General features: G+C 60.7%; 54 protein-coding genes, 1 tRNA gene and 3 pseudogenes (2 of these 58 running past the window's edge). 41 read left to right on the top strand and 17 right to left on the bottom strand.

Annotated elements, in window-relative coordinates; all coding sequences use genetic code 11:
• The 5 genes from ACM530_RS24640 to ACM530_RS24620 form a co-directional block, all read left to right on the top strand.
• Positions 1-11, top strand: partial view of a hypothetical protein gene (locus ACM530_RS24640; RefSeq protein WP_124417596.1) — the final stretch only. The gene continues 337 nt to the left of window position 1, outside the view; only the last 11 of its 348 coding nucleotides appear in the window; its start codon lies beyond the left edge, outside the window; it ends in the stop codon at positions 9-11.
• Positions 12-62: 51 nt separating this feature from the next.
• Positions 63-884, top strand: a complete 822-nt coding sequence (locus ACM530_RS24635) for a YfdQ family protein (RefSeq protein WP_242198081.1) — start codon at positions 63-65, stop codon at positions 882-884.
• Between the two features lie 76 nt (positions 885-960).
• Positions 961-1305 carry a hypothetical protein gene (locus tag ACM530_RS24630; RefSeq protein ID WP_124417598.1) on the top strand — a complete coding sequence of 115 codons (345 nt, stop codon included), beginning with the start codon at positions 961-963 and terminating at the stop codon, positions 1303-1305.
• Between the two features lie 2 nt (positions 1306-1307).
• Positions 1308-1544, top strand: a complete 237-nt coding sequence (locus tag ACM530_RS24625; protein WP_124418880.1) for a DUF4224 domain-containing protein — start codon at positions 1308-1310, stop codon at positions 1542-1544.
• 3 nt (positions 1545-1547) lie between these two features.
• Entirely contained in the window at positions 1548-2612 is a 1065-nt protein-coding gene (locus ACM530_RS24620) for a tyrosine-type recombinase/integrase (RefSeq protein WP_242198083.1), read from the top strand.
• Positions 2613-2770: 158 nt separating this feature from the next.
• Here the strand turns inward: ACM530_RS24620 and ACM530_RS24615 are convergent, their stop codons facing one another.
• The 3 genes from ACM530_RS24615 to ACM530_RS24605 form a co-directional block, all read right to left on the bottom strand.
• Positions 2771-4687 (bottom strand): PAS domain-containing protein, encoded by a 1917-nt coding sequence (locus tag ACM530_RS24615; RefSeq protein WP_416365120.1) that lies wholly within the window; start codon positions 4685-4687, stop codon positions 2771-2773.
• Positions 4688-5436: 749 nt separating this feature from the next.
• Positions 5437-5510: transfer RNA gene (locus ACM530_RS24610), tRNA-Cys, on the bottom strand.
• Between the two features lie 212 nt (positions 5511-5722).
• Positions 5723-8002, bottom strand: a complete 2280-nt coding sequence (locus ACM530_RS24605; protein ID WP_416363403.1) for an acylase — start codon at positions 8000-8002, stop codon at positions 5723-5725.
• Positions 8003-8240: 238 nt separating this feature from the next.
• Here ACM530_RS24605 and ACM530_RS24600 point away from each other — a divergent pair, with 238 nt between their 5' ends.
• A complete protein-coding gene (locus ACM530_RS24600) occupies positions 8241-8624 on the top strand; it encodes a fe2+ zn2+ uptake regulation protein (protein WP_119740169.1) in 384 nt (127 codons plus the stop codon).
• 9 nt (positions 8625-8633) lie between these two features.
• On the opposite strand, the gene ACM530_RS24595 is transcribed toward ACM530_RS24600, so the two are convergent.
• A complete protein-coding gene (locus ACM530_RS24595) occupies positions 8634-8828 on the bottom strand; it encodes a hypothetical protein (RefSeq protein WP_053255884.1) in 195 nt (64 codons plus the stop codon).
• Positions 8829-9001: 173 nt separating this feature from the next.
• On the opposite strand from ACM530_RS24595, the gene ACM530_RS24590 reads away from it, so the two are divergent.
• Positions 9002-9139, top strand: a complete 138-nt coding sequence (locus tag ACM530_RS24590) for a hypothetical protein (RefSeq protein ID WP_164487942.1) — start codon at positions 9002-9004, stop codon at positions 9137-9139.
• Positions 9140-9180: 41 nt separating this feature from the next.
• Here the strand turns inward: ACM530_RS24590 and ACM530_RS24585 are convergent, their stop codons facing one another.
• From ACM530_RS24585 to ACM530_RS24565, 5 genes are read right to left on the bottom strand one after another with little or no spacing between them, the layout of a single operon-like run.
• Positions 9181-9927 (bottom strand): ABC transporter permease, encoded by a 747-nt coding sequence (locus ACM530_RS24585; RefSeq protein ID WP_370004772.1) that lies wholly within the window; start codon positions 9925-9927, stop codon positions 9181-9183.
• 11 nt (positions 9928-9938) lie between these two features.
• Positions 9939-11138, bottom strand: a complete 1200-nt coding sequence (locus tag ACM530_RS24580) for an ABC transporter substrate-binding protein (protein ID WP_416363402.1) — start codon at positions 11136-11138, stop codon at positions 9939-9941.
• The gene (locus ACM530_RS24575; RefSeq protein ID WP_416363401.1) at positions 11125-11928 is read right to left on the bottom strand and encodes an ABC transporter ATP-binding protein; all 804 of its coding nucleotides are present in this window, start codon (positions 11926-11928) and stop codon (positions 11125-11127) included. The genes ACM530_RS24580 and ACM530_RS24575 overlap by 14 nt, the downstream gene beginning before the upstream one ends.
• The gene (locus ACM530_RS24570) at positions 11925-12986 is read right to left on the bottom strand and encodes an acyl-CoA dehydrogenase family protein (protein ID WP_369303067.1); all 1062 of its coding nucleotides are present in this window, start codon (positions 12984-12986) and stop codon (positions 11925-11927) included. The genes ACM530_RS24575 and ACM530_RS24570 overlap by 4 nt, the downstream gene beginning before the upstream one ends.
• Positions 12987-13037: 51 nt before the next feature.
• A complete protein-coding gene (locus ACM530_RS24565; RefSeq protein WP_416363400.1) occupies positions 13038-13598 on the bottom strand; it encodes a carboxymuconolactone decarboxylase family protein in 561 nt (186 codons plus the stop codon).
• A gap of 102 nt (positions 13599-13700) precedes the next feature.
• Between ACM530_RS24565 and ACM530_RS24560 the strand changes: the two genes are divergently transcribed.
• On the top strand, positions 13701-14606 hold the full coding sequence (locus ACM530_RS24560; protein WP_416363399.1) for an AraC family transcriptional regulator: 906 nt from the start codon (positions 13701-13703) through the stop codon (positions 14604-14606).
• Here the strand turns inward: ACM530_RS24560 and ACM530_RS24555 are convergent.
• A complete protein-coding gene (locus ACM530_RS24555; protein WP_416363398.1) occupies positions 14597-15511 on the bottom strand; it encodes a LysR family transcriptional regulator in 915 nt (304 codons plus the stop codon). The two genes, ACM530_RS24560 and ACM530_RS24555, sit on opposite strands and share 10 nt — an antisense overlap.
• Before the next feature lie 120 nt (positions 15512-15631).
• Here ACM530_RS24555 and ACM530_RS24550 point away from each other — a divergent pair, with 120 nt between their 5' ends.
• From ACM530_RS24550 to ACM530_RS24455, 20 genes are all read left to right on the top strand, one after another.
• Positions 15632-16627 carry an aldo/keto reductase gene (locus tag ACM530_RS24550; protein WP_416363397.1) on the top strand — a complete coding sequence of 332 codons (996 nt, stop codon included), beginning with the start codon at positions 15632-15634 and terminating at the stop codon, positions 16625-16627.
• Positions 16628-16772: 145 nt separating this feature from the next.
• On the top strand, positions 16773-18764 hold the full coding sequence (locus ACM530_RS24545) for a methyl-accepting chemotaxis protein (protein WP_416363396.1): 1992 nt from the start codon (positions 16773-16775) through the stop codon (positions 18762-18764).
• Positions 18765-18854: 90 nt separating this feature from the next.
• The gene (locus ACM530_RS24540; RefSeq protein WP_416363395.1) at positions 18855-19313 is read left to right on the top strand and encodes an SRPBCC family protein; all 459 of its coding nucleotides are present in this window, start codon (positions 18855-18857) and stop codon (positions 19311-19313) included.
• Positions 19314-19424: 111 nt separating this feature from the next.
• A complete protein-coding gene (locus ACM530_RS24535; protein WP_416363394.1) occupies positions 19425-19871 on the top strand; it encodes a DUF411 domain-containing protein in 447 nt (148 codons plus the stop codon).
• A 3-nt stretch (positions 19872-19874) separates the two neighbouring features.
• Positions 19875-20315 (top strand): YqaA family protein, encoded by a 441-nt coding sequence (locus ACM530_RS24530; RefSeq protein WP_416363393.1) that lies wholly within the window; start codon positions 19875-19877, stop codon positions 20313-20315.
• A 214-nt stretch (positions 20316-20529) separates the two neighbouring features.
• On the top strand, positions 20530-21543 hold the full coding sequence (locus ACM530_RS24525) for an alpha/beta fold hydrolase (protein ID WP_242198109.1): 1014 nt from the start codon (positions 20530-20532) through the stop codon (positions 21541-21543).
• Between the two features lie 102 nt (positions 21544-21645).
• Positions 21646-22659, top strand: a complete 1014-nt coding sequence (locus ACM530_RS24520; protein WP_145161037.1) for an alpha/beta fold hydrolase — start codon at positions 21646-21648, stop codon at positions 22657-22659.
• A gap of 26 nt (positions 22660-22685) precedes the next feature.
• Positions 22686-23639 (top strand): D-2-hydroxyacid dehydrogenase family protein, encoded by a 954-nt coding sequence (locus tag ACM530_RS24515; protein ID WP_369303074.1) that lies wholly within the window; start codon positions 22686-22688, stop codon positions 23637-23639.
• A 508-nt stretch (positions 23640-24147) separates the two neighbouring features.
• Positions 24148-25704 carry a glycogen synthase GlgA gene (gene glgA, locus ACM530_RS24510; RefSeq protein ID WP_145161041.1) on the top strand — a complete coding sequence of 519 codons (1557 nt, stop codon included), beginning with the start codon at positions 24148-24150 and terminating at the stop codon, positions 25702-25704.
• 19 nt (positions 25705-25723) lie between these two features.
• Positions 25724-27469 (top strand): malto-oligosyltrehalose trehalohydrolase, encoded by a 1746-nt coding sequence (gene treZ, locus ACM530_RS24505; RefSeq protein ID WP_416363392.1) that lies wholly within the window; start codon positions 25724-25726, stop codon positions 27467-27469.
• Positions 27466-29550, top strand: coding sequence for a 4-alpha-glucanotransferase (gene malQ, locus ACM530_RS24500; RefSeq protein ID WP_416363391.1), 2085 nt, complete (start codon positions 27466-27468; stop codon positions 29548-29550). Before treZ ends, malQ begins: the two co-directional genes overlap by 4 nt.
• Positions 29547-32303: a malto-oligosyltrehalose synthase gene (locus ACM530_RS24495; RefSeq protein ID WP_416363390.1), complete on the top strand. Its 2757-nt coding sequence runs from the start codon at positions 29547-29549 to the stop codon at positions 32301-32303. Before malQ ends, ACM530_RS24495 begins: the two co-directional genes overlap by 4 nt.
• A 24-nt stretch (positions 32304-32327) precedes the next feature.
• Complete coding sequence (locus tag ACM530_RS24490) at positions 32328-32597, top strand: DUF2934 domain-containing protein (protein WP_106579064.1); 270 nt, start codon at positions 32328-32330, stop codon at positions 32595-32597.
• A 133-nt stretch (positions 32598-32730) separates the two neighbouring features.
• Entirely contained in the window at positions 32731-34887 is a 2157-nt protein-coding gene (gene glgX, locus ACM530_RS24485) for a glycogen debranching protein GlgX (RefSeq protein ID WP_145161049.1), read from the top strand.
• A 1-nt stretch (position 34888) separates the two neighbouring features.
• Complete coding sequence (locus ACM530_RS24480; RefSeq protein WP_416363389.1) at positions 34889-35887, top strand: acyl-CoA dehydrogenase family protein; 999 nt, start codon at positions 34889-34891, stop codon at positions 35885-35887.
• Positions 35884-36642: a PIG-L deacetylase family protein gene (locus tag ACM530_RS24475; protein ID WP_416363388.1), complete on the top strand. Its 759-nt coding sequence runs from the start codon at positions 35884-35886 to the stop codon at positions 36640-36642. Before ACM530_RS24480 ends, ACM530_RS24475 begins: the two co-directional genes overlap by 4 nt.
• On the top strand, positions 36639-37238 hold the full coding sequence (locus ACM530_RS24470; protein ID WP_416363387.1) for an SAM-dependent methyltransferase: 600 nt from the start codon (positions 36639-36641) through the stop codon (positions 37236-37238). Before ACM530_RS24475 ends, ACM530_RS24470 begins: the two co-directional genes overlap by 4 nt.
• Positions 37235-37894 carry a glycosyltransferase gene (locus ACM530_RS24465; RefSeq protein ID WP_416363386.1) on the top strand — a complete coding sequence of 220 codons (660 nt, stop codon included), beginning with the start codon at positions 37235-37237 and terminating at the stop codon, positions 37892-37894. The genes ACM530_RS24470 and ACM530_RS24465 overlap by 4 nt, the downstream gene beginning before the upstream one ends.
• Before the next feature lie 178 nt (positions 37895-38072).
• Positions 38073-38834, top strand: a complete 762-nt coding sequence (locus ACM530_RS24460) for a PIG-L deacetylase family protein (RefSeq protein WP_416363385.1) — start codon at positions 38073-38075, stop codon at positions 38832-38834.
• A 140-nt stretch (positions 38835-38974) separates the two neighbouring features.
• Positions 38975-40006 carry an alpha/beta fold hydrolase gene (locus tag ACM530_RS24455; protein WP_416363384.1) on the top strand — a complete coding sequence of 344 codons (1032 nt, stop codon included), beginning with the start codon at positions 38975-38977 and terminating at the stop codon, positions 40004-40006.
• Between the two features lie 154 nt (positions 40007-40160).
• Here ACM530_RS24455 and ACM530_RS24450 read toward each other — a convergent pair.
• Positions 40161-40412 (bottom strand): annotated as a pseudogene (locus tag ACM530_RS24450) (TOBE domain-containing protein); the annotation flags it as partial.
• 208 nt (positions 40413-40620) lie between these two features.
• Here ACM530_RS24450 and ACM530_RS24445 point away from each other — a divergent pair.
• Both ACM530_RS24445 and ACM530_RS24440 read left to right on the top strand, forming a co-directional pair.
• Positions 40621-42780 carry a TonB-dependent siderophore receptor gene (locus tag ACM530_RS24445; protein WP_416363383.1) on the top strand — a complete coding sequence of 720 codons (2160 nt, stop codon included), beginning with the start codon at positions 40621-40623 and terminating at the stop codon, positions 42778-42780.
• Positions 42781-42964: 184 nt separating this feature from the next.
• On the top strand, positions 42965-44458 hold the full coding sequence (locus ACM530_RS24440) for a methyl-accepting chemotaxis protein (RefSeq protein ID WP_145161064.1): 1494 nt from the start codon (positions 42965-42967) through the stop codon (positions 44456-44458).
• A 2-nt stretch (positions 44459-44460) separates the two neighbouring features.
• Here the strand turns inward: ACM530_RS24440 and ACM530_RS24435 are convergent, their stop codons facing one another.
• Together ACM530_RS24435 and ACM530_RS24430 are read right to left on the bottom strand one after the other, a co-directional pair.
• A complete protein-coding gene (locus ACM530_RS24435) occupies positions 44461-44787 on the bottom strand; it encodes a helix-turn-helix domain-containing protein (protein WP_242198143.1) in 327 nt (108 codons plus the stop codon).
• A gap of 242 nt (positions 44788-45029) precedes the next feature.
• Entirely contained in the window at positions 45030-45470 is a 441-nt protein-coding gene (locus ACM530_RS24430; RefSeq protein WP_416363382.1) for a MarR family transcriptional regulator, read from the bottom strand.
• Positions 45471-45648: 178 nt separating this feature from the next.
• Between ACM530_RS24430 and ACM530_RS24425 the strand changes: the two are divergent.
• Positions 45649-45868 (top strand): annotated as a pseudogene (locus tag ACM530_RS24425) (DUF4287 domain-containing protein).
• A gap of 9 nt (positions 45869-45877) precedes the next feature.
• Here ACM530_RS24425 and ACM530_RS24420 read toward each other — a convergent pair.
• The 4 genes from ACM530_RS24420 to ACM530_RS24405 form a co-directional block, all read right to left on the bottom strand.
• Positions 45878-46357: a DUF2867 domain-containing protein gene (locus tag ACM530_RS24420; RefSeq protein WP_416363381.1), complete on the bottom strand. Its 480-nt coding sequence runs from the start codon at positions 46355-46357 to the stop codon at positions 45878-45880.
• Between the two features lie 251 nt (positions 46358-46608).
• Positions 46609-47019, bottom strand: coding sequence for an ASCH domain-containing protein (locus tag ACM530_RS24415; protein WP_416363380.1), 411 nt, complete (start codon positions 47017-47019; stop codon positions 46609-46611).
• A 139-nt stretch (positions 47020-47158) separates the two neighbouring features.
• Entirely contained in the window at positions 47159-47872 is a 714-nt protein-coding gene (locus ACM530_RS24410; RefSeq protein ID WP_416365119.1) for an enoyl-CoA hydratase-related protein, read from the bottom strand.
• 157 nt (positions 47873-48029) lie between these two features.
• Entirely contained in the window at positions 48030-48515 is a 486-nt protein-coding gene (locus ACM530_RS24405) for a hypothetical protein (protein WP_017475282.1), read from the bottom strand.
• A gap of 153 nt (positions 48516-48668) precedes the next feature.
• Here ACM530_RS24405 and ACM530_RS24400 point away from each other — a divergent pair.
• The 10 genes and pseudogenes from ACM530_RS24400 to ACM530_RS24355 form a co-directional block, all read left to right on the top strand.
• A pseudogene (locus tag ACM530_RS24400) lies at positions 48669-48935 on the top strand (LysE family translocator); the annotation flags it as partial.
• Positions 48936-49017: 82 nt separating this feature from the next.
• Positions 49018-50127, top strand: a complete 1110-nt coding sequence (locus ACM530_RS24395) for an SEL1-like repeat protein (RefSeq protein WP_416363379.1) — start codon at positions 49018-49020, stop codon at positions 50125-50127.
• 51 nt (positions 50128-50178) lie between these two features.
• Positions 50179-50565, top strand: coding sequence for an ester cyclase (locus ACM530_RS24390; protein ID WP_416363378.1), 387 nt, complete (start codon positions 50179-50181; stop codon positions 50563-50565).
• A 15-nt stretch (positions 50566-50580) separates the two neighbouring features.
• Complete coding sequence (locus tag ACM530_RS24385) at positions 50581-51618, top strand: helix-turn-helix domain-containing protein (RefSeq protein ID WP_416363377.1); 1038 nt, start codon at positions 50581-50583, stop codon at positions 51616-51618.
• 110 nt (positions 51619-51728) lie between these two features.
• Positions 51729-52190: a hypothetical protein gene (locus ACM530_RS24380; protein WP_106579039.1), complete on the top strand. Its 462-nt coding sequence runs from the start codon at positions 51729-51731 to the stop codon at positions 52188-52190.
• An 81-nt stretch (positions 52191-52271) separates the two neighbouring features.
• The gene (locus tag ACM530_RS24375; protein ID WP_145161080.1) at positions 52272-52754 is read left to right on the top strand and encodes a VOC family protein; all 483 of its coding nucleotides are present in this window, start codon (positions 52272-52274) and stop codon (positions 52752-52754) included.
• A gap of 231 nt (positions 52755-52985) precedes the next feature.
• Positions 52986-53963, top strand: a complete 978-nt coding sequence (locus tag ACM530_RS24370) for an alpha/beta hydrolase (protein WP_145161082.1) — start codon at positions 52986-52988, stop codon at positions 53961-53963.
• Between the two features lie 283 nt (positions 53964-54246).
• Positions 54247-55110: a 4-hydroxy-tetrahydrodipicolinate synthase gene (dapA, locus tag ACM530_RS24365; protein WP_416363376.1), complete on the top strand. Its 864-nt coding sequence runs from the start codon at positions 54247-54249 to the stop codon at positions 55108-55110.
• Between the two features lie 141 nt (positions 55111-55251).
• A complete protein-coding gene (locus ACM530_RS24360; RefSeq protein ID WP_119740089.1) occupies positions 55252-56628 on the top strand; it encodes a pyridoxal-phosphate dependent enzyme in 1377 nt (458 codons plus the stop codon).
• On the top strand, positions 56625-56821 hold the start of the coding sequence (locus ACM530_RS24355) for a cystathionine gamma-synthase (RefSeq protein WP_145161086.1). It continues 970 nt past the right edge of the window; the window shows 197 of its 1167 coding nt (coding positions 1-197); the start codon lies at positions 56625-56627; its stop codon lies beyond the right edge, outside the window. The genes ACM530_RS24360 and ACM530_RS24355 overlap by 4 nt, the downstream gene beginning before the upstream one ends.

The raw sequence follows: 56821 nt of genomic DNA, 5'->3' as shown, positions 1-56821 counted from the left end.
TCAGTCAGTAACACCCGCCCCACCAATCTCTCACCAAATTTTCACCCACTGGAGCACATCCAATGCGACAAGCCCTACAGCACATGGTCACCCTGGCTCAGTCCCTCGGCAAACCAATGGAGGTCCCGGGCATACCTGCGCCGCTGGCACTCGTACCGAACGGGGTCAGTATCGAAAGCCTGGAACACCTGCTGCCCGCACCTTCACGCATCAAGCAGAAGCTCACCGTGCTCGATGCCGAGTCGTTCATCAGCTACGTGAATCGCTTTTCCACTCAGGCCACGGCAGTGTTTTGCAACGGCCCCGAAGGCCGGACTTTCACGGCAGTCATCGACTACCACGATCCGGCCACACCCGCGTGGCGCGATCATGAAGCGACGTACCGCTGCCCGACCACCGTTGAATGGGGCAACTGGAAGGAAATGGATCGCAAGCGCATGGACCAGGCTACCTTCGCCGAATTCATCGAAGACAACGTGAAAGACATCACTCACCACCCCGAGTATGAGAACACCCCAAGCGCTGCCGACATGCTAGAAATCAGCCGCACCCTGGAAGCCAAGAAGAACATCACGTTCCGACAAGGCACTCGCCTTGACAACGGCCAGGTGCAATTGACCTACAACGAAGAGATCGACGGGCGCGCAGGCGAAGCTGGCCAGTTGCGTATCCCCGAAGAGTTCTTCATTGCGCTCAAGCCGTTCCTCGGCGGCGATACCTTCTGCGTGCCCGCCCGCTTCCGCTACCGCATTCAGGAAGGTCGCTTGGTCATGTGGTACGAACTGGTGCGCGCCGACAAGGTGCTCGAAGAAGCCTACCACGCCGTGCGCGCCAAGATCGAAGGCGACATCACCAACGTGCCGCTCTATGAAGCCACGTTCTAACTAATTCCCTGCAACACCCCGTCGCCGTCCTCTCACCAAAACTGTCCGGCGGCGGGCTCTAATGAGGCAACAGCACATGCAAATCGAAACTTACATTATCGTCGCCGGCCTGCTCGTAGGTTGGATTGCGACCGCGTTTTTCCTTATTAAAGCACGCAAGAAAGCCTTCGCGCGCGGCTTTGATCGTGGCGCCAACCTGGCCCGCGAGCAGAATGCCGCATCGTCAGCCTGCACCCTTGAAGACCACGAACTGATGACGAATGTCACCACGTCACTGCGACTCGCCGTCGAAACTTGGCAAGCGTTCCAAGGCACAGAAATCATGGTCGGCAGGGTGAACAAACAGCGCCTGCAGCTTAGCGCCTTTGCCGCGAAGATGTGGCTGGCGGCCTACCCTGCGCAACTTGATGCGGAGGCATGATGATGGAAGTCCAAAGCGAAACCCTTGCCGATGAAGAACTGGCGACCATCACCGGCTATCAGATCCCCTCCAAGCAGATCCAGTGGTTGACCGAAAACCACTGGGAGTTTGTTCTGACAGGCGCTCGCCGCCCAATAGTTGGCCGGATTTATGCCCGAATGAAACTGTCAGGAGTCAAACCATCCGCTGTTAATACCGTGGCTGAAACATGGTCGCTCGACCTTGCAAAGGTGGGCTGACTGATGCGCCAGAGAAGTAAAGCCAATAGAGATCTGCCACCACGGATGATACGGCGCACCCGCAAGGGTAAGAGTGGAAAGACTTGGACATCGTATTACTACGACGGGAGAACTACCGACGGGAAGCGGAAGGAAATACCACTCGGAACAGACCTCGATCAGGCCAAAGTGGAATGGGCAAGACTGGAGCGCAAGACACCGCCTAAGCCTACCCATCTGATGAGCTATGTATTTGATCGCTACGAAAAGGAAATCATCCCGGGCAAGTCGATACGCACCCAATCCGACAACCGCAAGGAACTCAAGCAGCTAAGAAGAGCATTTGAGGGCGCCCCTATTGAGTCGATCACGCCTCAGGTAGTAGCGCAGTATCGTGACGCTAGGACAGCCAAGGTGAGGGCCAATCGTGAGATCGCCCTGCTCTCCCATGCATTTACCATTGCACGAGAATGGGGGCTGACTGACAAAGCAAACCCTTGCTTTGGCGTTCGCCGCAACAAGGAAAAGCCACGTGACTATTATGCCGGTGAAACCGTATGGAACGCGGTATACGCGGAAGCAGTACAGGAACTCAAGGACGCGATGGATCTGGCCTACCTGACCGGCCAACGTCCCGCTGATGTGCTCAAGGTTGCAGCCACCGACTTGAGCAATGGCTTTTTGCTGATTGGTCAGGGCAAGACCGATAAACGTCTCCGTCTGCGCTTGGAAGATGACGGAATCCAATCCGGCCTGAGTAGCTTTATCGACGACCTGCAAGAACGCAGAGCCGTCAATGGAATCCGCACGTCAACTTTGATAACAAACGCGTCTGGACTTCGAATGAGCCAGCAGATGTTGCGCAACAGGTGGGACGACGCAAGAGAGAAAGCTGCGATAAAAGCCGCCACTGATGGTGATCCCGCGCTGGCTACTAGCATTAGGCAGTTCCAGTTCAAGGATATCAGGCCGAAAGCCGCTAGCGAAATCGAGTTAGCTCATGCTAGCCGTCTGCTGGGCCACTCAACTGAAGAGATAACAAAGAGAGTTTATAGGCGAGTGGGTGAGGTAGTTAAGCCAACAAGATAATTTTTAACTTAGTTAAGATAAATTCAGGCTTGTCTAGAAATCACCCAAAGTAATAAAAAAAATAGTCTGATATCGCACACAATAAACCTATGAACGCGCACGATCCATGTTGATCTGGCTAAAGTAACCGCTTGTTAAAGATGCCCAATAACATGAACTCACTCAACGGGGCGACCTTCGATAAGTGAAAGGATATGCGAAACCATTTTATCGACTTGAAAAGGCTTGGTGAGTACAGACATCCCTAGAGGCAGTTGTTCGCTCCCTATTATCGAGCTCTCAGCATAGCCCGTGATAAACAAAACCTTGAGATCCGAACGAAACACGCGAGCAGCGTCGGCCATCTGACGTCCATTTAGCCCGCCAGGCAAGCCAACATCTGTGATAAGCAGATCGATTCGTAAGTTAGACTGCAGCAGTTTAAGGCCAGCAACGCTGTCTACTGCCTCGATCGAGACGTAGCCAAGATCGTCCAGAATATCTGAAACCAGCATACGAACAGAGGGCTCGTCGTCAACAACTAATACCGTCCCTCCCTTTATCAGCTCCTGGAGATGCAATCCGGGAGACTCGGGTGTATCCGCTTCGACTACTGTTTCGTCATCATAACGGGGAAGGTAAATATGCACCGCTGTGCCATGCCCTTCCTCTGAACTGATACGAACCTGCCCACCTGATTGCTGAGCAAATCCATAAATCATGGACAGCCCAAGACCAGTACCCTCGCCGAGAGGCTTGGTGGTGAAGAAAGGCTCAAAGGCCCGGGATATTACTTCAGGCGACATGCCTACGCCCGTGTCAACCACACGGAGTGAAAGGTAGTCTCCAGTCGAGACCTGGTGTAGATGTGAATCTTGCCCTTCAATGAACTGATTAGCCGTTTCAATGGTTATTCGACCACCACTAGGCATCGCATCACGTGCATTAATACAAAGATTTAAAAGTGCATTTTCTAACTGTGATGGATCCACCAAGGTAACCCAAAGCCCCGGCGCACTGATGACTTCCACTGTGATACTAGGGCCAACTGTTCGCTGGATCAGGTCCTGCATTCCATCAACGAGCCGGCCGATATTTGTTGGTCTAGGGTCGAGTGTCTGGCGACGGGAAAAGGCAAGTAGCCGATGGGTCAAAGCGGCGGCACGCTTTGATGCATCCTGAGCTACTGCTATATAACGCCCTATATCGCTAAAGCGCTCCTGGCGTAGTCGGATCAGCATGATTTCCAACGCCCCCGAAATGCCAGCTAGCAGGTTATTAAAGTCGTGTGCTAAGCCACCAGTCAGCTGTCCAACGGCCTCCATTTTTTGAGATTGGCGCAGTCTCTCTTGTGCTTTGATCAACTCATCAGTGCGCTCCGCGACGCGCTGCTCGAGCGTATCATTCAAAGCCCGCAGCTCTGTTATTGCGCGATCACGTTCCGCTTCGATGGCTCGCCTACCCTCAACGTCTATGAGAACTCCTGGGAAACGAAGGGGTATACCCTCAGGCGAGTGCTCAACGAAACCATTGGCCTCTAGCCAGTAATAACGTCCGTCATTACGCTTCACGCGATACTGATGTGCGTACGCGCCTCCACGCGTTCTGGCGTCGTGAATGGCAGACGCCAAACCTTGCTGATCATCCGGATGAACAGTGGCCACAATTTGAGCAAAAGGGATGCCCATTCGTCCAAGTGCTGGGTCAAGCCCAAATGCGCTAGCGAACGCTTGGTCGACATTGAAAAGGTCCGTTTGCAGGTCCCAGCTCCACGTTCCTATTATTGCACCTGCATCTAATGCAAGCTGCACCCTCTGCACGTTTTCTTTCGTAAGGGCTTCGCTAATGCGAAGACGCTCCTCTGCTGTCCGTCGTTCTGTTACATCGATTACAAATCCTGGGAAACTTATCGGTTCTCCTTGTTCATCGTAATCAACTCGTCCGCTCGCGAGCAGCCAATAATATTTGCCGTCTGAGCGCATCACTCGATATTGATGAGAATAAGCACCACCTAGGACGATGGCCCTTTCAATTGCAGCGTCCAAGCTCGGCCTGTCTTCAGGATGAACGTGTTCAAGAACTCTGCCGATGGGCATTTCAACGTTGACCAGGGCTAGATCAAGTCCAAACGCTTTGGCGAATCCTGCGTCTCCGGTGAAACAGTCTCGCTTTGGGATCCAATTCCAGGTCCCAATAACTCCACCAGCCGTTAAGGCGACACTCAGATGCTCTAGGCCCTGACGAGCGCGCGCGTCACGTTCCATTTGTGCATCGGCCGCAGCTAATCTCGAGCGAAGCGACTCGTTCTCAGATCTCAGATAATCGGTTTCACTAAAGTCACTAGTCATTAGAGTTCACTGCGTCGCCCTGCAGGTGGAGAGATTAAGCCGTCATTGAGATTTATCTTACCGCAGAAGGTTCACACTACTGCGAGTGAAAATAGAGGGCAACCCCCTCATCACTGACCAATACAATACTGTCGTGGCCAAAATTCCATTCTACTGCCGGCTAGCTAGGTAGTACGCATGTTTCCGTGTCAAGAGTAGTCAGGCTGCTGAGTATTAAATGCGGCTGACAGTTGAGCAGTCGCACCTTAAAAGGACATCTTATTACCGTCTAGTAACTCCTCCATTCTTTTGCGAAAAAGCCCATCTCGTTCAATTTTAAGCCATTTATGAAAGCCTAGCCGCAGCATAATTGAACGCTTGAGCCGTACCCTAAACGCCCAAAATTCATCAATGCCGTGCAGGTTGTTGCGGAAGTGATTCGAAAAGATGCGGAAGTGGTAGGTATATCGCAGCAAATAAAAAACCCCGTAGACGTTAATCTACGGGGTTTCTAAGAGTGGAGGCCGAGGTCGGAATCGAACCGGCGTAGGCGGATTTGCAATCCGCTGCATAACCATTTTGCTACTCGGCCTCAAACGACAAATGCCCTCACCGCTGACATTTATCGCATAAAAACTTGAGTGGGCTATAGAACCCTGCCTCTACTCTAACTTATTGAATACATTGAAGTTTTTAATGCTTCGTTGCGTTCGATGGGCGCCATTATGTACTCATTTGCTTTTACCTGCAACCCCTTGATTTCAAAAATATTTCGTATTGACATCAAGGGGTTGCGCACCTGCCCTACTCCTTGATGAGCTGTTGCTGATACTGCGGGTCAGCCTGGATCTGGGCGTCGGTGAAGGGCAGCGAGCGCAGTTTTTTCTCGGAGAAGGCGCGGGTCTGATCCTTCGAATACTGGGAGGCGGGGTTGCTGGATTCGGAGAATGCCAATACGCCCATGGCCTGCGGGCCTTGGGCGTCGAAGGTGACGATTTGCAAATAGCTGGTGCCGCTGACGACTTCGCGTTTGCCATCGGCACGCGGCACGGTTTGCATGGCGTTGTAGATGCCCAGCTGCTGCGGGCCGCCGTGCATCGGGGTTTGGCCGGAGACCTGGATGTCGCCCCAGCGGGTCAATCCAAGCTGGCTCACCGCTGCCGTCGAGGCCAGCATGGCTTCGCGCAGGGCGTTGGCCACGGGTTCGCGCTCGATGGCCAGCCCGCGCGGAGTGGTCAGGGGCTGCGCAGGGTCGAAGGCGATGCGCCAGGCGTCGGGAAGTGCCTGCAGGTGTTCGAACAGATTGATGAAGTGCACCAGGCCGACGCCGCTGTCGAGGTTGGCGTGTTGGTCCCAGTTTTTAAGGCTGGTGCAAAGTGGCTGCAATGTCGCCGCATCCGCGCCGAGGTGGTTGGCGCAGAACGCGAGCAGGTCGGGCATGACTTGGCTGGCGAGGTAGACCTCGTTGTCCAAGACCATGTTTTGCAGGTCGGTCACCTTGATCGGTTGTTTGGCCAGAGATTGCAGGCGCTGCAGGGCGAATCGGGCGCGTGGGCCAAGGCCGATGTGATCCTGGCTGATCACCGGCGAAAACCCGGTCAATGGCGCCTTGGGGTTGGCCATCCACGCCGAATCATTGGCGTGTTGCACGTAGTCGGTGCGCTCCAGCTGCGGCAGGTCGGCGGCCGCGAAGATGCCGGGTTGGGCGGCACGCGGGTCGATGTCCCAGGCGCAGGCGCTGTGGGATCCGTCGAGCACGATCAGTTGCAGGCCGGCGCGCGGGTCGCTGCATTGCGCAAGTTTGGCCGCGCTGACGTTGGGCACCACTGACAGGTTCATGTACAGGCTCTGGCCCTGGTCATCGGCGGCCAGGGTGTTGACCCACGGGATGCCTTGCAGGGTGTGCACCGAGGTTTGCAGCGCCTTGAGGCTGGTGGCGCGGTTCATGGCGTCCCACTGCTGCAGGACGCGGTCGTTGCCCAGGTTGGCGTCGCGCAGGCTGAAGGCGTAGTGGCTGTCCCAATCCAGCTTGCCGGGCCATTGCACCACCGGGCCGAATTGCGAGCTGTACAGGGTATGCGCCTGCGGCCTCAGGCTGCCATCGGCCTGCTTGACCTGCACGGTGACGGAGGTTTTCTCCAGGGGAATCGATTTACCGTCGAGCAGGTAGCGCGTCGAATCCTTGGGATCAAGCGTCAGGCGGTAGAGGGTGAAATGCTTGGACGTGTCGACCGTGTGGGTCCAGGCCACATGCTGGTTGAAGCCGATGTTGATCAGCGGCAAGCCTGGCAGCGCGGCGCCCATCACGTCCAGTTGGCCGGGGATAGTCAGGTGCATCTCATAAAAGCGCATGCCGCCCACCCACGGAAAATGCGGGTTGGCCAACAGCATGCCACGGCCATTGAACGAACGATCACGGCCTACGGCGACGGCGTTACTGCCGCGGTCAAGGCTGAAACGTTGCTGGTTGGCTGACGCCTGTTCAAAGGCTTTTAAACCGGGCTTCACACTGGCAGAGACTTGAGGCGGTGTAGCGCCAACCAGGGCTTCGGCGAATTGACCGACACCGCCTTCCACCAGCAGCCTGCGCGTCAGCTTGACCACGTCTTGCGCCACAATCGGTCGAACCCACGCCGCCTGGCATTGTGCCGGCGCGCCCTGCTCTTTCAGGTAGCGGTTGTAGCCCGCGACGTAGCCTTCAATCCGCTGCTGGATCTGTGGCGTCTGGGCGTTCCAGAAGGCGCTCACCGCTTGGGGTGTATTCAGCCAGGTGAAAAACACATCGCTGGCAAGATTGTTGCGCTCCTCCAGGGTCGCCTGTTCGGGGCCGAAATACTTGGCGCGCTCGCCGCTCACCGTGACCACTTCGTTGGCCAGCAGGCACAGGTTGTCCTGGGCATACGCGTAGCCGATGCCGTAGCCCAGACCGCGTTCGTCGTTGGCGCGAATGTGCGGCACACCAAACGTGGTGCGGCGAATGTCCGCCGACGCCTGTGTCACTTGCTCGCGCGCCGACGCGGCAACACTGGCCCCCAGCAACAGCCCCGCCACGCACACCCTGGACAACCGGTTGGAAATAATCACGCAAGCTCCACAGTCAAATTGAACACCCTCACAAGGGGCAGCTACCCCACCGTAAGGACGCAATGAACCGGGAATAATTTAGCCGCCGGACGCGTTTATTTAAGGCGTGCGCGCTGTGACAAAGTCGATACCGACAAAATTTCTACATCCAGCACTTCATGATTTCTGTCGCTCGTTCGTCTTATTAGGTAAGAGCGCCATCATTTTCCTGATCAGGCTCTGATAAGGAGTTTTCTGCATGTACAACTCGCAACTGCCCACGGACGGACATTCACCGGCCGCCGACGCCAATTACGGCAGCGGCGGCGCACACGCGTTCGGCAAAGCGCCCGAACAGCAAGGCAACCAGCGTATTCGCCATTTGCTCAAGTGCTTCGGTTTGCGCACCAGCCTGATTCGGCTGAAAGTCATCGACGCCCTCCTCACCGCTGCCGACAACCAGCGCACCCTCGGGGTGCGCGGCGTGCACAGCCATTTGCTGGAGCTGGGCATTCCGTTGTCGTTTCTCAGCGTGCGTGAGGTGCTCAAGCGCCTGTGCAGCGAGGGCGTGATCACCCTCAATGCCGATAAAAGCTACAGCCTCCACGAAGAGGCTGCCAAAGTGCTCGATGGTCGCGCCTGACTGGCGCGATCAGAAGTTGGGCTTGACCTTGCGGCGCATGATGCCGTTGATCACTACCACGGTTACCGCCACGGCAATGGCGATGTACTGGAACGTTTTTTCGCTGATGACCCCAGTGTTCTGCAGGTAGGACAGGCCGAACATCGTCCCCAGCACCACAAGGGAAATCAGAATCGAATATTTCAAACGTTGCTTTTGGGTCATGACGGGGTTCCTGAACCTGATAAATGTATCCACTTTGTATCGCCGAACATGCCAAGCACATACCCAGTGACGGGGATGGATGAGGGTCGGCAGGGTCGTATGTTACAGGCGATGAAAAAGTTTGGCTTGTCCCACGCCTGATTGACCTTGTGAGCACCCTAGAGGATTTTCAAATGTTACGTCGAATCACACTGCTGATTCCATTGCTGATCATGCTGAGCATGAGCGGCTGCTTCTTTTTCCCACACGGCGGCGGTGGCGGCTGGCACGATCATCGCTACGACGGCGGCCCAGGCTACGAACACCGCTGATCGCGCCTGCGCCCCGTTTTCCAGCCCGGAAAACGGGGCGCTCAGCCAGCGTGCACCCAGCGCTGATGCAACCAACGCGCAAACGCATCCAGGGCAAACCCCAATAGCCCGATCAGCAGCACCATGGCCATCAGTTCCGAATAGGCCAGACGGTCCCGAGTGTCGAGGATGTAGTACCCCAGCCCCGCACTGACCCCAAGCATTTCGCACGGCACCAGCACGATCCACAAGATACCGATGGCCAGGCGCACGCCGGTCAGCACATGCCCCACCACGCCGGGGATGATCACCCGCCGCAAGGTTTCCCAGCGCGTAGCGCTCAAACTCTTACTCAACTGCAGCCAACGCGGGTCGAGCTGACGCACGCCGGCAGCGGTGTTGAGCATGATCGGCCACACAGCCGCGAAGGCCAGCAGGAAATAGATCGGCTGGTCGCCCACGCCCATCAACATCACCACGATAGGCATCCACGACAGCGGTGAAATCATCCGCAGAAACTGGAAGGCCGGCGTGGTGGCCGCCTCCAGATTGCGCGAACTGCCCACCAGCAGGCCCAGTGGCACGCCTACCCACAACGCGAGAAACAGGCCGACGAAAATACGCTTCAGGCTGACCGCGATGTGCAGGTACAGCTCGCTGCGCCCGAGCAGTTCCCACAAGCTGCTGAAGGTCGCTGCCACTGAAAAGCGCGCCGACAACCCGTCGGCGTCGCCCAATACCTTGACGCCCAGCCACCACAAAAACAGCAAGCCTGCCAAGCCACTCAGCCCCAGCAACCAGCCCGGGATTCTGCCTTTACTCAAGCGCCAATCTCCTCGTGCCGTTCGTAGCCATCCGGCAAACCGAAGGTCTTCATGCCGCCCACCGACTCGATGGCGTTACGCACAAAACGGTCGTCGACCAAGTCTTTGGCAACGAACGCCGGATCGAGGTCGGCGAGGAATTTTTTGTCGCCTTCAATCAGCGTGTCCTTCAAGCGCCGCACCAGTTCCTCGGTGTAGCTGGGGAATGGGTAGGGCTGAAAGTCGATGCGGTGTTCGTCCCAATTGGCATGCTGGATCGCACCGTCGGCCAAATAGGCAGCACGGTCGGCGGCAGCCGGCGCGAGGACTTTGCTCAAGACCGGCTCAGCGTGTGGCGTATAGCGGTTCGGCCCGTCTTTGGACAGCAGCTTCACCGCCTCTTCACGGTTGTCGCGCGTCCACACCTGGGCCTTGACGATCGCATTCACGACCTTTTGCGACCATTCGGGGCGGTTGGTCAGGTCATGTTCATGCATGAACACCACGCAACACGCATGGTTGCGCCACACATCGCCGGTAAAGCGCTGCACCCGGCCGACCTTGAGGTTTTCTGCCAGGGCGTTGAACGGCTCGGCGACGATATAGCCGTCGATGCGTTTGCTGGCCAGGGCCGGCGGCATGTCGGAAGGCGGCAACACGATGAGGTTGACCTCGTTGGCGCCAATCGCGCTGCCGGCAGCACGCGCCACGGGGGTCAAGCCGTTATCACGAAACAACTGCTGCACGACTACGTTGTGGATCGAGTACCAGAACGGAATCGCCATCGACTTGCCGCCCAGTTGCTTGACGTCGGTAATGCCCGGCGACACGGTCAGGCCGGAACCGCCGACGTGGTTCCAGGCCACGACCTTGGCAGGCACCTTGCTCCCATAGCGCGCCCACAGCGTCATCGGCGACAACAGGTGAATCACGTTGACCTGTCCCGAAATGAACGCCTCGATCACCTGGGCCCAACTGCGCAGCAGCACCGGGCGCTCGGCCTTGATGCCTTCGGCTTCGAACAGGCCGTTGTTGTGTGCGACCAACAGCGGCGTGGCGTCGGTGATCGGCAAGTAACCGATGCGTACCGGCGCGTCCGGCTCGCTGGCGGCGCGCGCCTGCAAACTGCTCAGCAGCGGCATGGCACCGGCGGCACTGAGCACCGCCGAGAGTTTGAGAAAGTCACGGCGCGAGTGAGTGAGGTCATCCAGACACATGGTTGGGCTCCAGCAGTTCAAGGGGGTTGGGTTGAGGGCGGCTCGCCTGCCGTAAGGTTTTCAGAATGTCGATACGCAGCGCGCCGATGGCCTCGACCTGTTCTTCACGCGGCTGTGGCAGGTCAATCTGCCACTCGCCCAAAGTGCGCGCCGGGCGGTTGCCCAGTAGCAGGATGCGGTCGGACAGCAGCAGCGCTTCATCGATGTCGTGGGTGATCAGCACCGCCGCCGAACCTTGCTCGCGGTTGACCTTGAGCAGCAGGTGTTGCATATCGGCGCGGGTGACTTCATCCAACGCGCCGAACGGCTCATCCAGCAGCAGCACCTGTGGCTGGCGTGCCAGGCAGCGGGCCAATGCGGTGCGCTGGGCCATGCCGCCGGACAATTGCGCCGGAAACTGTTGGCGGGCATGTTCCAGCCCCACCGCAGCAATGGCGTGGTCAACGCGACGGCGCCGCTGCTCGGTGCTCAAGTGCGGCTGGCGGGCGAAATCCAGGCCAAATGCGACGTTCTTTTCCAGGCTCAACCAGGGCAACAGGCTGGGGTCTTGAAACGCCACTGCAACGCGTGGATGCGGGCCATTCAAGGGCTCGCCCAGCACGCGCACGCTACCGCCCTGGGGCGCCTGCAAACCGGCAAGCACACGCAACAGGCTGGATTTGCCGACGCCGCTGGGGCCCAGGATCGATACCACCTCGCCTGGTTGCAGCTGCAAATCAAACCCTTGCAACACCGGGCCGCTGGCATACCCAAGGCAAATGCCCTGGGCCGTCAATACCGCCTGGTTCATAGAGTGGCCTGGCGATGCAACTCGGTGCGCAACTGCACCAGGCTTGGCGTCACGATCGGCACAAAGGCCGATTCACGCCAACGCCGTGCAAAACCGCTGCCGTGGGCGGTGAGATAGGCCTTGCCGCCGCTGGCTTGCAGTTCAAGCTGCACGGCACTGGCGGCGGTTTCTGCGAGGGCAATCCGCAGCTTGAACAGCGGCACGGGCTCGGCCGCAAAGCGCCCGGCGAGCAGGCCCTTTTTCAGGTCGTTGACCAAGTGATCCAGGGTTACCCGCAACGCTTCCAACTCATCGCGCAACACCGTGCGACTCGACCCCAGGTGGTTGGCCACCTCCGCCAGCGAACGACGAGCCAGGCCAATGGACATGCCGCATTGCAAGCCCAGAAACGCCGGGCGCACGGCCGGCAGGAACTTGCGCGCATCTTCATGCAACAACCACTCACGGCTCAGCTCGACGCCTTCGAGCCCCAGTGCTGCGGTATTGCTCGACTGCAACCCCATCAGTTCCAGGTCGCGCGAGCGTTGCAAGCCGGCAACCGAATCGGGAATCGCCAGGATAAACGGCGCACCGCCGGCGGCATGCTCGATAGCGGCGGCCGCGACAAAGCCGTTCTTGCGTAAATTGGTCACCCAGTGCAGGCGGCCGTTGAGGGTCCAGCCGTCTTCGGTCGGCTCGGCGCTGATTTGCAGGGTCTCGATGCCCGACAAAAACTTCATCGCATTCGACAGGCCAGTCGCCCCGGCCAGCTTGCCGCTGAGCAAGTCCGGCAAAAGGTGCTCGCGCAGCCGCTCATTGGGGCTTTGCAGCAAATATTCGATAAAGGAACGCTGGCCCCAGCAGACAAATGCCGCCGCCAGGGAATGGCTGGCGACATTGGCGATGGCGTCAACCGCGCCGGTGACGTCGCCGCCCAGGCCACCCAGCGCTTTGGGCACGCCGATACGCAAGACATTGGACTCTGCCAGCCTTGGCAGCACTTCCTGTGGATCGCAACTGCCCACATCCAGGGCCTGCGCTTGAACATCGAGCCAACGGCTCAAGATTGGGTCAAGCATTCATGTTTCTCCTTGTTACAGCAGGTGGACCATCGCCGATGCATGCGCGCTTCAGCTTGCCGGTTTTTCCCAACGGTATTGCGCCAGCTCCGGGTTCAGCGGCGTGCGGGCAAACACGTTAGCGAAGTTGCACAGGGTTGCCAGGCTCACGCCCAAAATAACTTCCAGGGCCTGGCCTTCGGAATAACCGGCAGCACGGAACGCCTCGAAGCCTGCATCGCTGACGTCGCCGCGCGTGGCGATCACTTCGCGCGTGAAGGCGGCGAGTGTCTCATAGCGGGCATTGGGCAGTTCGCCGCGCTGGCGCAGGGCATCAATCACGTCGTCAGGCAGCTTGGCCTTGTTGCGCGCCACGGCAGTGTGGCCGGCAACGCAAAAATCACAACCGTGGGTGGTGGCGGCAATCAGTTGCACCACTTCGCGGTCGGCCAGGCTCAATTCTGCCTTGGCGTTGAGGCCCGAAACCGTGATGTAGGTTTCCAGCGCGGCCGGTGCGTTGGCCAATACGGCGAGCAGATTAGGGATGAACTCCGAGGCCTTCAGGGCATTTTCGAGAAAAGGTTTGGCGGCTTGCGGCGCGGTTTCTGGGGTGAGCAACGGTACACGGGACATGGAGTGGTCTCCTGATGGATTCGTGTATCCAGTCTGTTGGTTATAAAAAATCGCCTCAATAGGCTAAAGTAGCGATTACTTGCTCTTGAGTCTTTCCGTTAGATGAATTCGTCCAGTGCACTTGTCGATTGGTTATTAGACAGCCTCGAACTCTACACCAGTTTGTTCCATGTCGGCCGCTATTGCGGTGACTGGCATGCGAGCACGCATGGGCTGGCGAGGGCGAGCTTTCACCTGATCGTTCAGGGCCAATGCTGGCTGCATATCGATGACGAATCCACCCCCCTGCAGCTGAACAATGGCGACGCGGTGTTTCTGTTGCGCGATTTGGCCTATCGCCTGTCGGGCGAGGCCACGGCCGCCGGCGCGCAAGAATGCCCGCGCCGGCCGATGCTGCCGTTGGACAGCCTGGCCAGCGATGGCGTGGGCCTGGTCTGCGGGTTCTTTCATTTTCATTCGGGCTTGTCGGCGATGATCGTCGACACCCTGCCCGCCTGGATCATCCTGCGTGCCGGCGACCCGTCCCTGATCGCCGCACGCAACCTGTTCGAACTGATCCTGCAAGAATGCGAGCGCACGCCGGCACCCTCTTCGGCCTTGCTTGAACGGCTTTGCCACCTGCTGTTTCTGTACGTGCTGCGTCAACAGGTCATCGACAACACCGAATTGGGCGGCCTCGCCGCACTGGGCCGGCAACCGGCGTTCGCCAACCTGCTGGAACAATTGATCGCACACCCCGCCGATGCCTGGACGCTGGAAAGCATGGCCGCCTGCACCGGGCTGTCGCGTTCGGCGTTTTTCAAGCGGTTTAACGAGTTGTGCGGGCAGTCGCCAGGGCAGGTGCTGTTGATGATGCGCATGCGCCACGCCTGCCAGCTGTTCAAGGAAGACCAGACCGTGGCGGATGTGGCGCTGGCCGTGGGTTATCAATCGGTGGCGGCGTTTACCCGAGCCTTTTACAAAGTCACCGGGCAGCAACCCGGCGCCTACCGCAAGGCTCAAGCCTGACGTTGCAACCCGTTGCCCGGCCGCGCGCACAGCTCCACCAGCCAATCGACCAATACCCGCACCCGGGGTGACAGCTGGCGATGCGGCGGGTACAGCGCCGTCAGCGGTAGTTGCGGCGGCTTGATCGCGGCCAATACCTCCACCAGGCTGCCCGCCTGCAGTTGCTGCATGACGTGGTAATAAGGCGTCTGCACCAGGCCATAGCCCGCTTCGCAGGCGGCGAGGTAACCGTCGGCACTGTTGACGGCAACCTGCTTGGGCAGGTCCACCAGGCGCAGCGCCTGCCCTACTTGAAACTCCAGGCCATAGCGCTTGCCACTGCTGCTGGAGAAGTATTCCACCACCTGGTGGCCGGCAAGCTCGTCAAGGTTGGCGGGCACGCCGAAACGCTGCAGGTACGCGGGGCTGGCACAGGTCACCTGATCCATCATTGCCAGCGGGCGCGCCACCAGCGAGTCGTCCAGCGCCAGGCCACCGCGCAGCACGCAGTCCACACCTTCGCGAATCAGGTCGACCGGGCGGTCGTTGAGGCCGATTTCCAGGTCGATGTTCGGGTAGCAAGCGGAAAATTCCGGCAGTGCGGGTATGACCAAAAATCGGCCGATGCCCGAGGGCATATCGATGCGTAATGTGCCACGCGGGCTGCCTCGGGTAGCAAACACCGCTTCGGTCTCTTCAAGGTCTGCCAGCAAGCTGACGCAGCGCTGGTAGTACGCGGCGCCATCCAGCGTCGGGCTGACTTGCCGGGTGGTGCGCTGCAGCAACTGCACGCCCAGGTGCGCCTCCAGTTGCTTGATCAGGATAGTCACCGAGGCGCGTGGCAGTTGCAGGCTGTCGGCGGCCTTGGCAAAGCCACCCAGTTCGACGATCCGGGTAAACACACGCATGGCGTTAAATCGGTCCAAAGCCAGGTTCTCCCGGGGCATTGTTTAGAAAATCCTAATAGTGATAGCGGTTTTAGCCGCTTTATCCCTCAGTTGTCGAGGAGAACAATGGGGGCCTTTCCCCTCCAAGGAGCTGCCCCGATGCATACTCGTCAACTCGGCAAAAACGGCCCTCACGTCAGCGCCATCGGCCTGGGCTGCATGGGCATGACTGATTTCTACACCACCGGCACCGATACTCAGGAAGCGATTGCAACCTTGCACCGCGCCCTGGAGTTGGGCGTCACCTTGCTCGACACCGCCGACATGTATGGCCCTCACACCAATGAGGCGCTGATCGGCAAAGCCATCGCCGGCAAACGCGACCAGGTGTTTCTGGCGAGCAAATTCGGCTTTGTGCGTGACCCGGCCAACCCGTCGGCACGCGGTGTGAATGGCCGCCCCGAGTACATTCGCGAGGCCATTGATGGCACCTTGAAACGTCTGGGCATCGAAACGCTGGACCTCTATTACCAGCACCGCGTTGACCCCGACGTGGCAATCGAAGAAAGCGTCGGCGCGATGGCCGAACTGGTCAAGCAAGGCAAGGTGCGTTACCTGGGCCTGAGTGAAGCCTCCGCGGCCAGCCTGGAGCGCGCGCACAAGGTGCACCCGATCAGCGCCCTGCAAAGTGAACATTCACTGTGGAGCCGCGACCAGGAAGACAATGGGTGCCTGGCGGCCTGCCAGCGCCTGGGCATCGCCTTTGTGCCTTACAGCCCGCTGGGGCGAGGGTTTCTCACCGGCGCGCTGAACAGTCCGGAGGACTTCGCCGCCGACGACTACCGCCGCTCCAGCCCGCGCTTTCAAGGTGAGAACTTTGCCAAAAACCTGCTGCTGGTGGACCAAGTGAAAGCGCTGGCTGCGCAAAAAGGCGTGACAGCCGGGCAACTGGCGCTGGCTTGGGTGCTGGCGCAGGGTGATTACCTGATCCCGATTCCAGGCACCAAGCAGCGCAAATACCTGGAAGAAAACGTGGCGGCCCTGGATATCAGCTTGAGCCCTGCCGAATTGGCGGCGCTGACGTCAATCTTCCCGGCGGGCGCTACTGCGGGTTTGCGCTACACCGAGGCATCAATGGGCCTGGTGAATAAATAGCCTGTGTTGTCAGGGTGCACCGGCTTACGGTGCGCCCCGACTTTTCTTGCACGATGGTACCTCAAGCTCCTCCTTGCCAAGCCGATAGCCCGATGAAGCTCTAACACAGCCGCGTCAATAATAAACGCTTCGTAAGGACGACCTCATGCCCCCACTGCGCTCCATCCAAACCCGCTATACCCTGTTTCTGGTGCTGTTCGTCCTGGTGTTATCTGTGTTGACGGTTGTGGGGATCGGCCAGTTGGTCGCGCCCCAGCTGCGGCACACTGAAGAACAGGTGGTGCTCAACCGCATCGCGGAAGTAGCCGAACAGATTCAGGGCGAACTGAACAAGGTTCAGGCCCAGCAACGCAGCATCACCCAGACCATTCCCCTGCTCGACAGCGATGCCATCGACAAAGTCCTGCCCGGCCTGGTGGACCAGTACGGCGAGCTGAAAGTCTTCGGCGGTGGCATCTGGCCACTGCCGAATCAGCGCACGCCGGGGCGCAACAAGCACAGCACGTTCTGGCACCGCGATGCGTCGGGCAAGCTGGCGGTCAATACCTTCTGGAACAGCGACGCGGCGCCCAATTACTACGATCAGAGCTGGTACAAAGGCGGTCTCGCCTCACCGCGTGGCCAGTGCGCCTGGGCGGCGGCTTACAAAGACGACGCCAGCCAGGAGCCACGCACCAACTGCGCCATGGCCATCCAGCGCGACGGTGCCGCCTACGGTGTTGCCACCATTGACGTGACCCTGGGTTTCTTCAATGACCTGGTCGCCAGCAAAGAGAAAGACATCGGCGGGCAGATGCTGATCGTCGAAGGCGACGGCAAGATCATCAGCAACAGCACGCGCCTCAGCGGCCCGGTGGTGTTGAAAAATATCAGCGAATTGGCTGGCACCTCGGCGTTTGCCGCTCAGGTCAGCAAGGCCCTCGCCCACCGCGACCAGACCCAGCGCGCCGAATTCGACAACCAGGGCGTGGCCAGCACCTTCTACATGCGCCCGATCGAGGGCACGCCCTGGTTCCTCGCCACCGCCCTGCCGACTTCGCTGATCATCGCACAGCGTGATGATGTGCTCGGCAGCCTGGCCCTGTTGCAAATTCCCATGGTGTTGCTGCTGGTGCTGCTGGCGTTCTATGCCATCCGCCAACTGGTGCAGCGCATGAAGTCGCTGAGCATCAATATCGACGCGCTGTCTGCCGGCGATGCCGACCTGACGCGCCGCATCACCATCCGTGCCGAAGATGAAATGGGCGCCATCGGCCACTCGGTGAACCACTTCATCATCTACCTGCAAAACATGATCGGCGAAGTGACCCAGGCCACGGGCGCGATGTCGACGGGGCTTGAGCAATTGCAGCAGACCTCGGCGCACACCAACCGGATTCTGGTGCGGCATGCGTCGGAAACCGATCAAACGGTCACGGCCATCACCGAAATGAGCTCCACTGCCGACACCGTGGCGCAGAACGCCGCTGAAACCGCCTCCTTCACCCAGCGCGCCAACGAACACGCGGACCGCTCACGGGTGGTGGTCGGAGAAGCCTCCACCAGCGTCAGCGCGTTGATCGGCGAAGTGGCCAGCGCCACCCACACCGTGGAAAACATGCGCCAGGACGCTGCTCGCATCACCGAAACCCTCGGTGTGATCGGCGCAATTGCCGGCCAGACCAACCTTCTGGCGTTGAACGCCGCGATTGAAGCGGCGCGGGCCGGTGAGCAAGGCCGTGGTTTTGCGGTGGTGGCCGACGAAGTCCGGGCGCTGGCGGCACGCACCCAGGCCAGCACCTCGCAGATCAACGAAATGCTCGCACGCCTGACCACCGGGGTCAGTTCGTCGGTGACCGCCATGGAAAACACCCAGGCCAGTTGCCAGTCGGCCGCAGATGCTACCGCGCGGGTCAACACGGGCCTGGACGAGATGGCCGGCTCGGTCAGCCATATCAACAACCTCAGCACTCAGATCGCCACCGCCGCCGAGCAGCAAAGCGCGGTGACCGAGGAGATCAACCGCAGCATGGTGCAGATCCGACATATGGTCGAAGAACTGGTGGAAAGTGGCCACGCCACTGAAACCAATACACAGAGCCTGCTGGATGCCAATGGCCGAGTGATTGCGTTGATGAGTCGCTTCAAGGTGCGCTGATAAATGCATGAAACACTCCCGTGCAAAACACGGGAGTGGGACTATCCTGACAGCTCCTAGTGCAAAGTCTCGCCACACAGGAGGTGTGTCATGCACGCTGTCGAGCATTCGAGCCGCTTGGAGCGGATCATTCAGGAACGGTTTATCCAAGCCCCCGTTGACGTCGTTTACGACTACGTGACCCAGCCTGACCGCTGGCACGAGTGGCACCCCACTTCCCTCAGCGCCGACACCGGCACCACCGGCTCACTCCCGGCCGGCACCCGCTTTACCGAAGTCATCGACCTGCTGGGTGTGCGTGTGCCCATGAGCTATCGCGTGCAAATCGCCCGCCATCCGACTGAATTCAAGACTGTGTTCACTTCCCTGGCCGTGGACGGCGCCATTCACTATTTTTTGCAGCCCCATCACGGTGGCACGCTGTTCAAGCGCATATTGACCTACGAAACCGAGCTGCAACTGGCCACCTTGCATGAGCGCATGGTCGAGCTGTCCGACGTTGCCCTGGACCAGCTCAAGCATCGGCTGGAAAACGCGCCCTTCGTATAATTTGGAAACATTACTGGCACCTCCTCCGACCTGTAGACGCTGGCTTGCCTGCGATGACGTCGTCATGATCGCCCCCATTCCCGACGACGTCCTCTTGCTCACGAGACCCGCATGAAAAACCCATTGCGACTGGCCCTGCTTTCAGCCCTGCTCACCTCCAGCCTGGCCCAGGCTGCCGAGCTGATCCCTATCGACGTGCACCGCGACGCCAACTGTGGCTGCTGCAAAAAGTGGATCAGTCACCTGCAAAGCAACGGGTTCAAGGTCAACGACCATGTCGAAGCCGACATGAGTGCCGTCAAGCAGCGCTTGGGCGTGGCACCGCGCCTGGGCTCGTGCCACACCGCCGTGATCGACGGCAAGTTCGTCGAGGGCCATGTGCCTGCCGAACAGGTGCTGGCCTTGCGCAAACGCGACGACTTGCTCGGCATCGCGGCGCCGGGCATGCCCATGGGGTCACCGGGCATGGAGATGGACGGCAAAAGCGACGCCTATCAGGTCATCGGCCTGACCCGCGAAGGCAAAGACGTGGTGGTGGCCGACTACCCGACCCATTGAGTCATGCTCACCGGTTACCTGGGCCTCTTCTTCGCCGCCTTCGGTGCCGCCACGCTGTTGCCGATGCAATCGGAAGCGGTGCTGGTGGGCCTGTTGATCAGCGGCCATTACAGCCTGTGGTGGCTGCTCGCGCTCGCCACCGTTGGCAACGTACTGGGCTCGGTGGTGAATTGGTGGCTGGGGCGCTCGGTCGAGCGTTTCAAGACGCGGCGCTGGTTTCCGGTCAGCCCGCGGCACCTGGAAAAGGCGCGCGCGCACTACCAACGCTGGGGGCATTGGTCGTTGTTGCTCAGTTGGGTGCCGATTATCGGCGACCCGCTGACCCTGGTGGCTGGCGTCATGCGTGAACCGTTCTGGCGCTTTCTGCTGCTGGTCAGCGTGGCCAAGGGCGCGCGATACGCGGTGCTGGCGCTCGTGACGCTGAGCCAGCTCACGCACCGGTAACGCGAGACCATTGGTCGACACTGTCAAATCTGACAGCTAGACGCTAGCCCGGTCGGCCCTTAATTTCCTACGTATACGCACGGTTATGCGGACATTCCCCGTAAGAATCTTCTGTTTATCCGCGCCGTTGAGCTGTGCCCATCGGCCGGTCCAAGGGGTTAATCCTCGATTAATCGCTTGCCGACAGCATCCGATTTTCACTGCGGAGCCCACCATGCACGCCAAGCGTATGTTCTATCTCACCGGCCTGTTACTCACCGCGACCCTGACCGGCTGCGCCACCGGCAAACACGACACCTACGGTCCCGAACTGCAGGGGTTCAAATACCCCTACCCGCTGGCACGGTTCAAATTCGTGTCCCAAGGCCAAACCGTGCAAATGGGCTACATGGACGTCGCCCCCAAAGGCACGCCCAATGGCCGCAGCATTGTGCTGATGCACGGCAAGAACTTCTGCGCCGCCACCTGGGAAGGCTCGATCAAACCGCTCAGCGAAGCCGGTTACCGAGTGGTGGTGCCGGACCAGATCGGTTTTTGTACCTCCAGCAAGCCTGATCACTACCAATACAGCTTTCAGCAACTGGCGATCAACACCCATCAATTGCTGCAAAAGCTCGGCATTCAAAAAGCCACGGTCCTGGGCCATTCCGCCGGCGGCATGCTCGCCACCCGCTACGCCTTGCTCTACCCACAGCAAACCGAGCAACTGGTGATGGTCAACCCCATCGGGCTGGAGGACTGGAAAGCCCTCGGCGTGCCCTACCGTACCGTCGACCAGTGGGCTCAATCAGAGAGCCGGCTGACCTACCAAAGCGTGCGCGCCTATCAACAGCGCCATTACTACGCCGGGCGCTGGGAACCGGCCTTCGACCGTTGGGTGGACATGCTGGTCGGGCTTACCAATGGCTCCGGTCACACAGAGGTGGTGCGCAATTCCGCGGCGCTGTACGACATGCTCTTCACCCAGCCGGTGTACTACGAGTTCAAAAACCTGCAGGTGCCGACGCTGCTGCTGATTGGCACCGAGGACACCACGGCCCTCAACAGTGACCTGGCGTCGCCACAAGTGCAGGCGAAAATCGGCAACTACAAGGTGCTGGGCAAGCAAGTCGCCCAGTTGATCCCTCGTGCCACGCTGGTGGAATTCGACGGCCTGGGCCACTCGCCGCAAGTGGAAGACCCTGAACGGTTCAACGCAGCGCTACTGCAGGGTTTGAGCGCGCCTTGAAGCGATCACCGCTGGGGCGCTGGCTGGTCACGCAGCGCTCCGTTAATCCTCGCTTAATCCCCTCGCCACAGCATCCGAGACACTGTTTTCGGAGCCTGCCCCATGACGTTGATCCGCTCACTGTGCGCCGCCAGCCTGTTGCTGAGCACCGCCGTCCCCGCCTTCGCCGCCACTGAAGGCCCCGCCTATGGCCCCGAGTTGCAAGGCTTCAAGTACCCCTATCCCGTCGAGCATTTCAACTTTCAGTCCCAGGGCAAAAGCCTGCAGATGGGTTATATGGACGTGCCCGCCCAAGGCAAGGCCAACGGGCGCAGCGTGGTACTGATGCATGGCAAGAACTTTTGCGGCGCCACCTGGGATGAATCGATTAAAGCCTTGAGCGGCGCCGGTTACCGGGTGATCGCGCCCGACCAGATCGGGTTCTGCACGTCCAGCAAGCCCGACCACTACCAATACAGTTTCCAGCAACTGGCGCTCAACACCCACCAACTGCTGGAAAAACTCGGCATTCAAAAGGCCACCATCGTCGGCCATTCCACCGGCGGCATGCTTGCCACCCGCTACGCGCTGTTGTACCCGGCGCAAACCGAGCAGCTGGCGCTGGTCAACCCGATCGGCCTGGAAGACTGGAAAGCGCTGGGCGTGCCCTATCGCAGCGTTGACCAATGGTATGAACGCGAGCTGAAACTGAGCGCCGACGGCATTCGCCAGTATGAACTCAACACTTACTACGTCGGGCGCTGGAAGCCCGAGTACGACCGTTGGGTCGACATGCTCGCCGGCTTGAACAAAGGTCCGGGGCACACCCAGGTGGCATGGAACTCGGCGTTGATTTACGACATGATCTTCACCCAGCCGGTGTACTACGAGTTCAAGGATTTGCAGATGCCCACGCTGCTGCTGATCGGCACGTCCGATACCACCGCCATCGGCAGCGATATCGCGCCGCCAGCGGTCAAGGCCAGGCTCGGTCATTACGACGTGCTCGGCAAGCAAGTGGCCAAGTTGATCCCCCGCGCAACCCTGGTGGAATTCCCGGGCCTTGGGCACGCGCCGCAGATGGAAGAGCCGGTGAAGTTTAATCAGACGCTGTTGCAGGGGTTGAACGCCCTTTAATCCAACCTTTTTCGAGGCACTCGTGAATGTCGGTACAGATCGCAGTCATTGATGATTGGCAGGATGTAGCCAGTGGCGTGGTGGATTGGTCGGTGCTGCAGTCGGTGGGCCAGGTGCATTTCCTGCACGACTACCCGGCGGACACCGCGTTGATGATTGAGCGCTTGAAGGGGTTTGAAGTGATTTGCGTGATGCGCGAACGCTCAACCTTCGACAAGGCGCTGTTGCAGGGCCTGCCCAGGTTGAAATTGCTGGTGACCGGCGGCATGCGCAACGCGGCCATCGACATCGCGGCGGCCAAGGCCTTGGGAATCCAGGTGTGCGGCACCGACAGCTATAAGCAGGCGGCGCCGGAATTGACCTGGGCACTGATCATGGCCTCGACCCGCAACCTGCTGGTCGAGGCCAATGCGTTGCGCGACGGCGGCTGGCAGGTTGGCCTGGGCGGTGATCTGTACGGCAAGACCCTGGGGATCCTGGGGCTGGGCAGCATTGGTCAGAAGGTCGCGCAATTTGCCCAGGTGTTCGGCATGCGTGTGATCGCCTGGAGTGAAAACCTCACACCAGAACGTGCGGCCGAGTCGGGAGTGACCTGGGTCAGCAAGCGCGAGCTGTTTGAACAGGCCGACATCCTGACGGTGCATCTGGTACTCAGTGATCGCAGCCGCGGCCTGGTGGATGCCCAGGCGCTGGGCTGGATGAAGCCAACCGCACGGCTGGTGAATACGGCACGCGGGCCGATCGTGGACGAACAGGCGCTGGTGCAGGCCTTGTCCACCGGACGCCTGGCCGGGGCGGCGCTGGACGTGTATAGCCAAGAGCCACTACCCGCGGAGCACCCGTTCCGGCGCTTGCCCAATGTATTGGCCACGCCGCATGTGGGTTACGTGAGCGAGCAGAATTACCGGCAGTTCTACCAGCAGATGATCGAGGATATCCAGGCCTGGGCCGGCGGCACGCCCATTCGAGTGCTCGGGTAGCGCACCAATCAGGGGCGTACGCACTGCTCTGGCGAGGTGCGTGCACCCACCGGGGCGCGCGAAGCGACCCTGCGCTTGACTGCAGGACCCCGGGCAGTGTGCGGCTCAACGCGAGCACGTCTTGAGGCCACGCATTCCCCGACTACCCCGACGATCAGCGCAAGCATTCAACCTTGCATATCGTTAAAAGTTTTTTGTCCTACAAAATTCCCGCATAAACCATACAGGCTCTGGGATCTGGCCTAGACTCATGACCGATGGGTCCGTTCCAAAACAAAAACCCCGCAAAAAATCGAAACTTTCCAACTCTGCCATAGGTCCAGTTTTTAAGGGAGGCGAGTGCACGCGGTTCACGCCAAATGCCCGTCCATCCACTCTTTTTTAGCAATGAGTGCAACTGGCATACGCCTTGCCAGTTTGTACAGTGCTTGTGCGCCTGGCCGCAGGATGCGGTCTTCGGAGCCGATGGCAGCGGGCCATTAGCCAACCAGATATGTCGGAGAGAACTATGATCAGTGCTGCAGTAGAAACTCAGGGAGAGCGTTTTAGTCAGCCGGTAGGGGGGCCAACATCGTTGACCGACCTGCCCAACACTGTGCGGCCGATCGTGAGTCAGAACCCTAATAGAAAGAAAGTCCTGTTTGTCACCTCCGAATTCGCCGACCTGGTGAAAACCGGCGGCCTGGGCGACGTGTCCGCCGCCCTGCCCCGCGCCATGGCGCACTTGCACGACGTGCGTGTGCTGATTCCGGGTTATCCGCAAGTGATGGAAAGCGACAACCCGATCCATATCATCGGCGAACTGGGTGGCCACGCAGCGCTGCCGCCGTGCAAGATCGGGCGCATGGATCTCAAGGATGGCCTGGTCATCTATGTGCTGATCTGCCCCGAGCTGTATGAGCGCGAAGGCACGCCGTACGGCGCCAACAACGGCCGTGACTGGCCGGACAACCACATTCGCTTCGCACGCCTGGGCCTGGCCGCCGCCGACATGGCTGCCAACCTCGCACAGATCCACTGGTGCCCGGACCTGGTGCACGCCCATGACTGGCCCGCTGGCCTGGCTCCGGCTTATATGCACTGGCGTGGTTCGCGTACGCCAACGCTGTTCACCATTCATAACCTCGCCTACCAAGGCGTGGTCAGCCTGGCCTCCACCCCTGAGCTGGGGATCCCGCCGCATGCCCTGCAACAGGAAGGCATGGAGTTCTACGGCAAAATGTCGTTCCTCAAGGCAGGCATGGCGTATTCCAGCCATATCACCACCGTGAGCGCCACGTACGCCCAGGAAATCACCACGCCGGAATTCGGTTGCGGCCTCGATGGTTTCCTGGCGAGCAAGACTCAACAAGGCCTGCTCAGTGGTATCCCCAACGGTATCGATGAAAGCTGGGAGACCTCCACCGACACGCACCTGACCCACAACTTCAACATTGGTGACTGGGAAGGCAAAGCCATCAACGCCGCCCATGTGCGTGAGTTGTTCGGCCTGCACGACTCCACCGGCCCGCTGTTTGCGGTGGTGTCGCGCCTGGTTTACCAAAAAGGCCTGGACCTCACCGAGGCGGTCAGCAGCTTTATCGTCGAGAACGGTGGCCAGATTGCCATCATCGGCCGAGGTGAGCCTGAAGAAGAGCACGCCATGCGCGAGCTGGCCCTGCGCTTCCCGGGCCAGGTGGGTGTGCGCATCGGTTTCAATGAAACCGACGCCCGCCGCATGTTCGCCGGCAGTGACTTCCTGTTGATGCCATCGCGCTATGAGCCCTGCGGCCTGAGCCAGATGTACGCCCAGCGCTTCGGCTCGCTGCCGGTGGCACGCAATACCGGCGGCCTGGCCGACACCATTGAAAATGGCGTCACCGGGTTCCTGTTCAATGAATCCACGGTAGACAGCTACAAGGAAGCGCTGAGCCGCGCCTTCAGGGTATTTGCCAATACCGGCCTGCTCAATGCGATGCGCAGCCGCGCCATGACACAACCGTTCAACTGGTCCCAGGCAGTGGAACCCTACGCCGAACTGTATGAACAGCTTGTGGCTAAAGCACTGGGGAAATCGAACAAATAATCAAGGGAGGGCTTCATAGATGCCGTCACGGACTCTGGAAACCTGGCCCCACGGCGCAATTATGCTGGACGCGCAACACACGCGTTTTGCCCTGTGGGCGCCAGACGCGTTTTATGTCAGCGTTGAATTGGAAGACGGCAAGTCCATCGCCATGTTGCCTCAGGCAGATGGGTGGTTTGAGGTAGAAATAAAGTGCCCGGCGGGCACTCGCTACCGCTACAACATCGACGGCGAAAACGATGTACCCGACCCGGCATCCAGGGCGCAAGCCCAGGATGTTCATGGTTGGAGCGTGGTTGTCGATCCACTCGCCTATCAGTGGCGCCACAGCCAATGGCAGGGCCGCCCATGGCACGAAGCGGTGATCTACGAGCTGCACGTGGGTGCGCTGGGTGGCTACGCCGCCGTACAAAAACAGCTGCCACGCCTGGCTGAACTGGGCGTCACCGCGATTGAATTGATGCCGTTGGCGCAATTTCCCGGCGAACGCAATTGGGGTTACGACGGGGTTCTGCCTTATGCGCCACACTCCTCTTATGGCTCGCCGGAACAGCTCAAGCAATTGATCGACAGCGCCCACGAACACGGCCTGGCGGTGATGCTCGATGTGGTTTACAACCACTTCGGCCCGGACGGTAACTACCTGGGCCAATACGCCAAAGGCTTCTTTCAAGAAGACGTGCACACGCCCTGGGGCGCTGGCATCGATTTTGATCGTCGCGAAGTGCGCGACTTCTTCCTCGACAACGCGTTGATGTGGTTGCTCGAATACCGCTTCGACGGCCTGCGTCTGGACGCGGTGCACGCGATCGACAATCCCGATTTTCTCAAGGAGCTGGCCCACCGTGTTCGCCAGCAGGTGGACACAGGCCGGCACGTTTGGCTGGTGCTGGAAAACGAGCTGAACCAGGCCAGCCTGTTGAAAAACGATTTCGACGCGCAGTGGAACGATGACTTTCACAACGTGCTGCACGTATTGCTCACCGGCGAAACCGACGCCTATTACAGCGACTTCGCCGAAAACCCTACCGAAAAACTCGCGCGCTGCCTGGGTGAGGGCTTTATCTATCAGGGCCACACCACCCGCCATGGCCATGAGCGCGGCGAACCCAGTGGGGACTTGCCGCCCAGCGCCTTCGTGGCGTTTTTGCAGAACCATGACCAGATCGGTAACCGCGCGCTGGGCGAACGCCTGCATCAGCTGTGCTCACCGCAGGCGCTCAAGGCAGCCACGACTTTATTGCTGCTGTCACCGATGATTCCGTTGCTGTTCATGGGTGATGAAGTGAACGCCGAGGAACCGTTCCTGTTTTTCACCGATCACCATGGCGAGCTTGCCGAAGCTGTGCGCGAAGGCCGGCGCAACGAGTTTGCCGATTTTGCCGCATTCAAGGACCCGCAAAGGCGCGAACACATTCCCGACCCGAACGCCCTGCCCACCTTTGTGCAATCAGCGCCCGCCTTCACCGAAAACCAACACGCTCAGTTCTACCGCCAACTGTTGAGCTTGCGCCACCAGCGAATCGTGCCGCACTTGCCCGGCAGCGTGGCCTTGGGTGCGCAGGTACTGGGGCAAGGCGCCGTCAGCGCGCGCTGGCGCCTGGGCAACGGCAGTGTGTTGCAGATCGACTTGAACCTGGGCGCAGAACCGCTGGATCACCCCGCGCCGCCGCACCTGCTATTTGAAACGCCTGCTAGTGAAGGGGCGCATTTGGCGCCCTTCAGCGCGCGCGTTGCCCTATCCCCTGTTGGAGAGCACCTTTGAGCGAAGCGAACCTGGAAATACTCGCCAGCCGAGCGGGCCTGGCCGTCGATTGGATCGACGCAAACGGCCGTCCGCAACATGTTAAACCCGGCGCCTTGCGCGCCGTTCTCAAAGGCCTGGGCCACCCGGCCGATACCGATGCCGAAATCAACGCCAGCCTGCTCGAACTCGAACAGGTACAGCAAGACAAGCACCTGCCGCCGTTGATGACCGTCGACAGCGGCGAAGGCCTCGACCTGGCACGCTACTTTGCCGCGGACACGCCCTGCCGCGTCAACCTGGAAACCGGCGAAACCCTGGAGCTGCGCCTCGACGGTGATGCCGTGCTGCCAGGCGTCATCGCGCTGGGCTATCACCAGGTGCACATCGACGACCAGACCTTCACCCTGGCCGTGGCGCCCGCCCATTGCTACAGCGTGGCCGAAGCGGTTGACGCCCAACCCGCGCGCGCCTGGGGCCTGAGCGCCCAGCTGTATGCGCTGCGTCGTCTCGGCGACGGCGGTTTTGGCGACACACAGGCGTTGGAGCACATGGTCCGCGCCGCCGCCGAACGCGGCGCCGATGCCTTGGCGATCAGCCCGATGCACGCGATGTTCAGCGCCGACACCGAGCGCTTCAGCCCCTACTCGCCGTCCAGCCGCCTGTTTCTGAACAGCCTGTACGCCTCGCCTGCCTGCATTCTGGGCGAGCGCGAAGTGCGTAATGCCATCGACGCCTGCGGTTTGACCGAAGAGCTGCACACGCTGGAACAGCACACGCTGATCGACTGGCCCGCCGCCGCCAAGGCCAAGCAGCGCCTGTTGCGCGCCCTGTATGAAGACTTCCGCCACGGCGGACACCCCCAGCATGCCGATTTCCTGAGCTTTCGCCAGAACGGCGGTGAAGCCCTGGAGAACCACTGCCGCTTCGAAGCCGTGCAGGCCGTTCGCGCCGCCGCGGGTGAGGACCTCGACTGGCGGCACTGGCCCGAAGCCTGGCGCTCGCCGCAAAGCCCTGAACTGGTTAAGTTCGCCGCTGAACACCGTGACGAAATCGGCTTCTACGCGTTCAGCCAATGGCTGATCGCGCGTTGCCTGGAGCGTGCGCAGCAAGCGGCGCGTGGCAGCGGCATGGGCGTCGGCCTGATCGCCGACCTGGCCGTCGGCGCCGACGGCGGCGGCAGCCAGGCCTGGAGCCGCCAGGATGAATTGCTGGCGAACCTCACCGTGGGCGCGCCGCCCGATATTCTCAACCGCGCCGGTCAAGGTTGGGGCATCTCTGCGTTTTCCCCCGAAGGCCTCAAACGCAACGGTTTCCGCGCCTTTATCGAGATGCTGCGAGCCAACTTCGCCCATGCCGGCGGCCTGCGCATCGACCATGTGATGGGCCTGCAACGCCTGTGGGTGATCCCCATGGATGCCTCCCCGCGCGAGGGTGCGTACCTGTATTACCCGGTGGACGACCTGCTGCGGCTGCTGGCGCTGGAATCCCAGCGCCACAAGGCGATTGTGCTGGGTGAAGACCTCGGCACCGTGCCCGACGGCCTGCGCGAAAAACTCAGCGCGCGTTCGATTCTGGGCATGCGCGTGCTGCTGTTCGAACAAAATCACGATGGCCAGTTCAGGCCGATCCTCGACTGGCCGGACAATGCCTTGGCAACCACCAGCACCCACGATTTGCCGACCCTCAACGGTTGGTGGCACAGCCGCGACATCGAGTGGAATATCCAGCTCGGCCTGATCGACGCCCCGACGGTCGAGCAATGGAGCGAACACCGCCTGCGCGAACGTCAGGCGCTGCGCCAGGCCTTGAGCCAGGACCCGCAGAACTTTGTCGATGAAATTCGCAACGACACCGACCACATGATCGACGCCAGCGTGCGCTACCTCGGCCATACCCGTGCGCCGCTGGTATTGCTGCCACTGGAAGACGCGCTGGGCATCGAAGAACAAGCCAACTTGCCCGGCACCACCGACACCCATCCCAATTGGCGCCGTCGCCTGCCGGGCGAAGCCGCCAGCCTGCTCGACAACGCCGGCGCTGCCCGCCGCCTCGAACTGCTGGCCGTTGCGCGTAACCAAGCCTATGAGCGTGACCGATGAAAGCACTGCCCCTGCGCGCTACCCAGCGCCTGCAATTCCATAAAGGTTTTACCCTGGACGATGCGGTGCCTCTGGTGCCGTACTTCGCCCAGCTAGGCATCAGCCATTTGTACGCCTCACCGATACTCAGTGCCCGCGCCGGCTCCATGCACGGCTACGACGTGGTCGACCCGACGACCGTCAACCCCGAACTGGGCGGCGAGCCGGCCTTGCGTCGCCTGGTTGCTGCGCTGCGTGAACACCAGATGGGGTTGATCCTCGATATCGTCTCCAACCATATGGCCGTGGGTGGCGCGGACAACCCGTGGTGGCTGGACCTGCTCGAATGGGGACGCCTGAGCCCCTACAGCGAATTCTTCGATATTCAGTGGCACTCGCCAGACCCGTTACTCAAAGGCCAACTGCTGATGCCGTTCTTGGGCAGCGACTACGGCGAGGCCCTGCAAACCGGCACGCTGACGCTGCATTTCAACGCCGAGCATGGGGCCTTTTACGTCGAGCATTACGAACACCGCTTCCCGATCTGCCCGCGCGACTACGCATTGATCCTCGGCGCCGACGAGCCGCTCCGGCCGCTGGCCGAGCGTTTCAGCGCGCTGGCCTGTCAGGATGATGCCTACCACGAAGCCGCCTGGCTCAAGCAGGCACTGGCCGAACGCGCGACCGAAAGCGACGTGCGCCAGGCCATCGAGCAACGTCTGGGCGAGTTCGACGCGCGCCAGCCCGAGGGTTTCAATCGTCTGCATCAATTGCTCGAAGAACAAGTCTACCGGCTCGCCAGCTGGCGCACGGCGGCGGACGATATCAACTGGCGGCGCTTCTTTGATGTCAACGAATTGGGCGGCTTGCGCGTCGAACGCAAAGCGGTGTTCGAGGCCACCCACGGCAAGATCTTCGAGCTGATCAGCGAGGGCCTGATCGATGGCTTGCGCATCGACCATATCGACGGCCTGGCCGATCCCCGCGGTTACTGCCGCAAGCTGCGGCGTCGGGTTGATTCACTGGCGCCCGAACGGCACTTGCCGATCTTCGTGGAAAAAATACTCGGTGAAGGCGAAACCCTGCGCGAAGACTGGAACGTGGACGGCACCACCGGCTACGAATTCATGAACCAGCTGTCGTTGCTGCAGCACGATCCTCAAGGCTTCGAGCCGCTTGCCGAGTTGTGGACCCGCCACAGCGGACGGCCAGCGGCATTTATCGAAGAAGCCTGGCTGGCGCGCCAGCAGATCCTGAATGGCTCGCTGGCCGGTGACTTCGAAAGCGTGGCCCAGGCCCTGCTGCAAGTGGCCCGTGACGATGTGATGACCCGTGACCTGACCCTGGGCGCGATCCGCCGCGCCTTGCAGGAACTGATCGTGCACTTCCCGGTGTACCGCACTTACATCAGCGCCCGTGGCCGCAGCGAAAACGATGACGTGTTTTTCCTGCAAGCCCTGGCCGGTGCCCGCAGCACCTTGAGCGAAGGCGACTGGCCGGTGCTCGACCACCTGGAAAAATGGCTGGGCGGCCAGCCGTGGCGCCATCGCCCGATCGGGCGTGAGCGCAAGATACTCAAGCATGCCTGTGTGCGCTTCCAGCAACTGACCTCTCCGGCCGCCGCCAAGGCCGTGGAAGACACCGCGTTCTATCGCTCGGCAGTACTGCTGTCGCGCAATGACGTGGGTTTCAGCACCGAGCAGTTCAGTGCGCCGATGGCGGCGTTTCACACCGTCAACCAACAGCGCTTGCAGACCTTTCCCGACAACCTGCTGGCCACCGCCACCCACGACCACAAGCGCGGCGAAGATACCCGCGCACGCCTGGCGGTATTGAGTGAATGCGCGCCGTGGTACGTCGAACAGGTTGAGCATTGGCGCACCCTCGCCGCCCCGTTGCGCGAGGATGCCAATAGCCCGTCGGCCGGTGACGAGCTGATCCTGTATCAAGTGCTGCTGGGCAGTTGGCCACTGGACCTGCACCTGGACGTCGAGAACTACCAGCAGCGCCTCTGGCAATGGCAGCAAAAGGCCCTGCGCGAAGCCAAGTTGCAAAGCAGCTGGAGCGCACCGAACGAGGCCTATGAACAAGGCGTCGAGGCGTTTCTCTCGCGCTTGTTGCTCAGCGAGGCCGGCAGCGCGTTGCGCACCGCCCTGGGCAATGCCGCTCACGCGATTGCCGCGGCTGGCGCAGTCAACAGCCTGGCGCAATCCTTGCTTCGTATCACCGTGCCGGGTGTACCGGACTTGTACCAGGGCGATGAGTTCTGGGACTTCAGCCTGGTGGACCCGGACAACCGTCGTCCGGTGGACTTCAGCGCACGGCAACAAGCGCTGAACACACCCCCGGACATCCCTGAACTGTTGTCCAACTGGCGCGACGGGCGCGTCAAGCAAGCGCTGATTGCCCAAGTGCTGGCGTTGCGCAAGGCGAACCCCGAGATCTTCCACAGCGGCCGCTACACACCGCTGGAGGTCACCGGCACGCACGCAGAACACGTGGTCGCATTCTGTCGCGAACATGAAGGCAAACGCCTGCTGGTGGTGGTGCCGCGCTGGCCTCATCGCCTGCTGGAAAACGGTGAGCGGCCCCACATCAACGCGCAGGTTTGGGGCGATACGCGGGTGAAATTACCGTTCGCCGCGACAACGCAAAACTGGAAGGGACTTTTTCATACGGGCGCAGTCACACCAAACAAGGAGCTGTTGATCAGCGCTGCCCTGGGGGATTTCCCGGTCAATGTCTTTATCAATCCTGATGATCAAGAAAGCTGAAACTTTTCTGTGAGGAGCATTGTGATGAGTACTGAAGACAAACGTATTCGCGAGTTGGCGCATCAGATCTGGGAATCCGAGGGCAAGCCCCACGGAGAGGACACCCGCCACTGGGAGATGGCGCGCAAACTGGCCGAAGCCGAAGCGCTGACGCCAAGCAAACCCAAGGCCGCTGCCAAGCCGAAAACCGCGCCCAAGCCTGCGCCCAAAGCCAAGCCGCCAGCACCGGCGGCGAGCAAACCGGCGCCGCCTGCGGCGAAAAAGCCCGCAGCGCCGAAAAAACCCAAGCCTTAAGCGTCACGACCTTACGGGCCTCCTCCCGGCGCTGCCGGCAGGAGGTTCCCTTTTGAATATCCACTGCGTCAGCTGAACGATCGCCAGCACGGTCGCGCTCGGCCCGAAAAAAGACCCTTGCAGGAGCAACTCAATGAGCAAACCAGATAAAAACCAACCGACGCCGGAAAACGAGCCGTCGCGGATTCGTGAAGGTTTGCCCTTCCCCCTCGGCGCCACCTGGGACGGCCTGGGCGTCAACTTTGCGCTGTTCTCGGCCAACGCCACCAAAGTTGAACTGTGCCTGTTTGACGACACCGGCGAAGTTGAGCTGGAACGTATCGAACTGCCCGAATACACCGACGAAACCTTCCACGGTTACCTGCCCGACGCCCACCCTGGGCTGATTTACGGCTACCGCGTATACGGTGCATACGACCCGGCCAATGGTCATCGCTTCAACCACAACAAATTGCTGATCGACCCCTATGCCAAACAGCTAGTGGGCGAACTCAAATGGTCCGAGGCGTTGTTCGGCTACACCATCGGCCACCCCGACGACGACCTCAGTTTCGACGAACGCGACAGCGCGCCCTTCGTGCCCAAGTGCAAGGTCATCGACCCGGCGCACACCTGGGGCAACGACCAGCCGGTGCGGGTGCCATGGGACCGCACAATCATTTATGAAACCCACCTGCGCGGCATCAGCATGCGCCATCCTTCGGTTGGCGAATCGGTGCGCGGCACCTGCGCCGGGCTGATGGAAGATGACGTGCTCAAGCACATCCGCCAGCTGGGCGTGTCGTCGGTGGAATTGCTGCCCGTGCACGCATTCGTCAACGACCAGCACCTGCTGCAAAAAGGCATGACTAACTACTGGGGCTACAACAGCATCGCCTTCTTCGCCCCGGACCCGCGCTACCTGGCCAGCGGCAAGATCGCCGAGTTCAAGGAAATGGTCGCGCACCTGCACGAAGCCAAGCTGGAAGTGATCCTCGACGTGGTCTACAACCACACCGCCGAAGGCAACGAGCGTGGCCCGACCCTGTCCATGCGCGGCATCGACAACGCCTCCTACTATCGCCTGATGCCTGACGACAAGCGCTTCTACATCAACGATTCCGGAACCGGCAACACCCTGGACCTGAGCCACCCGTGCGTGCTGCAAATGGTCACCGACTCCTTGCGTTACTGGGCCACCGAGATGCACGTGGACGGTTTCCGCTTTGACCTGGCGACCATTCTGGGCCGTTACCGCGATGGCTTCGACGAACGCCACAGCTTCCTCGTGGCCTGCCGCCAGGACCCGGTGCTGCGCCAGGTGAAAATGATCGCCGAACCCTGGGACTGCGGCCCCGGTGGCTACCAAGTGGGCAAATTCCCACCGGGTTGGGTGGAATGGAACGACCGTTTCCGCGACACCGTGCGCGCGTTCTGGAAAGGCGACGACGGCCAGTTGGCAGACTTCGCTGCACGCATGACGGCGTCCGGCGAGATGTTCAACCAGCGTGGTCGACGCCCGTACAGCTCGGTGAACTTCATCACCGCCCACGATGGCTTCACCTTGCACGACCTGGTGTCGTACAACGACAAGCACAACGAAGCCAACGACGAAAACAACCAGGACGGCAGCAACAACAACCTGTCCTGGAACCACGGCGTCGAAGGGCCTACCGAAGACCCGGAAATCAACGCGCTGCGCCTGCGCCAGATGCGCAACTTTTTCGCCACCCTGCTCTTGGCCCAAGGCACACCGATGCTGGTGGCCGGTGACGAGTTCGCACGCACCCAGCACGGCAACAACAATGCCTACTGCCAGGACAGCGAGATCGGCTGGGTCAACTGGGAGCTGGACGACGACGGCAAGGCGCTGCTCAAGTTCGTGAAACGCCTGATCAAGCTGCGCCTGGCGTATCCGATCCTGCGCCGTGGACGCTTCCTGGTGGGTGACTACAACGAAGACATCGGGGTGAAGGATGTCACTTGGCTGGCGCCAGATGGCAACGAAATGACCACCGAACAGTGGCAAGACAGCCATGGCCGTTGCCTGGGCATGCTGATGGACGGCCGCGCCCAGGAAACCGGGATTCGCCGCCCGGGTGGCGATGCGACGTTGCTGCTGGTGGTCAACGCCCACCACGACATGGTCAATTTCCGCCTGCCACCGGTGCCGGAAGGCGAATTCTGGACCTGCATGCTCGACACCAATGAGCCGGCGGTTCGCGGCCAGGAGCGCTTTGATTTCGAGCACGAGTACGCGGTCACCGGCCGCTCGCTGTTGCTGTTTGAACTGCAGCACGACGAGGTGTGAAATGGCGTTGCATGGATTCCTTCAAAGCTACCGGGGCTATGCGGACACGCACGCTTTGGGCCAAGCCCTGAAGGCACTTCAGGAAGAAGGCCTGGACCAGCTGCCGTTACCCGGCAGTGGCCAGACGCTGGAGCGATTCAGTCGTCTGGCCCAGGTGGCGGGCCACGATCTGCGCCTGTGCAAATTGTTCGAAGGCCACACCGACGCCCTGGCGATCATCGCCGAACTCGACAGCCCCCTGCCGCCTTTGGGCAGCTTGTGGGGCATGTGGGCGGCCGAACCGCCGACAGCCAAGGTGCGCGTGCACCGTGATGGCCATCGGTTGATCGTCGAGGGGCGCAAGGCCTGGTGTTCCGGGGCGGCGGTGGTCAGTCATGGCTTGCTGACCGCCTGGGACGACGAAGACCGTCAGCAATTGGTTGCCGTGGACATGGGTCAGCCCGGCATTACCGTCACCAATGAAGGCTGGAACGCCGTGGGCATGGCCGCCACTGGCAGCGTCGAGATTGTGTTCGACGGGGCCAAGGGTATTGCCGTCGGCGGGCCGGGTGATTACCTGTCCCGCCCTGGCTTCTGGCAAGGCGGGATTGGCATTGCCGCCTGCTGGTACGGCGGCGCGCAACGCCTGGCCGAAGTGTTGCGCGAGCAATGCAGCAAGCGCCCCGAGCCCCATGCCCTCGCCCACCTGGGCGCGGTGGACAGCGTGCTCAACAGTGCGGCCTGTGTGTTGCGTGACAGTGCAGAACAGGTTGACCGCGCTCCACGGGCGGATGCACGGCTGCTGGCGCAGCAGGTGCGCGCGTGCATCGAAGATACCGTCGAGCAGGTCATCCACCATGTGGGCCGTGCGGCAGGTGCCGGGCCTTATTGCAAGGATCCGCACTTTGCCCAGTTGATGGCCGACCTGCCGGTGTACGTGCGCCAGAGCCATGCGGAACGCGACCTGGCGGCGTTGGGCGAACAGGTGGCCGAGCAGCCCACAGGGAGGTGGCAGTTATGAAACCCAATCCAATCGTAGGCCAGGGCACGCCACTGCATCAGTGGCAAGCCTCGTCGCACATGGCCGAACTGCCGCACATCAGCGTCGAACAGTTAGTACCCGAAGGGCATCGGGCAGTCATTATTGCCCCGCATCCGGACGATGAAGTGCTCGGTTGCGGCGGCCTGCTGCAAGGCCTGGCAGCCATCGGCCGGCCGATTCAGCTGATTTCGGTGACCGATGGCAGCGCCAGCCATCCGGGCTCCCAGCGCTGGCCGGTGGAGCGCCTGAGTGTGGTGCGCCCGCAGGAATCAGCCCAAGCATTGCACCGCCTGGGTTTGCCGTTGCACAGCCTCAAATGGCTGCGCGCAGGGTTCAGCGACAGTCAGGTGGCGGCGCAGGAAGCACAGCTGAGCGCGTTCATTCAACGCTACCTCAAACCCACGGACGTGGTCTTCACCACGTGGCGCGAAGATGGGCATTGCGACCATGAGGCCGTCGGCCGCGCCAGTGCAAAGGCCGCGCATGCGGTCGGCGCGACCCTGTATGAATTGCCGGTATGGACCTGGCACTGGGCAACCCCCGAAGACAGCCAGGTGCCCTGGCACCGCGCGCGCAAAATCCCGCTGACGCCCGAAACGGTGGCGCGTAAGCGGCATGCCATCCACGCGTTTGCCAGCCAGCTGGAGGGCGACCCGCAGATCGGCCTGCCGCCTGTGCTTGCGCCTTATGTGGTGGAACGCCTCCTGCAGCCTTTTGAGGTGGTGTTTGTATGAGCGTGGCCACGCCGTATTTCGACCAACTGTTCGCCGGCAATGACGACCCTTGGGCATTTCGCCAACGCTGGTACGAGCAGCGCAAACGCGCGCTGACCCTGGCGGCACTGACTCGCCCGCGTTATGCGTCGATATTCGAACCCGGTTGCGCCAACGGCGAGCTGAGCGCCGAACTGGCGCCGCGCTGTGACCGCCTGGTGTGTTGTGACACGGCCAGTGCCGCAGTGGCATTGGCAAAAACCCGGCTGCTGGGGTTCCCCCATGCCGAGGTGCAGCAAAGCCGTTTGCCGGAACAGTGGCCGACAGGCTCGTTCGAACTGATCGTGTTGAGCGAGCTGTGTTACTACCTGGATACCGATGATTTGCACCGCCTGGTTGACTGCGCCCTTGGCGCCTTGACCGAAGACGGGCAATTGCTTGCCTGTCACTGGCGCCCCCGCATTGAAGGTTGCCCGCAGACCGCTGAACAGGTGCATGCCCTGCTGCAGCAACGGCTGGGTATGCCGCCGGTGGTGCAGCATCACGAAAGTGATTTCCTGCTCGACCTGTGGAGCCGCGACGGTACCTCGGTCGCAACCCTGGAGGGGCTGCGATGATCGGCGTTCTGATCCCGGTGCATAACGAAGAAGCGTTGCTGGGCGAATGCCTGAAGGCCGCCCTGGTTGCTGCCCGCCATCCGGGGCTGCTCGGCGAAGTGGTTCAGATCCTCACTGTGCTCGACAGCTGCAACGATGGCAGTGCGGCGATCGTGCAAGCCTATGCGGTGCACAGCCTGCACGTGCAGGCGCGCAATGTCGGGCAGGTGCGCGGTGTGGGTGCGCGGCACTTGCTGAATCAAGGTGCACGCTGGATTTCGTGCACGGACGCCGACAGCCGCGTCGCCCCTGACTGGCTGGTGGCGCAATTGGCGCTGGGTGTCGACGCGGTGTGCGGCACCGTGACCGTGGACGCCTGGAGTGAAGGCTTCGACCCCGCGGCGAAAATTCGCTACACCCAGGCTTACCAGGCCCGAGACGGCCATCGCCATGTTCACGGCGCCAATCTGGGCGTGAGTGCTGGCGCCTATGTGCAGGCCGGCGGGTTCGAGCCCCTGGCGTGCCACGAAGATGTGCAACTGGTGCGCAATCTGGAGCGTTGCGGCGCGTCCATCGCCTGGAGTCACAGGCCACAGGTGATTACCAGTGGCCGGCTCAACTGCCGCGCCCAAGGCGGGTTTGGTGACTATTTGAAGAGCCTCATGCAGGCCAGCTGAAAAAATCAACATTTCACGATGTAAAACCCATGAATCCTTGACTATGCTGATAGCGCCTTGCCGGTATTCCAGGGTTGGAGTACCGCGCATCACCGCAGCGGAGTCTGCGGCGAACAAAAAGAGCGTCGTCCCGTCAACGGGGTACGGCCCAGCATCAATCGACAAGGATGTGACACCCATGAAGCCTGCCTCCTTAAGCGAGGGCCGCCGCGGTCCCGCGCAAATCTGGAACAGCGCGCCACAGTTGGCGCAAATTCCCGCTATCCCTCCTTCTTCACTGGTGCCGCCCGGTGCACGCGTGGTGGTGATTGCTCCGCACCCTGGCGATGAAGTGCTGGCGTGTGGAGGGCTGCTGCAACTGTTCAGTACCCTGGAGCACCCACTGCTGCTGATCTCGATCACCGATGGCAGCGCCAGCCATCCGGGGTCTCACGCATGGCCGGCGAGCCGCCTGAGTGTGATCCGCCCCCAGGAAAGCGCCGAGGCGCTGCGCCGGTTGGGCATGCCGCTGCACAGCTTGAAGTGGATTCGCGGCGGTTTTCGTGACGACGCCCTGGCAAGCAGTGAACAGCCGATGAGCCAGTTCATTGCACGTTACCTGCAGCCGGGCGACGTGGTGTTCACCACGTGGCGCAACGACGGCAATGACGATCACGACGCCGTCGGCCGTGCCAGCGCCACGGCCTGCAGCCTGATCGGCGCGCGGCTTTATGAACTGCCCATCTGGGCCTGGCACAGTCCGGCGCGTGAAGCGGCGATGATGCCTTGGCAGCGAGCACATAAGGTGCGTCTGGACAGCTGGAGCGTCGCACGCAAACTTCACGCCGCTCATGCCTACGCCAGCCAATTGGTCGGCGACCCGGCCATCGGGCTCGCGCCGATGCTCGCCCAGGAACTGCTGGAGCGCATGCGCGAGCCGTATGAGATCGTGTTCGCATAGCGCGGGCGGTTATGTATCGCAGTGTGTCAAGCAGGCGTGGCGATACACAACGTTTAACCCGAGACCGTTCCTGAAACATGCGCGATACAGCGCAGCGGTCAACTGAGTGTCAGGCACCCATCAGCCGCAGGAGGCTCGCCTTGCACACTCTGTTGACCCGTCGCTCCAAACACCGTCCGCTTTTTCTGGCATTGGCCTTGTTGCCATTCGGCGCCCTGGGCGTGGAGCACGCTGAAATGCCCGAGCCGCCAACGCCGGCCAGCCATGACCAGTCCACCTTCGGCGCGCTCAAGCACGTCAAGGCCGGGGTGCTCGATGTGGCCTACGCCGACATTGGCCCGGCCAACGGCCAGGTGGTGATCCTGCTGCACGGCTGGCCCTACGACATCGACAGTTACGCCAACGTCGCGCCGTGGCTGGCAGCCAAAGGCTACCGCGTGTTGATCCCGTATGCCCGCGGCTATGGCGCCACGCGTTTCGTGTCGGATAAAACCCTGCGCAACGGTGAACCGGCGGCGTTGGCGCAGGACGTAATCGACTTCATGGACGCGCTGAAGATCAAGCAGGCGGTACTCGGTGGGTACGACTGGGGCGCGCGCTCGGCGGATATCGTCTCGGCGCTGTGGCCGGAGCGGGTCAAGGCATTGGTGTCTGTCAGCGGCTACCTGATCGGCAACCAGGCTGCCGGCCAGCAACCGCTGCCGCCCAAGGCGGAATTGCAGTGGTGGTACCAGTTCTACTTCGCCACCGAGCGCGGCGCCGCCGGCTACCAGAAGAACACCCACGAATTTGCCAGGCTGATCTGGCAAACCGCTTCGCCGAAGTGGGCCTTTGACGAGGCCACGTTCGCACGCAGCGCCAAAGGCCTGGATAACCCTGATCACGTCGCTATTACCGTTTTCAACTACCGTTGGCGCCTGGGTTTGGTGCAAGGCGAGGCGCAATACGACGCGCTGGAACAGCGACTGGCCCAGTCGCCCACCATCGGCGTGCCGACCATCACCCTCGAAGGCGACGCCAACGGCGCACCGCACCCGCAACCCGAGGACTACGCCAAGCGCTTCACCGGCAAGTATGAATTTCGCCTGATCAACGGGGGAATCGGCCACAACTTGCCGCAGGAAGCACCGGCAGCGTTCGCCAAGGCCGTGTTCGACGCCGATCACCTGTGACCTTATCGCGACGACGTGGCGCGGGTACCGACCTTGGGCGGGGCGTGTTTTTTGCTGCTCAGCGCGCGGCTGTAGGGGAAAGGCACTCTCTGGCTTGAACAGTGTTGCCAATTGAACACGGTGGTCCGAATGGACTCGGGCCACCGTGTGTTGATCAGGCCGGCACGCCGAGAATGATGTGCGAGGCCTTGATCACCGCTGTCGCGCTGACGCCTGGCGCCAAACCCAACTCCCCACTGCGTCGCGGGTGACGATGGCGTAAACCTTCGAACCACCGGCCAATTCGAGCACCACTTCGGCGTTCACCGCACCGTCGTTGACGCTCAGTGCCGTGCCTTCCAGGCAGTTGCGCGCCAGTCATCAACATGACCCACGGCGCCTTGATCAGTGCCACGGCAACAACTCCAGTGTCCCGTCTGCCGGCGTTGTGCACCTGTATTGGCTACCTGTTGTCGCCCGAGCTGGCGATAAGCCTGAATCGACAATGTGAAAAATTTGTTAAGCATTTAACGTCAAAGGCTTTTTTGCTCGGATCCAATCTGACACACTGATGCGAATAATTATCATCATCTTTGTTATTCGCTAGGGACGGCGCTTTCGGGAGAGTCGGTTTCATGTCTGTGCAACAACACGGCAGTAAAGGTTTTTCACCCAATTTGATCGCGATGGCCATCTGTATTGCCAGCTCACAAGCGGCCTTCGCCGCCGACACGCAGCAGGCAGCCGACGTCGTCGAGTTGGGCGCGACGCAGATCAACACCGAGCAACAACTCGGTGCGACCACCGAAGGCAGCCCGTCCTACACCACCGGCTCGATGGCCACGGCAACCAAACTTCCACTGACGATGCGCGAAACCCCACAGGCCGTCACCGTCATCACGCGACAGCGTATGGATGACCAGGCGATGACCAGCATCAACGATGTGGTCAAGGCCACGCCCGGGTTGTTCCTGAATTTCTCCAGCGGCCCTGGCCGGCAGTCGTACACCTCGCGCGGTTTCGACATCGACAACCTGATGTATGACGGCATTCCCAGCGGCTACAACGGGGTCTCGATCGGCGCCCAGCCGAACCTGGCCATGTTCGACCGCGTCGAGGTAGTGCGCGGCGCAACAGGTCTGGTCACCGGTGCCGGCAACCCTTCAGCCGCCATCAACCTGATCCGCAAGCGACCGCTGGACGAGCAGAAAGTCACCCTCACCGGCGCCGCCGGCAGCTGGGACAATTACCGTGGCGAGCTGGACGCCTCCAGCCCGCTCAACGACAGCGGCACATTGCGCGGCCGGGTGGTCACCTCTTACGGTGATGCGAACAGTTTCATCGATAAAGTCCAGGAAGATCACGGCCTGTTCTACGCCGTCACCGAAGCGGATTTGAGCGAAGACACCACCCTGACCCTGGGTTTCTCCAACCAGAAGGACAAGACCAACTACTTCTGGGGATCGGCGATGGTCGGTCAGGACGGCCATCATCTGGACCTGCCGCGCTCCTACAACCCCGGCACTCGCTGGGAGAACAAGGACCAGGAAATCAACACGGTGTTCGCCGAGCTGCGTCAGCGCCTGGCCAACGACTGGAGCCTTCAAGTCAACGCCAACTACGCCGAACAGAACGCGTTGTTTTCAGGCTCCTACCAGTCGCGCTGGGTCAACAACACCCCAGCCCGCACGGTCTACCAGGCGGCCTACGATGAAAACCAGGCCGGCATCGACGCCTTTGCCAGCGGCCCTTTCCAGGCGTTCGGGCGTACCCATGAACTGGTGGTGGGCGCCAGCAAGCGCATCTACGACCTGACCACCCACAGCTACAGCCCGTACGACACCAACTGGCCACTCACCGCCGGCAAGCCGGACTTTGTTCACACCGACAACCAGCGCGAAGTCACCACTCAGGATGGCGTCTACGTCACCACGCGCCTGAGCCTGGCCGACCCGTTGAAGCTGATCCTCGGCGGACGCCTTGACTGGTATGACTACGACAACCGTGACGGCGACGGTGATTATCATGTCACCCGCAACCTCACCCGCTACGCAGGTTTGATCTATGAGCTGGACGACCATCACTCGGTCTACGTCAGCTACAGCGACATCTTCACGCCGCAAAGTGAAAAGGACACGTCCGGTAAGCCGGTCAAGCCGATTGTCGGCAAGAACTATGAGGTCGGCATCAAGGGCGAATACCTGGGCGGCGCGCTGAATGCGAGCCTGGCGCTGTTCCGCGTCGACCAGGAAAACCGGGCGGTGCAAGTGTTCGTGCCGAACTGCCCGCAGGCCTCCTGCAACGAAGCCTCCGGCGAAATTCGCAGCGAGGGTATCGACGTCGAACTGCAAGGCGCGTTAACCGAGAATTGGCAGGTTGGCGGTGGCTACACCTACGCCCGTACGCACACCATCAAGGACGAGGCCAACCCGCAGAAGGTCAACAAGCAGTACGACACCGACACGCCAGAACAGCTGTTCAAACTGACCACGCGCTACAACCTTCAGGGCCCGCTGGAAAAATTCCGCGTGGGCGGCAACGTCTCCTGGCAGAGCCGCATGTACAACGACCTTGCCCTCGCGGACGGCAGTAAATACCGGCTCAAACAGGGCAGCTATGCGGTCACCGACCTGATGGCCGGCTACCAGGTCAACCAGCACCTGGACCTGCAGCTCAACGCCAACAACATCTTCGACCGTCGCTACTACTCGACCATCGCCAACTCGGTGAGCTACGGCGGTGATGCGTACGGCAACCCACGCAACATGATGCTGACCGCCAAGTACACCTTCTGATCGTCATCGCAGCCTCGGCTATCCGTTCGGGTAGCCGTTCTTAAAGTCCCGTTCAAGGATGCCGATAACGTTCTGGCATCCCTGAATCAAAAAGCACACGAATACCTGCTTCACTCCACCGGCGGCCCGTCGTGGCACGCCGCATGCTTGCCTATTACCCGCCGAACACATGGAGTAAGAGTGAATGCCCACCCGCCCGCGTTTTCTAGAGCACTACCGCAAGGCCGATCGCATCATGCTGGCGTTGGTCTGGCTGATGTTTCTGTTCTCACTCGGGCTGGCGTTCTGGCACGACACCTGGCTTCAGGCATTGACCGTGGGCGCAGGCACCAGTGTGGTGCTGACGGTGCTCTATCGCGCTTTCGGCGGAACACGTTTGATGCGCTGCCTGCTGGGCGCCGGCTTGATGGTAATGGCCGCCCTGCACATCAACCAGGCGCAAGGCGTGATCGAATCACACTTCGGCATTTTCGCGTTGCTGGCGGTGCTGACGTTCTACCGCGACTGGCTGCCGATCCTGGTCGCGGCGGCAACGATCGCCGTGCATCACGTGGTCTTCCATGCCTTGCAACATCAAGGCTTCCCGGTGTTTGTGATGGAACACCACGGCGGCTGGAGCATGGTGTTCGTCCACGCGTTTTACGTGGTGATGGAGACCGTCGCCCTGCTCTACCTGGCCATTCACAGCCAGCGTGAGGCGGTCGAAAGCCAGGAAATGCTCGAGAAAATGCTCGCCGTGACCACCCAGCTGACCGTCGAAACCGCCCAGGGTGAAGGCAAAGTGCACGTTTCCCTGGCCAAGCGCTTCGACCACTTCCTGCAGCAAATCACCCACCTGATCGACGGCGTTACCCGCGACTCCCAGGGCCTTGGCCAACTCGGCCAGGAACTGGCCAGTGCCAGCGGCACCCTGGAAAAAGGCGCACGCCATCAGTTGGCAGAAATCACCCAGATGACCGGCTCGATGCAGCGCATGGAAGACGCCATGGGCCACATCACCGTGCACGTTGAACAGGCTGTCGAGCACGCCGGCCAAGCCAGCCAACAAATCGTGCGCGGCCAGGAAAGCGTCGGCCGCGCCCAGCATGAAATCAGCCAACTGGCTTCACGCATTCACGGCACCCACTCCACCGTGCAAGACCTCGCGGCGCAAGCCGAGCAGATCGGCTCGGTGCTCGAAGTGATCAGCAGCATCGCCAACCAGACCAACCTGCTCGCGCTCAACGCCGCCATCGAAGCCGCGCGCGCTGGCGAGCAAGGCCGAGGGTTTGCCGTGGTCGCCGATGAAGTACGCAGCCTGGCCCAGCGCACGGCGGTGTCCACCCAGGAAATCAAACAGATCATCGAAGGCTTGCAACACGGCAGCCGTCAGGCCGTCGAGGCAATGCATGACAGCCAGCAGGGCGTAGAGCGTTGCGTACAAGACAGCCAGTTGGCGGTACAGATGCTGCAAGCAGTAGGCGCCGATATCGCGCGCATCGACGCACTGAATGGGCGGATTGTGAGCACCACGCGCGAGCAGTCCACGGCCAACCTGGAGATTGTCGGGCGCTTGCAAGCGGTGCAGAGCATTGCGCAAAGCACCGCGGATGATGTGGAGACGCTGGCCCGCAGCAGTGAACGGTTACCGCCGATTGCGGTACGCCTGGATGCCTTGGGGCGCAGGTTTCATCAATGAAGTCATGAGTCTCGGGACAATGAGGAGGTGATCTGAGCAATCGCCCCCTGATCCGCCTCGTGCAGCGTGCGGTACTGATTGACGACTTCGGTTTCTTCCACCGTGAGGTCATCCGCGCTCATGTGCGAACGCTCCCCGCTCAGCACGTACAGCACATCGACCCCTCTGCGACGGATCGCCATCAGATAGTCCGATTTGGGCAGCCTCTCGCCCCTTTCATAGTGGCCCTGTGCGTTTTCGGCCACACCCCCTATCACACCAAAATCGTGCTGGGAGAGTAAAAGCCTTTTGCGCTCTTCCTTTAAGCGCCCGCCTAAACTGCTGTCCATGTTGAATGCCTGCCATGAGGGTATAAACCACCATACGCCTATACACCTCAAAGAAGGTCACTCATTTGAGTTGACCTTTCAGGGCATAGTCCGGCAGGTCAGTGAGGTGACGCCCACCGCGGCGCACATTTGGGCACGCCTTGCGCTGGAGCCACGTAGGGCCGCATCAGGGTTTCATAGGCGGCGAACGCTTGGGGGTGATCTACATGGCGCCCCAGCTCGCCGGCCAACACATACGCCCCTCACAGGCCCAGGCTGGTGCCCATGCCACTGATGGGCGAGGCGCAATAGGCTGCGTCGCCAGCACGGCGTTCAACCCAGTGAGCATTGGCGCAATGTGCTGATATACCAGGGCCACCGAGGCGGGAACCGGACACACCATCAAGCTGGCGCTCACGAATCACATGGCCGGCACGCTCCAGGCGGTCGATGACCTGGGTGATGCCTGCGGTCGTCACCGACAGGCGCGAGGCAAGCTCGGTCGGTGGCGACGGGCCGTCCGTGATCAAGTGCTCCAGCGCCGCCATGTCGGTCTGGTTGATGGACAAGGCATCGGCAAGATGGCTGGCGGCTTTGCGGGTCAGGATGGCGATCTGTTGCAGCTGCTGCGCGACGGCATCGCTGGCGATCTGCAGGCCGCGTGGGTCGTGGTCTGGGGCGGGGACAGATGCGGGTGGCTTCATGCGTTTGGGTGCTCTGGATCGTGAGGTGGCGACCACGCCAACATATAGCTAACTTGCTTAGCTATATGTTGGCGTGTCGAATGGACACGGTCAGGCAGGCGAAATCCCTCACGTTTTACTAGCCTGAGTCCAGGCGAGAACCTCTCGCTTACCGTGGGCACCAAAGGGAGCTTGCAGCATGACCAACGGCACAAAAACCAATGGGCCGGCGTCGTACTTCCCCGCCATCGAAAAAAAGTATGGGCAGCCCATCAGCCATTGGCTGGAGCTGCTCAAAACCGTCAATGCCCAGAAGCACATGGAAAGGGTCGCCTGGCTTAAAAACCGAGCACCGCATGGGCCATGGCCACGCCAATGCGCTGGTGGCGTATTACGCGGCGATGGAAAAAAGCGACTGAGCCGCCGTCCTACCCTTCAAGGCTGCGCTTGAGTCGCTTCAGGTCACGGTTGACGATCAGCTTGTGCACCTGACCGACCGGCACCATATAAAAGCGGCCAAAGGCGTTATGAGTGACCACTGATGAGGTGATCGTGAACATACGATCGCTGATCGACAGGCAGATCATCACATCCAGATGCCGGTCGCGCTCGGTCAGTACCAGCACGTTGGGAGCGCTGTGCTCCACCAAAAAGAAGTCCAGCCGCTCGCCGACCTGCACATGCTCTCGCCGCGTGCCGGAAAACCCGCCAATACGTTTCACCCCAAACAACGCGCAAATGGCATCCCTGATCCGAAACGCCATGTGCAGGAATGGCCCCGGTTCGGCCGTCATGATGTTCCAGGCTTCAAGCGCGGTGACATCTACCGGTAGCAGGATCGACCTGCGATCGTAATAATCCAGGTCGCCCGGCAGGCGCAGCGTGTGAACAACATCGGTGGTCGCCAAACATTCTCTCCTTGAAAGGTGGGCACTGTTGAATGCCCTCAGCCGCAAGCATTACCGCTATTCGTCGAGAAAATTGACGCACCAGGCTGTGGCTTAAAAGGCAGGGCGCTGCCTGCCGGGCAGAGGTTATTTTGCGCGTCAGTTCAAGTAAAGCGCGAAATGACCTTGAAGAAGGTGAGCGCAAGAATGAGCGACTGTCGCCTTCCTGAGCTGGCAGCACCTGCCGGATGTTGGCTGGATAACGTTGTCTTTTACACCACTTCCACCAACTCGAACTCTTCTGCCACAAGCTCCATCGCCTCGTCGAACGAGCCCTCCCGTTGAAAAAAATCTTTATGGCCCTGCGCCCAGTACCTGAGGCTGAGATCCCCTTCGCCTTCCTTTCTTGCAAACGCTTCATTCACGTCGCAGTAACGAATGATACGCAGCGAAACAAGCCTAATGACACATACCGGCTCGCCCCGACTGTTGAGGATGATGCTGTAACCGCCAATCGCTGACGATTCATCTTGATGGTTGAATGATGAAAGTGAGCAACATGACGCTGTTTTAATGCCGTTAGCGACAAGTTCAGCCAGCTCATCTGCCATGTCTGGAGTATCCCCAAATGCCCATGCACTGGCTTTCGGGTACCTGATCTTCAAATCGTCAATCATGCGCATCACTCAATCCGTTTAAACCTTATCGTTGACTGCAGCGTCAGCACCCATTCGCGAATGATTAGCCCGGCACCTTCAATCGAGTTGACCGCCGCCGGTAATGGCGCGACCCACTCAGCAGGCCTCGCCATACCTGACGGTTCTAATTTCCGTGATAGACCGGCAACCGCCCTTGAGCCTCCGCGTTGCGCCCCTCCTGGAAGTCATTTGACTTATACAGCGTTGAGCGTTGCGCATCTAATGCGGACAGGGCGTCGGCTTGCACCGGGTCGATGACGCGATGCGCAGAAGCCAGCGATGCCTTGATCCCCAAAGGGCCATTGGCGGCGATCCTGTTTGCCAACTTGATCGCTTTGTCGAGGGCTGACTGCCGATCGGGGATCTCCTGCACAGTACCCATGCGATAGGCTTCACGGGCGGTCCAATGATCGCCTGTCAGCATGTAGCGCATGGCGTTGGCCCAGCCGGCTTCGCGCACGAATCGTACTGTCGATCCGCCGCCCGGGAAACGACCATGCGTGTTTTCATCCTGCCCGAAGTTAGTGTTGTTCGCCGCAACCCGTATGTCGGCGACAAGAAACAGCTCATGCGCCATGTTCCACGTGTCGCCGTGGACCGCCACGATCAGAGGTTTGGTGAGATAGGGCATTTTCTTGCCGAGCGGGTCGATCAGCCCGGCACCGAGCGTCGGTCCGCCCGAGCTGGCAACGGCCTTGAAGCCCTCAACGTCAAGGCCCTGCGAGAAGTTGTCACCGTGGCCGAACAACACAGCGGCGCGCAGTGAAGGGTCATGGTCGTAGTCGTAATACGCCTTGGCGAGGGCCAGGTATGCTTGCGGATCAAGCCTGTTCTGAATATAGGGTCGGGAATCAAGCTGAGCTCACGCAACCCTGATGATGCGCAATATGAATTATTCTGACGGGCAGCTTTTGGCCAGAAGCGGACGCTCTTCAGTGTCTACTTAATCAGCGGTGATTCAGGGGCTGGGGGGGTATACATAGTTGATTGCCAAGCTAATCCCCAAGCTCGAATTGCTGAAACCCCACGCGCCTGACGTAAACCCAAAAGTTATCCTTTGGCTCATATTGCTCCATGCAAACACTATGTTCCTGGCACAGTTCATCTTCGTCGATCAGGATGCGATCCCAATCGAAGTCAGGGTTCTTGGAAATGGTATAGCTAGGGTAAGGTTTGTCGAGATCGAAGTGGATCGAATACACGAACAACGGAGATTCCCACGGCATGTGGGTTTCGTACAACCGCATCAGTTCGGGCATCTGTGCTTTACAGTGCTGTTCGGCAAACGTCAGTGCCTGGGGCAAATCATCCCACGTAGCCTTGACCGCGCGTTGCGCAGCGGCGAGCCTGGCGTAAGGTGGCTCGTCATTGTGGTGCTGGACGTAAATCAATCGGCTGCCGAACTGGAATTCGCATTGCCAGACACCCGAGGGAGCACGCCAGTGGCCAAGCATGGATTCGGTCAGTAGATTGATGTCCATATCGGTACCACACAGATGGAAAGGTGCTCAGTTTACCCTCTCAAATATCAGCCTGGGAATGCATAGGCGTTTGGGCTATTTGTCCGACATCCACGGGATCTGACCGGCAGCTTTGGGTCGAAAGCGCCCATTCTGCGGCTGAGAATCAAGCTGGCCAGCAGCAACCCAAAGGCTATCTTGATTTTCACAGCCTTCCTGCCGCAGTTCGTGGTGCCGGGCCAGCCGATCACGCCACAATTTGCGCTGCTGGGCGCGATGTTCCTGGTGCTGGAATGGATCGCCATCAGCGCCTATGCCTAAATGGGCCTGCACATGCGTCGCTGGTTTGCCGAGCCGCGCGGTAAACGAATTTTCAATCGATGCTGCGCGGGGTTGTTGTCGGCAGCGGCAACGGTGCTGTTGATGGCGCGTCGCGCTTGAGGTCGCTGCGAAACAGCGAGTGATGCCATCGCTCGCAAGCGCCGCTACACTGCCCACCTGCACCTCACGAATGGATTCGACATTGCGCCGCTTCGCCCTACCCCTCGCTTTACTGTGCTTTGGCATACTGGCCTATTGCTTGGTCGCCTTGGCGATCAGTCTGTGGCGCAGCCCCCACAGCCCCACACTGTTGATTGGCGCCTTCTACGACGAAGGCATCATCGTCGATAAAAACCCGGCCAAGGCCGCAGAGTGGTATTTGCGCGCGGCGGAAAAAGGCGAGACCTTCGCACAGTTCAAAACCGGCTTTTTTTACTTTTTCGGGCGCGGTGTGGCCGTTGATCACCGCAAGGGCCTGGAGTGGATCACGCTATCAGCCGAGAAAGGCAACTCTGAAGCCCAGTTTTTTTTGGGGGATGCAAACTATGGCGGCGTGGAAATGCCGCGCGATAGCGCTCAAGCCGCGGTGTGGTATCGCAAGGCTGCGCAGCAAGGTCATGCCCGCGCCCAGCAACGGCTTGCCGACGCCTATTTCAGAGGCATTGGCGTTGAGCAAAGCGACCGCAAGGCATTCTTCTGGGCGCGCAAAGCCAGTGCGCGAGGCGATGCTGAGGGCCAAACGCTGTTGGCGACCTTTTATTTCACGGGCGTAGGCACGCCGAAAAACCCTCAGCAAGGCATCCAGCTGCTGACCCAGGCCGCCCACTCAGGCAATAGCGAAGCGTACGAATGGCTCGGGATGGCCAACCTGAATGGCATCGGCACTCCCAAAGACGTACCCGCCGCCATTGGGTGGTATACCCGCGCTGGCGACGCGGGCCGGGCCAAAGCGCAGTACATGCTTGGTTATCTGTACAGCAGCAGCGGTGCAGTGCCGGCAGACTATCCAACGGCGAACCGATGGCTGCTCAAGGCCGCGATACAAGGGTACGCTGTCGCGACGGCGACCCTCGCCATGCATGTGGATATGGGAAAGGGCTTTGAACCTAACAAGCTCAAGGCATGTGGCCTCGTGCGCGTGGCGCTGAATCAAAAGCTGTCCGAGTACGAGGACTATTTACGCGGCCAGCTTGAGCGTGAGGAAAAAGCCTTGTCCGCAGAACAACTGGCCGACGTCGCGGCGCTGGAAGCCCTCTATTCAACCCCGCAAGGGCTTGGGCAATTGCTGGGTGATATAACCAGCGCGCCGTAGGCACACACAAGGGCAAAGTCGATGAGTGCTTTTCAAAAAGGAGAACACGCCATGACCCGAAACCAGCTCGCCGACCTTTACCGAGGGTATATCGACTGCCTCAACCGCCAGGGCTGGGAGCGCCTCGGCAATTTCGTGCACCCGCAGGTGACCTACAACGCCACCCCCGTCGGCCTTGCCGGCTACCGCGCGATGCTGGAGCGGGACTTTCGCGAGATCCCCGACCTGGTGTTCCGCATCCAACTGCTGGTCGCGGATCCGCCCACCGTCGCCAGCCGGTTGAACTTCCACGTCACGCCCAAAGGTGAATTTTTCGGCTTGCCGATCAACGGCAAGACGGTGACCTTCGATGAGAACGTATTCTACGAATTCGTCGACGGGAAGATCGCCCACGTCTGGTCCGTGATCGATAAGGCGGCGATCAAACAACAGCTTTAATGGATGGAGCCGCTTGTGGAGAACCCGCTTTTCACCTTTACCACCCAACCCTACCCACCGCGCCAACGCTTTGAAGTGTGGCGTGAGGAAGTGAATGCGATCTTCGATATCACCATCAGCGAGCCTGAATCCGCCGCCTTCAATTACCGCCTGGCCACCGGTTACCTGGGTTCGTTATTGATGGGCTGCGGTGCCTGGGACGGTGCCGGGGAGCCTGTGCCGTATCGGGTCAAGCGTTCCACACAAATGATTCGCCGTGACAGCCTCGACCACTACTACCTCTGCCTGGGCCTGACTCACACGATTAATGGCACAGCAGGCCGCACCACGCTGGCGGCGGGTAACTCACAGATCTACATGCTGGACCTGGCCCGTGAACTCGATTGCCTGATCACGGCTGGCGATACCGTGATTCTCACCATTCCTCGCGACTTGCTGGCGCAAAGCGTCGGCTACAAAGACGTGCATGGCCAGGTGCTGCAGGGCGGCTTGAGCGAGCTGCTCGCAGACCATATGCGCGCGTTGCAACAGCGCCTGCCGCGCCTGACACCCGATGAAATTCCGCACGCCCAACAGGCGACGCTGGCCATGGTATCGGCAGCTTTGGCGCCGACAGTGGCCAACCTGCAAACCGCCGAGCAAGCGATCGACCACACCCTGTTCAACCGCGCCCGGCGCTTGATTGAACAGCACCTGCGCAGCCCGGAATTGTCCCCGGTTTTCCTGTGCAAACACTTGGGTATTTCGCGGGCGCAACTGTATCGGGTGTTCAGCCAGGAATCCGGCGTGGCGGCGTATATCCAGCAGCGCCGGTTGAACCGCGCGCGGGTGATTATCCAGAGTGATACCGGCGCGCGGCAGCGGGTGTCGGGGCTGGCCTTCCAGTTCGGCTTCAAGAGTGATGCGCACTTCAGCCGCACCTTCAAGCAAGCCTTTGGCTATTCGCCGCGCGAGGCCCGGGAGTTGAGCGCCGCTGCCCAGGCACCGGAGCGCGTGAGCCGCCACACCGGGTTCTCGTTACGCAACATCCTGGGGCAGATGAACGCGGTCTGAGACTCCCAGGCAAGTCATTGAGACGCGCAGACAGGAAGATTTTCTCCGCGTATTTTTCACCGTTTTATGATTGGCCGACGTTCCAGAGCCCTGACTAAACGGAGAAAATCATGGCCCGTCGTACTGTTATCGCAACGCTTGCCACCGCCCTCTTGCTGACGGGTTGCGCCAATGGCGTCAACGGCCTCAGCAGCTTGAACAACCTGTCATTGCCGGGTATTCAGGGCAAAGCCGGGCCGGATATTTCGCTGTTCGACACCACGTATGTCAGGACGCACATCATTTCTGGCAAGACCACCTCCCAACAGCTCAAAGCCCTGTATGGCGAACCGCAGGACCAGTCGATTTCATCCGACGGCACCGAAACCTGGAACTACGCGCCCTCCACCACCCAGAACGCGTCCATGCGCCACTTGCTCGGGCTGGTCTCCAACCGTATCCCCGGCAATACCTACGACAATGCCCTCGACACCCGGCGCACAGCCATCGACAACCTTGCACCGCAGCAACAGAGCCGCCGCCTGAACATCCACCTCAACAATGGCGTGGTCAGGGACTACAGCATTCTGTAACAGCACCGCCCGGCAGTTCTGCCGGGCGATTGCGCCGCAGTGTCTAGACTCCACAGACCGCCAAGCCTGTGGAGAGCCGACATGACCCGCAAAAATACCCTGTGCCTCTGGTACAACGGCACCGCCCTGGACGCCGCGACGTTCTACGCTTCAGTCTTCCCGGACAGCGTTGTGCAGGCCGTGCACCGTGCGCCCGGCGACTATCCGGCAGGCAAAAAGGGCGACGTGCTGACGGTCGAGTTCACGGTCTTGGGCCTTCCCTGCCTCGGTCTGAATGCGGGGCCTGCGTTCCCTCATACCGAAGCGTTTTCCTTCCAGGTGGCGACGGACGATCAGGCCGAAACCGACCGTTATTGGCACGCAATCATCGACAACGATGGCCAGGCCAGCGCATGCGGCTGGTGCAAGGACAAGTGGGGCCTGTCGTGGCAGATCTCCCCGCGCGTACTGACCGACGCAGTGACTCACCCCGACCCGGTGATCGCCAAGCGCGCATTTGACGCGATGATGACCATGACCAAAATCGATGTGGCCGCCATTGAGGCTGCAGTGGCCGGGCGCTGAATCGTGTAGCAAGTGGGCTTGTCCTCGCGAGCGGGCTTATTGTGGCGAGCGGGCTTGCCCCGCGTTGGAGTGCGAAGCGCTCCCAATTCAACCGCCTCGGTATAACTGACAGATCCCATTTAGCAGGTTCTGGGGCTGCTGCGCAGCCCAACGCGGGGCAAGCCCGCTCGCCACACCGGCCCACGTTCTGGCATCCTGCCCCCAAAGTCGTCGAATGCGAGCTGCAAGCCTATGAACCACGGCGTCAAACTTGACCCTCGCACGATCCCAGTGCCGCAGTCCATCAGCCCTCAAGCGCAGGCCACACTGCAACGCCTGGTCGGGGCTGACGGTGTGCCCCTCAATGCACTGCACGCGATGCCCACGCCCGAGGACCATGACGGCTGGCGCCGTCTGCAGGCCGCCGTGGCCCAGAACTACGCCAGCACCAACGCGGGGCAAGCGGCGTCGCTGCGGGCCAGCCTGCACACCATCAGGGTTGAAAACGCCAGCGTGCATGTCGCCACACCGGCGTCTGCCACGCCCTTTGCCTACATTGACCTGCACGGCGGCGCGCTGGTGTTCGGCGGCGGCGAAAACTGCCGCCTCGCGGCTGGCAGACAAGCCGACCTGCACGACGTGATCTGCTATGGCGTGGACTACCGCATGCCGCCCGATCATCCCTACCCCGCAGCGCTGGATGACTGCCTGGCTGTCTATCGGCACGTTCTCAAGCAACACGTGCCGCAACAGATCGTGATCGGTGGCCGCTCAGCGGGCGGCAACCTTGCGGCCGCCATGGTGTTGCGTGCGCGTGACCAAGGTTTGCCATTGCCAGCCGCGCTGGTGTTGCTGTCGCCGGAAGTCGACCTCACCGAGTCCGGCGACAGCTTCCAGGTCAACCGCACCGTCGACGTGGTGCTGCCCAACCCGCTGATGAACGTCAATCTGTTGTATGCCAACGGTGCGGACTTGTCTCACCCGTACCTGTCACCGCTGTTTGGCGATTTCACCCAGGGTTTCCCGCCGACTTTTCTGCAGAGCGGCACCCGTGATCTGTTCCTGTCCAACACCGTGCGCCTGCACCGCGCCTTGCGCCAGGCGCGGGTAACGGCGCAGCTGCATGTGTTCGAAGCCATGCCCCACGGCGGTTTCATGGGCGCACCGGAAGATGCGGAGCTGGCCGCCGAGGTCGCAGCATTTGTGCGTGAGCAGCTGAAGCGGGGTTGACACATTCCGTCACGTCCGCTGAAGATGGAGGCCTTATTCAGGGTGTGTCAGCGCATGTCTGCATCGTCTTTCGTTAACCTTTGTGCCATTGGCTTGATTGCCAAGGCGCAAGGTTGCGTGGCGCACGCCCTCAAATCGAAGAAACAGTCGCTCATGTGACCGGGGCGCGCTGTCCCGTCAGATGAGCTGACAGGACATTGAGCGCGACGGACCTCCCTTCCTTTGCACAATCCCTCTGCCCTTCTGACGGTGACTCCAGCGGTCAACCATCAGGAGAAAGTGCATGTCATCGTTTCAAGGTATCTGGGTTCCCGTGGTCACGCCGTTTCATGACGGCGCCATCGACTTCATCGGCCTGCGCCGGCTGGTCAGCCACCTGCTGGAAAAGCACGTGGCCGGCATCATGGTCTGCACCACCACCGGAGAAGCCGCGTCACTGAGCCGTCAGGAACAACTGGCCGTGCTGGACGCGGTGCTGCAAGTCGTGCCGGCGCAGCGCGTGGTGATGGGCCTGGCGGGCAACAACCAGCGTGAACTGCTGCAGTTCCAGAGCGAAATCCTCAAACGCCCGGTGGCCGGCTTGCTGGTGCCGGCGCCCACCTATATCCGCCCCTCCCAGGCCGGCCTTGAAGCGTTTTTCCGCACGGTGGCCGACGCCTCCAGTGTGCCGATCATTCTCTATGACATTCCCTACCGCACCGGCGTGACCTTCGAACAGGCCACTTTGCTGAACATCGTCAAACACACGCGAATCGTCGCGATCAAAGACTGCGGCGGCAACCTGGCGACTACCTTGGCGCTGCTCGCCAGCGGCGACGTGGAGGTGTTGTGTGGCGAGGATCTTCAAATCTTCAACGCGCTGTGCCAGGGCGCCAGTGGTGCGATTGCAGCCTCGGCCCATGTGCACACCGAAGACTTCGTGGCGCTGTACCAGCAGGTACGCGACAACCAGCTCACCGAGGCCAGGGCGACTTTCTTCAGGTTAATGCCCCTGATCAACACCCTGTTCATGGAGCCCAACCCCGCGCCAGTAAAGGCTGCGCTGGCGATGCAAGGCTTGATCGCCAGTGAACTGCGCGCACCGATGCAAACCGCCAGCACTGGCGTTATAGAGCGGTTGCAGCAGGTTTTGATGCGCGGCGTTTAAACGTCAACACGCGCTCATGCGCCAAAAAAAGACATCCAACGGACCGCCCGGTTGCGACCGGCGCGATCCCGGCCTATGTTCCAAGCCATGCTTTGCATTTTGCTGTCCCTCCCCTACGCCTCTTCCGTACCAGGTGACGACATGCCCACGCTTTCCCGCCCCGCCGTACTCGAACTGATCGGCAACACGCCGCTGGTCAAGGTCAGCCGATTTGATACCGGCCTGTGCACGCTGTTCCTCAAGCTTGAATGCCAAAACCCCGGTGGTTCCATCAAGGACCGCATCGGCCTGGCAATGATCGACGCTGCCGAACGCGACGGCCGCCTGCGCCCCGGCGGCACCATCATCGAAGCCACCGCCGGCAACACCGGCCTGGGGCTTGCGCTGGTCGGCCGGGCCAAGGGCTACCGCGTGGTGCTGGTGGTGCCCGACAAGATGTCCACCGAAAAAGTCCTGCACTTGAAGGCCATGGGCGCCGAGGTGCATATCACCCGCTCCGACGTCGGCAAGGGCCATCCCGAGTATTACCAGGACGTGGCTGCGCGCCTGGCCAAGGACATTCCCGGGTCATTTTTTGCCGACCAGTTCAACAACCCGGCCAACCCGCTGGCTCACGAAACCAGCACCGCGCCGGAAATCTGGGCGCAAACCCAGCATGACGTGGACGCGATCGTGGTGGGCGTCGGCTCGGCCGGCACCCTCACCGGCCTGACCCGCTTCTTCAAACGCGTACAGCCAGAACTGGCCATGGTGCTGGCGGATCCGGTGGGTTCGGTGATGGCTGAATACAGCCGCAGCGGCAGGATGGAAACGCCGGGGTCGTGGGCCGTGGAAGGCATCGGCGAAGACTTCATCCCCTCGATTGCCGACCTCTCCAGCGTGCGCCACGCCTATTCCATCAGCGATGAAGAAAGCTTCGACCACGCCCGTCAACTGCTCAAGGCCGAAGGTATTCTCGGCGGCTCGTCAACCGGCACCCTGCTCGCTGCTGCGCTGCGTTATTGCCGCGAGCAGACCGAGCCCAAACGCGTGGTCACCTTCGTCTGCGACACGGGCACGCGGTACCTGTCCAAGGTCTACAACGACCAGTGGATGAACGACGCGGGCCTGCTCCAGTACAAACACTACGGCGACCTGCGCGACCTGATCGCCCGCCGCTTCGAAGACGGCCGCGTGATCAGCGTGAGCCCCGACGATACCCTGCTCACAGCCTTCCAGCGCATGCGCCTGGCCGATGTCTCGCAACTGCCGGTGCTGGTCGAAGGCCGCGAACTGGTTGGCGTGATCGACGAGTCCGACATCCTGCTGGGGTTGCACCATGACGCCGCCGACTTCTCCATGATCGTTGCCAGCGCCATGACCGACACTTTGCAAACCCTGGCCCCGAGTGCCAGCCTGGCCGAACTGCAGGCGGAACTTGATCGCGGCCTGGTTGCCATCATTGCTGACGCCTCAGGGTTTTATGGCCTGATCACCCGCGTCGACCTGCTTAATCACCTACGGAGATCCCTTGCATGAGTCAGCCCGATAAAAGCGCCTTTGCCACCCGCGTGATCCACGCCGGGCAATCACCCGACCCGACCACGGGAGCGCTGATGCCGCCGATCTATGCCAACTCCACTTATCTGCAAGACAGCCCCGGTGTGCACAAGGGCTTTGACTATGGTCGTTCCCACAACCCCACGCGCTTTGCCCTGGAACGCTGCGTGGC

This window comes from Pseudomonas sp. NFX183, assembly GCF_047943075.1.
In the GTDB taxonomy this organism is placed as follows: Bacteria; Pseudomonadota; Gammaproteobacteria; order Pseudomonadales; family Pseudomonadaceae; genus Aquipseudomonas.
Note: the sequence above shows the minus strand (reverse complement) of the source record. Positions and strands in the feature narration are given on the sequence as shown.

Excerpts from the sequence above, each read along its gene's own strand:
- ACM530_RS24590 (WP_164487942.1), top strand. The coding sequence starts at position 9,002 with ATGTTACGTCGAATCACACTGCTGATTCCATTGCTGATCATGCTGAGC.
- ACM530_RS24620 (WP_242198083.1), top strand. The coding sequence starts at position 1,548 with ATGCGCCAGAGAAGTAAAGCCAATAGAGATCTGCCACCACGGATGATA.
- dapA (WP_416363376.1), top strand. The coding sequence starts at position 54,247 with ATGTCATCGTTTCAAGGTATCTGGGTTCCCGTGGTCACGCCGTTTCAT.
- ACM530_RS24595 (WP_053255884.1), bottom strand. The coding sequence starts at position 8,828 with ATGACCCAAAAGCAACGTTTGAAATATTCGATTCTGATTTCCCTTGTG.
- ACM530_RS24575 (WP_416363401.1), bottom strand. The coding sequence starts at position 11,928 with ATGAACCAGGCGGTATTGACGGCCCAGGGCATTTGCCTTGGGTATGCC.
- ACM530_RS24560 (WP_416363399.1), top strand. The coding sequence starts at position 13,701 with ATGAATTCGTCCAGTGCACTTGTCGATTGGTTATTAGACAGCCTCGAA.
- ACM530_RS24565 (WP_416363400.1), bottom strand. The coding sequence starts at position 13,598 with ATGTCCCGTGTACCGTTGCTCACCCCAGAAACCGCGCCGCAAGCCGCC.
- ACM530_RS24600 (WP_119740169.1), top strand. The coding sequence starts at position 8,241 with ATGTACAACTCGCAACTGCCCACGGACGGACATTCACCGGCCGCCGAC.
- ACM530_RS24570 (WP_369303067.1), bottom strand. The coding sequence starts at position 12,986 with ATGCTTGACCCAATCTTGAGCCGTTGGCTCGATGTTCAAGCGCAGGCC.
- ACM530_RS24460 (WP_416363385.1), top strand. The coding sequence starts at position 38,073 with ATGAAGCCTGCCTCCTTAAGCGAGGGCCGCCGCGGTCCCGCGCAAATC.
- ACM530_RS24415 (WP_416363380.1), bottom strand. The coding sequence starts at position 47,019 with ATGCGCATGATTGACGATTTGAAGATCAGGTACCCGAAAGCCAGTGCA.
- ACM530_RS24360 (WP_119740089.1), top strand. The coding sequence starts at position 55,252 with ATGCCCACGCTTTCCCGCCCCGCCGTACTCGAACTGATCGGCAACACG.
- glgX (WP_145161049.1), top strand. The coding sequence starts at position 32,731 with ATGAGCAAACCAGATAAAAACCAACCGACGCCGGAAAACGAGCCGTCG.
- ACM530_RS24580 (WP_416363402.1), bottom strand. The coding sequence starts at position 11,138 with ATGTGTCTGGATGACCTCACTCACTCGCGCCGTGACTTTCTCAAACTC.
- ACM530_RS24520 (WP_145161037.1), top strand. The coding sequence starts at position 21,646 with ATGACGTTGATCCGCTCACTGTGCGCCGCCAGCCTGTTGCTGAGCACC.
- ACM530_RS24435 (WP_242198143.1), bottom strand. The coding sequence starts at position 44,787 with ATGGACAGCAGTTTAGGCGGGCGCTTAAAGGAAGAGCGCAAAAGGCTT.
- ACM530_RS24465 (WP_416363386.1), top strand. The coding sequence starts at position 37,235 with ATGATCGGCGTTCTGATCCCGGTGCATAACGAAGAAGCGTTGCTGGGC.
- ACM530_RS24480 (WP_416363389.1), top strand. The coding sequence starts at position 34,889 with ATGGCGTTGCATGGATTCCTTCAAAGCTACCGGGGCTATGCGGACACG.
- treZ (WP_416363392.1), top strand. The coding sequence starts at position 25,724 with ATGCCGTCACGGACTCTGGAAACCTGGCCCCACGGCGCAATTATGCTG.
- ACM530_RS24495 (WP_416363390.1), top strand. The coding sequence starts at position 29,547 with ATGAAAGCACTGCCCCTGCGCGCTACCCAGCGCCTGCAATTCCATAAA.
- ACM530_RS24625 (WP_124418880.1), top strand. The coding sequence starts at position 1,308 with ATGGAAGTCCAAAGCGAAACCCTTGCCGATGAAGAACTGGCGACCATC.
- ACM530_RS24545 (WP_416363396.1), top strand. The coding sequence starts at position 16,773 with ATGCCCCCACTGCGCTCCATCCAAACCCGCTATACCCTGTTTCTGGTG.
- ACM530_RS24475 (WP_416363388.1), top strand. The coding sequence starts at position 35,884 with ATGAAACCCAATCCAATCGTAGGCCAGGGCACGCCACTGCATCAGTGG.
- ACM530_RS24550 (WP_416363397.1), top strand. The coding sequence starts at position 15,632 with ATGCATACTCGTCAACTCGGCAAAAACGGCCCTCACGTCAGCGCCATC.
- ACM530_RS24540 (WP_416363395.1), top strand. The coding sequence starts at position 18,855 with ATGCACGCTGTCGAGCATTCGAGCCGCTTGGAGCGGATCATTCAGGAA.
- ACM530_RS24530 (WP_416363393.1), top strand. The coding sequence starts at position 19,875 with ATGCTCACCGGTTACCTGGGCCTCTTCTTCGCCGCCTTCGGTGCCGCC.
- ACM530_RS24470 (WP_416363387.1), top strand. The coding sequence starts at position 36,639 with ATGAGCGTGGCCACGCCGTATTTCGACCAACTGTTCGCCGGCAATGAC.
- ACM530_RS24515 (WP_369303074.1), top strand. The coding sequence starts at position 22,686 with ATGTCGGTACAGATCGCAGTCATTGATGATTGGCAGGATGTAGCCAGT.
- ACM530_RS24370 (WP_145161082.1), top strand. The coding sequence starts at position 52,986 with ATGAACCACGGCGTCAAACTTGACCCTCGCACGATCCCAGTGCCGCAG.
- ACM530_RS24440 (WP_145161064.1), top strand. The coding sequence starts at position 42,965 with ATGCCCACCCGCCCGCGTTTTCTAGAGCACTACCGCAAGGCCGATCGC.
- ACM530_RS24390 (WP_416363378.1), top strand. The coding sequence starts at position 50,179 with ATGACCCGAAACCAGCTCGCCGACCTTTACCGAGGGTATATCGACTGC.
- glgA (WP_145161041.1), top strand. The coding sequence starts at position 24,148 with ATGATCAGTGCTGCAGTAGAAACTCAGGGAGAGCGTTTTAGTCAGCCG.
- ACM530_RS24405 (WP_017475282.1), bottom strand. The coding sequence starts at position 48,515 with ATGGACATCAATCTACTGACCGAATCCATGCTTGGCCACTGGCGTGCT.
- ACM530_RS24445 (WP_416363383.1), top strand. The coding sequence starts at position 40,621 with ATGTCTGTGCAACAACACGGCAGTAAAGGTTTTTCACCCAATTTGATC.
- ACM530_RS24630 (WP_124417598.1), top strand. The coding sequence starts at position 961 with ATGCAAATCGAAACTTACATTATCGTCGCCGGCCTGCTCGTAGGTTGG.
- ACM530_RS24635 (WP_242198081.1), top strand. The coding sequence starts at position 63 with ATGCGACAAGCCCTACAGCACATGGTCACCCTGGCTCAGTCCCTCGGC.
- ACM530_RS24535 (WP_416363394.1), top strand. The coding sequence starts at position 19,425 with ATGAAAAACCCATTGCGACTGGCCCTGCTTTCAGCCCTGCTCACCTCC.
- ACM530_RS24525 (WP_242198109.1), top strand. The coding sequence starts at position 20,530 with ATGCACGCCAAGCGTATGTTCTATCTCACCGGCCTGTTACTCACCGCG.
- ACM530_RS24615 (WP_416365120.1), bottom strand. The coding sequence starts at position 4,687 with ATGCCCATCGGCAGAGTTCTTGAACACGTTCATCCTGAAGACAGGCCG.
- ACM530_RS24380 (WP_106579039.1), top strand. The coding sequence starts at position 51,729 with ATGGCCCGTCGTACTGTTATCGCAACGCTTGCCACCGCCCTCTTGCTG.
- ACM530_RS24490 (WP_106579064.1), top strand. The coding sequence starts at position 32,328 with ATGAGTACTGAAGACAAACGTATTCGCGAGTTGGCGCATCAGATCTGG.
- ACM530_RS24375 (WP_145161080.1), top strand. The coding sequence starts at position 52,272 with ATGACCCGCAAAAATACCCTGTGCCTCTGGTACAACGGCACCGCCCTG.
- ACM530_RS24430 (WP_416363382.1), bottom strand. The coding sequence starts at position 45,470 with ATGAAGCCACCCGCATCTGTCCCCGCCCCAGACCACGACCCACGCGGC.